We start from the raw sequence: 57,671 nt of genomic DNA, 5'->3' as shown, positions 1-57,671 counted from the left end.
CTGTTCTTTGACTGCACTAACACCATGAATATCGAAGAGACCATCAAATAAATCATCAACTGGTGATTTTAAAAGTGAATCATTAAATTTGTCCGGTTTGTCAGTTGCAGAAGAAGCATTTCTAAACGCATCAAATTCCAAAGCAAAGCTATTTTGAATGGCTTTACTTGCAAGAGTTTTCTCATTTGTAACGCTACTAGCATTTTTATCAGTACCAGTACCACCATAAACACCCAAAGATTCACCCTCAGCAGGAACATCTACTTTTTTTACAAGACCAATGAAATCGCCCTCTCTATAATATCGTCCAATAGCATTGATACCATTAGGATCATTTTGTAAGACTAAGGCAATTCCGTCACCACTAACACCAGTTTTAGGGCCGATATACATCCAACCAGAAATGGTTTGTTCTTTAGATAAATCAAAGTAGTTGTAATCTGAACCATCAGAGGCAATCATCCGTCCCCAAATGGCAGAAGCTTGATCATCTCCATCGGTCATTTGAATAACATCAGTAGGATTCTTGTCCCCAGCAGGCAAAATTTTTACCGGATTAGAAACGGTTTTAGTGCCGCTATAGGAAGCAGGGTACTCAAAAAGGTCTCCTAACTTCATACCATTAGGAGCTGCTTTCAAAACATCATCATAAGTGGGTGTCGCTTGAACTAAAGTAGGTGGAGCAAACCAACTCCACGTCAAAAAAATCATGGCAAAAAGCAATCCACGACAAATTTTTTTCCAATACATAAAAAAATCCCCTTTAAACAGCATTTATATATTTATGTAATCGCTAACATAATCATACATTAAATGCAAGAAATTTGCCAAAAAAATGAGGTTTAATGAAAGTTACATTGCTTTTATTTGTGTCACAATAAAAAAAGTGAACCAGAATCAAAGAAGATTCCAGTCCACCAAAGAATTTTAATATTTATATGATTTGAAGACGGCAATCAACCACCATCTAACATAAGGAAAGAACTATTCAAAATCTATTTTCCAGGCAAAATATTAATAATATAAAGCAAGATAACAAAGACTACGAACAACACATACATCACAGGTTTAACTTCCTTACCACGTCCAGCAGCCCACATAGTTAATGGGTAGAACAAGATACCGAAAGCAAAACCGTAAGAAATATTGTAAGTCAGTGGCATACCAACAATCGTTAAGAAAGCTGGCATGGCGATTTCAAACTTGCTCCAATCAATTTGTTTCATAGATTGAGCCATCAAAATACCAACGATGATCAAAACCGGAGCCGTGATATTAGTTGTAACAATAGTTAAAAGTGGAGAGAAGAACATTGCTAAAGCGAACAAAACACTAACAGTCAATGAAGTTAAACCAGTTCTACCACCAACGGCGATACCAGCGGAAGATTCAACGAAAGCAGCTGTTGGCGTTGTACCCATCACAGCACCACCAACCATGGAGATAGAATCAGCCATCAAAGCTTTACCGATTCTAGGCATCTTATTGTCCTTCATGAAACCAGCTTGTTCAGCCAAGCCAATCAAAGTACCAGCTGTATCAAAGAAAGCAACTAACAAGAAGACTAAAACAACTGCCCATAATTGTGGGTTAGCGAGGTCAGGCATGTGAGCAATTCCGACCCCAAAAGTAGGCTTCATACTTGGAATAGTTGAGATGATCTGTTTTGGTAAAGGAATCAATTTTGTGACCAAACCGACGATAGTTGAAAGAATCATTCCGATGAAGATTGATCCAGGAACTTTTTTAGCCATCAATAAACCAGTGACGACTAAACCAAAAATAGTTAACCAAGTTGTTGGAACAGTTAATGAACCCATCGCTACTAATGTTGATTTACTGCTGACAACTAAGCCACCACCTTGTAAACCGACAAAGGCGATGAATAAACCGATACCTGAAGCCATAGCCAATTTCAAATCGTGCGGAATTGAGTCGATAACGATCTCACGTAACTTAACGATTGAAATGATCAAGAACAAGATACTGGACATGAAAACACCAGCCATAGCCGTTTGCCAAGGAATACCCATCGCTAGAACAACTGAATAAGTGAAGAATGCATTGTCACCTAAACCTGGTGCAATAGCGATTGGATAATTGGCTAGAAGTGCCATTAAAACCGAACCTAAAATAGCCGAAAGTGCAGTGGCCGTGAAGACCGCACCCTTGTCCATACCAGCGACCCCGAGAACTTGCGGATTGACAAAGAGAATGTAGGCCATTGAAACAAACGTCGTTAGACCAGCCATAATTTCACGTCTAACCGTTGTTTGAGCTTCTTTGAGATGAAATAATTTCTCCATAAAGCTTAAATTTGATGATTCCACGATATAACCCCCTAGGATTTTTTCTACAAATAAGAGTATAACAGATATTCCGTAAAAAGACGATTATTTATCTTGTGAAATTAAATATTGTTCGTATTTTACAAAGTGTCACGCAAATTTAGACTCATGATGGATAATAATTTACCCTAAAAAAGAACAAAAAAGAATATCCCCACAATGTGAAATATTCTTTCAAAGGTCAGATAAATATGTCCTCAGCCGGAGTTTCGCCACTTGCAAAAGTGTACTCCTTGCCGATGGTACTTGGATTCTGAATTATCAACGCTAAAGACTTAGCCACGTCGACTCGAGGAATGGAACCGGCTTCGTTTGGACCTAGAAGTTTAACTTTGCCAGTACCATCCTCATCAGTTAAAGCACCGGGATGGATAATTGTGTAATCGAGGCTCGTGCCACGTAAATGATCGTCGGCATAATGTTTAGCGGTCATGTATGGACGAATCCCAGTGGCATCCCACTTATCACGGTTGTCACTAAAGAGAGAACTGACCATGATGTAACGTTTGACACCAATTGTTTCAGCGACCATCATCGTTTTGATTGCCCCGTCGAGATCGATTTCCATTGTCAACGCATCACTAGCACCACCAGCACCGGCAGAAAATACCAACACGTCAGCACCGGATTCTTCAATTGAATCCTTGATCTCATCTAAAGATGCGGTCAAATCAATGTATTGTGTCTCGATATTGTTTTCGTTGTAAGCCTTGATTTGTTCTTGACTGCGCAATCCAGCAACAAAATCAATGTTCCTGGATTGTAATTCTCCAATTAGTAGGTGACCCACTTTCCCGTGAGCACCGATTATAAGAACTTTCATCACGAAACCTCCTTATTTAACCATACTGTAGCAACTATTTTTTTATAAAGCTAGTGTTTTGTATCTAATATCTTAATATAATAAACTAAGAATAAAGGGGAGTGCGCGTATGAAGATATTAGGAATATTAGCCTCGCACAAGGAACACGGTATCCAAGCACAACTTTTGTCAGAAGTCTTGGACAACGTAAAACCAGGGGTGGAAACTGAGACCATCTATTTAGAAAATTACGAAATTACGCCAAATAAATACCATGAAAAGAATCCAGTTTTAGAAGAATTAGTTCAAAAACTCAATGAAGCTGACGTCTGGGTCTTTAGTGCACCAACTTATTGGCGCGAACTATCAGGGGTGTTAAAGAATTTCTTCGACTGTATGCGACCAAAGTTTGTCTATTTTAAGGAAAATGGCGATACGATTCCCGGTCAATTCAAAAACAAACATTATTTAAGCATTACTTCTTGTTACGTCTCACCACTAGAAAACTTTTTAACCGGTGTGACAGACGAATCATTTAAGACTATCGACCGAGTCATGTCAGCAGCTGGAGTCATCAAAACCGGAGAAATTGTATTGCCCGGAACTTTTGGGATGAAAGGGATTCCTGATTATAAGAAGAAACAGTGTCACAAATTTGCCAAGAAGATTTCTGTTAAGAAGAGAAAGGATGATTCAACTTTGAAAAGATATATTCAGCTATTTTTCATGATTGCCATAATGGCTCTAATTACGATGGGAATTCAAATTCCGTTAAAACCATTTATTAATAGTAGTTTCTGGTTGAACTATCTCAGTTTCACCATAATCTTCTTTGTCTTGTTAGCTTGTATATTGCACTTTGTTACCTTTGTTAAACATCGTAGACGTTAAAAAAGAGCAGCCGCTTGGGCTGCCCTTTATTATTTGTATTTATTATCAGGGATGGTTCAAACATTTGTATAGGAATTTTTACAAATGCCAATTGATCATGAAATTTTAATTCATTTGGTCAATTTGATCCAGCACTTTATCGTAACTAGGTTCGTCAGTTTGTACTGGAACAACTTCAGAATAAGTTATTTCGCCATTGGGGTCAACTACCCAAACTGAACGTGCCAAAATGTCCAAGTCCTTGATCCAAAGTTTCGATTTCTCACCAAAATCATGGTTGACGTCGGATAACATCATCATATTCTTAACACCCTCAGCGGCGCACCAATGTGATTGTTCCTCAACCGTGTTAGTCGAAATAGTAACGAAGTTGATAGCAGAATGTCCGTCAACCTCTTGATTGAAATGCTTAGTTTGAACACTGCAGACCGAAGTGTTGATATTAGGAACAACACTGATAAGAAGTGGTTTGTCGAGTAAATCTTGAAGCTTAACTTCCTTATTATCTTTATTTAAGACAGTAAAGTTTGGGAACTTTTCACCAACTGACAAAGGTTCACCAATTGTTGAAACAGTTTGACCTTTAAATTCCAAATCCATACAAAACTCACACCTTTCTTTTTAGACACTAGAGTAATTATAGATTAGCGCCGGACAAAAACCTAGAAATTAGATTGTAAAACGAGGATAGCAAAATGTTACTAATAGGAAGAAACATAATTATCAGAGATTTTAAAGAAGAAGACTTTGAACCGTTCTTTACCTTATTAAAGGATAAAACTAATCATGATCTGGCTGGTTTGGAATACACAGAAGATCCTGATTTTGCCAAGAAGTTGTTTACTTTATATCAAAAACGAGATGACGCCCACGTGATAGCTCAAAAAGATACGGACTTGATGGTCGGAATCTTCGAAATCAATAAAAGAGGAGAGTCAATCGGCCTTGCTCAAACTAGAGAAATTGGTTTTGTGATTGGAAAGGCTTACCGAAAGAAAAGTTATGCGACAGAATCCGTCAATCTGGTAATTAATTACGGATTTAATCGAATAAATCTTACGGAAATCTGGGCTTCGACGGAGGAATCTAACAAAGTTCCTCAGAAGATCCTAGAAAAATTAAAATTTAAATATATCTATAGTGCTCAACAAACGCTTCCATTCACCACACAGAGCCAAAGCTTAAAATATTACCTTTTGAAGAAATGATTCACTTTTTGTAAGAATTTCTTAATTATTTCGGAGTAGAAACCGTGTAGACGGATGGTACTATACTAAGCGTAAGGAGAAAATAGACTGACTTTTGATGAGAGGTTTTTATATGAAAAAAAGAACGAGAACTAGAAAAAGTCTCACAGTCAAAAAGCGGATAGTCGGTTTCTTCGCAATTGCCGTTATTTTGTTAGGAGTGGTTGGAGGATTCGGGTTAACAAGCGTTATCGCCGAATCTAACAGCACGACAGGAGGTGGCACTGACAGATCAGCACCAGTCGCGGTAGTCGCCAATACGTCTGAAGACAGCACTTCAAGCGTAGGCGGTGGTGGAGCAACTAATGCTAACGTCTTAGTTGGCGACAATACCGGTAAAAGTACTGGTACCCAAGTTAAAGATACTGACTATACGCCAGCAGTCAGTGTTAACAACATGTCATCATATCCACAAACGGGCGATGCGCATGACACTGGATTAGTCATTTTAGGCTTAACTATTTTGATTGGTCTATTCGCTTTTTATGGGTTGAAGTTCGAAAAAAGCTTCAAGTTTTCACGGTTTTAAAAGGTTCTAAGTTGATTCAATTCTGACAAATAACTTTTACAAATAATGAGATGTACGGTTCGTAAAATTTGTTATTATCTAATTGTAATCAAGAAAGACAAAAACAAAAAAATAATTTTCTATATCAGGGAGGATATATCATGAAATTATCTAAAAGTGTTTTAGCAGGATCATTAGCAACAGCAGGAATCGTTTTAGGAGCAATCGCACCAGCAGTTACAGCACAAGCCGCAACTGCATCAGGTAATCAAAAATCAGATGGATCAGTTGAATATCAAGACCCATCAACAAGTGTTGGTGAATTAGGTGGCAAAGATAGTAAATTGGCTATTGCCTTTGATGAATTAGCAGAAGACGGAACAGTTAAAACTGTAGGTCAAGCAGCTGCACAATCAAATGCTAATGTTACAGTTCAATCAGGACTTCTAACATTGGATGCTGTTCCTGACTTCGGATTTGCTAACGCTGCCGAAGGTACAACAGTAGCTTTGGATAACAATGATGTTAATGGAAATGCAGCAACAGATAGTCAAGGACTTGGTAATTTAACAGTTACTGATTCACGTTCAACAGTTCCTGGATTTGAAGTTAATGCAGCAATTACAAAATTCTCACCAGTTGGTGGACCTACAGATGGATCAAAGGATAAAGTTTATACATTGAACTTAAAACCAACAGAATTGAAGAATGATAAGGGTGAAAGTGTTGCCGCTGCAGGTACACTTAAGACTGAAGAAGCTAATATTGCTGGTGGAGACGCAGCAAGTACTGTTATGAACTTAGCTGCGGAATCATATGCACAAGGTCCTATCAATGCTTCATTTACAAAAGCTGATGATGATGCATTCTTAACATTAGGTGATACAGCAGGTTCTGATACAAAGACAACAACATCATACAATGCAACAATTACATGGACATTGAAGGCTGCTCCAAAAGTAAACGCTTAGTATTAATATAATAAAAGAATAAAAGATTATAAAATAACGGCCACTACTACAATAGTAGTGGTTTTTATTTTATAATGTTAGTGGTTACATTTTGATGTTTAATGATTATGGAGGGTTAATACATTGAAGTTTAAATTTAAAATGTTAAAGCTTTTATCAGTTGTATTTGCACTTTTTCTAGGTTTCTTGGGCTCCACTAAAGTTAGTGCTGCCACATCAGGAGATTATACAATTAAACCAGGTGGAACAAGTAATGATGTAGTTAATATTGATAATGGGAATTACATTATTACCGGTGATCCAGGTCAAACGACTGAAATAAAATTGATTGTTATTAATAAGGCGGAGGATGCTCGTAATTTTATTTATTACGCTTCAACCGCATATACTAATGACAATGGGAGTTTGTCTTACAACAAAACTAAAGTGACTGATTCATCATTGAAGATTCAAACTAAAGATGCATTGTCACCAAAAAAATCAACATTTAAGGTACCCGGAAATACAACTGCCACGATCACTTTGAAAGTTACCGTTCCTGAAAAAAAATTTACTGGAACACTAATGGGTGGTGTGACAGTAGCGCCATATAAAGAAAAGGCAAAAGGTACAGTAGGCTCTAATGGTAATTTGATTAAAAATAAGTTTAGTTATTCTATTCCTATTCAAATTCATCAAAAAGGGGCAGAAAATGATGAAGCTAAGTATTCTATAAGAACGGTTAAACCTTCATTGACGACTTCTGCTAAAGGTAAAAATCAAGGTGTTGAAGCAAACATCCATAATTCCACTAACTCCTATACAGGTCCTTTGTCCGCTAAAGCAATAGTTACTAAGAATGGTGATAAGAGTTTTAAAATAACTCAAGTGTATAGTTCTCAAAGTATTGCACCAACGACGAATTATAATTTACCAATTTCATGGGGTAAGAAGACCTTACAATCTGGCGATTATCACTTGAAATTAACATATGAGACGGCTGGTGGTATCAAGAGTTGGGTTCTAAACAAAGACTTTACTATCACAAACAACGATGCTGCTAAGTACAATAAATTAGCTGGTGTCAAACCAAATTACTTATGGCTATACATTTTACTTGGAATTCTTGCTCTAGCAATTATTCTAGGATTAGGTATTTACCTTGGTAAGAGAAATAATAAGAAGAACAACAATGGTGGAAATGGTGGTCAACCTACAAGACGCCGTCGTCGTTAATAATTATTGATAAATAATTAAATATGAAGCTGTTCCCACACTTGGGGCAGCTTTTTTAGTATCATTAGAGGTGAAGAAATTATCAGGGGCAAATCAATGAGAAAAAAAATAATCTATTTTCTATCAATGATATTCTTTGCTTTTTTATGTTTGATAAACAGCACAACTTTGGTTAAAGCAGAAATTAACGGCGTAACTGTTACTCCGTTAATTGAAGATGATACAACCGATGTAACTGATCGCTTTGAAATTGTCGGAAAACCTGGTGATGAACGAACAGTTACTATTTCGATTGGTAATTTTAGTATCAATAGATTGCAGCTTCGAATCGAGCCAACTAATGCGACTACTTCAATGGACGGAAAAATTGTCTATACTGACAAGGTCCGTGAAGGCGAATTTGGTTTGAAACATGCTTTTTCAAAGATGACGAAGGCAAAGACGATTACCTTACTTCCTAATAAAACTAAAGATGTGACTTTTAAAATTAAATTGCCAGATGAAAAAATCGACGGCTTGATCATGGGTGGCTTTAATGTCTATGACACGGCTAAAAATGGTGCTAAAGGCAATGCCAATGTACCGGTTTGGATCACTGGTGATAACAAAGCTGTCGGTGGTGTGGTAACTTTGCACAACTTGGCACTTGACGTGATTGACAAAAAGCCACATATTATTATCAATTTACAAAACAAAGAACCTGGTCAGATGAAGAACGTCATCGTCCATATGACAGTTAAGCGCAAGAGTTGGTTAGATCGATTTAACCTTGGACCAGACAAAATGACCGCTGATTTAACTTACGGTAAGGTGGCGCCAAACTCTAAGATCCCAGTCGATTTTGACCAAAACCAAACGCCAATTAAAGCTGGTAAGTATGTTGTCAAAGGTGCGGCTCGTAGTGGTAAGGCGACGTGGACGTTTAAGAAGACCTACACGATCACCCAGGAGCAAGCTAACGACATAAATTCGCGTTGTAAGGGCTTGATCTACAATAAGACCACTACTTACATCTTGATTGTCTGCGTCCTCGTATCGTTGATTTTTCTGATTTTCTGGGCCATTTGGTACTCAGGTAGGAGTTAAAACTATGAAAAAAAGATTAAGTATATTTTTTGCAGCAATGTTGCTTGTCTTGACGGTTCTTTTGCCAGCAACCACGGTGAAGGCCGCCCCCGACAAATCGTACGCGATCCAAGCAATTTTGCCAGATAATCAAATTAACAAAGATGAGTCGTTCTTTGACTTGAAAATCACCCCCAATAAGGAACAAATTTTAAAAGTGTTGATTGCTAATACTGGTAGTAAACCAATCAAGGTAACTGCTGAAATCAACAATGCCTATACGGCGGATTCTGGGGTGATCGGCTATGATAAATACAATGCCAAATTGTACAAATCCAAGCTCCCTTCGTTGACTTCTTTAGTTGATGGCAAGAGAAAACAAGTCGTTGAACTAGATACTGGTGAGAATAAGACCGTCGAATTCAAAGTTAAATCACCGAGTTCAGAGTATTCAGGAATTATTTTAGGTGGTATCACAACGACTGCTTCAGTTAGCCCAACGAAGTCAAAGAATATCAATATCAAGAATCAGGTTCGCTATGTCAAAGGGGTAGTTTTGCGCTCCAAAGATGATGGTGTGATGCCCGAGATGCATCTAACTTCAGCTGCTCCAAGAGCTGTTGCTGGATCAACTGGGATTTCCTATTTATTGGATAATACGGCACCGATAAACATCAATAAAGTGACCTTGACGGCCAAAATCAAGCATGGCGATAAAACTATTAACTATAATCAAGAAAACCTGCAAATCGCTCCTAATTCGCAATTCAACTACTTTATTCCGATTAAGGACCTAAGTGCAGGAACTTATAAAGCCCATTTGACTTTGAAGAATGATTCTGGCTTTGAAAAGTCCTTTGACCGTTCGATTACGATCCAACAAAAGCAAGTCGACGCTGTCAAAAGTGCTACACAACCAAAGCAACAATCCAACAATAAACAGTGGATCGGTATTATTGTCGGAATCTTGATTCTAATCGCTGTAGCTGTGTGGATGTACTTATACTATTCACAAAAGAATGACAATGGTGATGGACCAAGAGAACGTGGTCGTGTTGTAACAAAGAAGAACGATAAAACATCCCGTTCAGGTAAGACTCGTTCGGAACGTCATAAGAAATAAATTTTATGTTAAATATTCTATTCAAATTGAAAGTGGATTTGGATAGAATATTTTTGTTTATTTAAATAAATTTTATTGTAATTTGATAAGAATATTTCATTTAATCGTCCTATAATAAATTTGTATTAGGGGTGATTGAATGAAAAGTAGTGCAAAATTTACGATAATACTTGCCTGCTTTGTTTTGCTAAGCGGAATATTTTTCAATCCACAAATAGTCGCCGCGGATGACATTTCTGATGTCGTCAAAAGCGCACCAAATGGACTATCAATTTCCAAGTATTTTACGGTTGGACAATTTGAACTTAACGATAATGAAGACTCAATAGCTTATCCTTTTAAGATTAATTCATCGGAAATTGTTGATGCCAAGGGTGACACAACGTCTGATGGTAAAGTTTTACGGCTTGCTACTGGTGGTGAAACTAATCCGGTTACATATGGTAGCGGCAGTAATGAAACAGTAGTCAAAACGGCGCAAGTCGGGGCTGCATGGTCTAAACGTGACAGTCAAAATTACATTGATATTTCCAAAAAACAGACGGTTTCAGTTTGGCTATACTTTGGTTCAGCTGATGGAGATGATCCTACCAAAAATGGTGAGGGAATCTCTTTAGTTTTACAAAATGATAATCGTGGTGAAAGTGCCATGGGTGCTTCTTATCAAGGACTCGGTGTCATGGGCTACGATCAATCACAGACTAATCAAACGAAAAATTTAATAACTAATAAATATTCTGATGATACTTCTACAAATTCAACAATTAATTCGCCTGAAAATGCGGCTTCAATGGCAATTCAAAATAGTATGTCCTTGAATTTTGAAGCTCAATCAAATAGTTTGATTTCAACAGTTAGAGTTCCACAAATTGTGGGGTATGGGTCAAATTACTACCCAGGATTGGGACTTATCGCTAACAGACATAAGGAATTCACCTTGGGAAGTTTTGATACGGCTCATGATACGTATGCAGCACCAAGTGATTATCCTGAACGTGATTTACTTTTGAGTAGTAGTAATTTAGGTGAGCATCCCTTGAGAATGGGAAATTCAGCCAATCCATACGGAACAATTTATTTCAGTTATCCAGCTAATGCTTCAACTTATAAGACTTTAAATCTGGATGATTTGAGAAATGATGATGCCTTCAAACCAAGTACTGATACTTCTAATCCTTGGTCATTAATCAATTTAAATAAAAAAGGTAAAGCACTTTCAACCTTCCAAGTTGGTGCCCAAAATGCCAACTTGGTTGATGGTGAAGATGCAGAAGGAAATCCCCTCTATTGGCACCATTTGACCTTCACTTGGAATCCAAAGACAGATACAAGTCCTGCTACAATTCAATATAAATTTAACGATAAATTCCCCGATGGCACGATCAATAACGGTCAAGGTAGTGACTACAACGAAATTACGGAAACCATTCCAGTTGATGTAAGTCAATTTGGAACTTTAACGGATAATAAAGTTTACTGGGGTTTGACTGGTAGTAACGGCACTAATGACGATAGTTACAGTAAATTAGCTATCTTTGAGTCGATGCCAGCTCTTGCTACCGCTGATATTGATACGACCCTCTATGATAAATCGGATAATAACAAGGCCATCACAGATTCGTCGAGTGATAACAAAGTCTATAATAATGACAATTTAGCTTTCGACTATCACTTGACTTGGGATGCTGATGAATCGTGTGAAGACTGGCAAGATATTGTCGCTAAACTCAATTTACCTAGTGATGTCGATTACAATTCTGCTACGATCACGTACCACAATAGTAATGGCGATAGCACACCTGCAACGATTGCCAAAGTTGCCGATTTAAGCAGCGGTAGTTGGAAATACACTTTGGCAAATAATCTTGGTAATAAGAGCGATACCAATGGCTATACAAGTGCTGATATTATCGTCAATGGCACCGCTGATAATCAAACCGATTCACCAATCACCGTTGATCCAGAACCGGCCAGTTTCAGTGGTTCGAATGCGATTGAAACAACAAGTACACCAAAATTTGTGATTGACGGCAAAAATGTTGTTAATAAATATTTGGACCTCGAAGTGACACCAACATTGCAATTTCAAGACGTTAACTACAAGACTGCCAACACAATTTTGTACCGCAAGAGCGATTTCAATTTGACAGTAACCAGTTTAAAAGAGCCGTGGAAATTAAGCGCCTCGACCACTGGTTTATACAAGGGCACGCAACCATTTTACGGAAACTTGATTTATAAACAGACAGATACCAGCAAGCCAATCATATTGACCGACGATGCCAAAGTAGTTGCCCAAGACAATAAGTCGTACACGACAAAAACAACCGACGACATCGCTTCAAACTGGGACAACAACAGCGGGTTATTGTTATCCAATGATGTAGATAAAATAGATTCCGCCGGAACCTATTCAGGCACCATCAATTGGACAGCGATTAATTCAATTTAGAAAAATAGCACCTATTCAAGATCAAAATCTCGAATAGATGCTATTTTTTAATTTATATTTTAAATCCTATTCAGAATAGAATTGTAATTCCTATGGAAGACGGCATACCACACCAAAATAGAACTAAAGTGCCTTTTTCTTCTTGTTACTATCTTTTTTTTCTTTAAGTTTCTTAACGTAAATCTGATTCAATTGAATCAATAACCAAATATAATCTGGTCGAGTTGAAGAAATATCCCAGGAAATAACTTTCAAATTCTCAGGGTACTTCTTCTTTTCGATGTCCAAAGGCAAAACATCAAGCGATGTGATCAGAACATCCACATCATCGAAAACATTACTTGGTACTACTTCGACGAAGCCCAAGGTACGAATATTTCTCAAAACGACCTCAGCCGCTTGATTACCTGGATCGATTAAGACTTTAACTTTGATAATATCTTCTTGTCTAATAGTTGAAATGTAACTTGGCAAAACTTGATATAAATCTTTTGAAATTAGTTCAGCCGCATTGTAAATTCCCGGAAACTCATTTTGGTCAACATTGGAAAAGAAAGTATAAACGTCTTTGTATAAGTCAGTAAAGTTTTGTTCATTACCCTCGGCGTACATTGTATCCAAATGCATTATCGAGTATGGTGCCATGATGTAATAGAATACAATATCACGCGTCACGTAGGTCATGATATGTTTCAAAGTTTTTTGGTTGTGATAGACCGACATATCATCGTGATAATGTTCTTTCAAGAAATCTATAAAGTGATAAACGAGTGCATAGAATTTAGGGTTGATACGAGTATTCTGATTGATAGGCTGGACGAAAGCCGTGTCACTAGGTTGGAAAGCTGTCTTTCTAAATAGATTGATCAATTTATTTTCATTGATCAAAGCGTCCAAGGGAACAATCGGATACTCCTCATGAGTTAAAATGTCTTCACCCAAATTTTGATTTTCGAAAACTACGTTGTAGTAAGGTAGTTCTTCGATGTAATTACGTTTTATCAAACGGATTCGAGAAATAGCTAGAAAATATTTAAGCTGGAAGTGGACGATCGGATTGTCGAACTTGATTCCAGCTTTGTCGATGATTTGGTCGATAGAATTCTCTTGAATCAAAGAGAATGGCCATTCTTGAGCATGGTAAGTATACCAGTAGACGTAATATGCCATCCACCGGATATTTTTTTCGTTACCTTTGATTTCTAGGGTAGAATTAGAAATTTTTAGACCAAAATTTTTGAGAAATGCTCTGAACTTCGACATACGACGATTGAGGGTAGACTTACTGGTGAAATGATCATTACTGAAACTCTCAAACGATGGGTTCGTACTGGTCAAGCCATAATTGAAAGCTTGAAAAACTACCGGGTTCTTAACTAAGTATAGACGGTACGTGTCGATGGAAATTTTACTAAAGTCAATCGATTCGATTTTTGTGTCTGATGAGTCGATATCAGGGGCAACTTCAATAAAGTCTTCGAGCAATGCTTGGAAAATGTTATATGTTTTTTGGTATGTAAATTGTAATCTACTACTAATATTACTCAAATTTACTTCACGAGGAGGTAACGATTTAATGACTGTAAGCATTCGATATTTCTCTACGTCTTGCTTAACTAAGAAAATTTGCTCCAACATGTTTGTTTTCCCCCGGCAATGTTAAATTATTAAGATTAATAAATATAGGAAACACTACTTGCTACTATCTTAACATTTATTTATAATATTTTGTAATCAGATAGAGGCGCAATTTTTATTAGTCATGTTTTGGAGTACATGAGGGTACATTGAAAAGACATAAAAGGGAAAGTTGCCGAAATCATTTTATCCCTTCTTGGTAAGTTGATTGGGCTATTACTTAAGAGGTAATGGACTGTCGTTTTGAGTGTAGTGCTGGTTTTCTTCTTGAAAACGAGCTACGAATGGCAGATTCCTGTGCTTTGCTACACTTTGTAAATCACACGCAAAACCGGCGTGTAATTCACAAAGTTAGGCAAATGCTCGGAATCTAAGCGCCATTCTCCGCTCTCTACGTTGAGCTATTGATTATTGGGATAATTACAAATCCTTATTGTCAGTAGTTCCTCTGATAATAAGGATTTTTTTATATCCTAAAATAAAGGGGAATGAAAGATGGAAAATAATGATGTGAGTCGTTCGCTTAAGACTCGTCATCTATCAATGATTGCGTTAGGTGGTTCGATTGGAACTGGTTTGTTTGTTGCCAGTGGTTCTTCAATCTCAACTGCTGGACCTGGAGGAGCTCTGATAGCTTATGTGGCTATTGGTATCATGGTCTATTTCTTAATGACTAGTTTGGGTGAGATGGCTACTTACATGCCAGTCTCTGGTTCATTCGCTACCTACGCAACTAAATTTATCGATCCAGCCTTTGGTTTTGCTCTAGGTTGGAATTACTGGTTCAATTGGGCTATCACGTTAGCGGTCGATTTGTCGACAATATCGTTAGTTGTGAAATACTGGTTCCCAAGTTGGACTTCATGGAAAATCAGTTTAACTTTTATGATTTTGTTGTTAATAATTAATTTTATTTCGGTTAGTTCTTTTGGTGAAACGGAATACTGGCTTTCATCAATTAAAGTTATTACTGTAATCGTGTTCTTGATCGTCGGAGTATTAAGTATTTTAGGTATTTTGGGTAATCAACATTTTGTTGGTCTAACTAATTATACTTACAAAAAGGCTCCATTTGTCGGTGGAATACCGGCTATACTAAGTGTCTTCGTTGTTGCCGGGTTCTCGTTTCAAGGAACTGAATTGATTGGGATTACCGCTGGTGAATCCGCTACACCGGAAAAGAGTATTCCCAAGGCTATCAAGCAAGTGTTTTGGCGGATTCTTTTATTCTACATCTTGTCAATTGCCGTGATTGGTGCCTTAATTCCTTACACTAGCCCTAATTTGCTCGGGTCAGGGGCTGGCGACATTGCAATCAGTCCGTTTACGATCGTCTTTAAGAAAGTCGGAATCCCGTTAGCTGCAGGGGTAATGAACGCCGTTATCTTAACTTCAGTTATCTCCGCAGCTAACTCAGGACTTTATGCAGCGAGTCGTATGCTGTGGTCGATGAGTAAACAGGGGATGGCTCCGAAGGCTTTTGCTAGAACTAACGGTCGTGGTGTGCCTGTTTTCTCACTACTTTTGACAGCCCTGATCGGTGCGATTGCACTTTTCACGAGTTTTTACGGTGACTCATTCTACGAACTACTAGTTGCGGCCAGTGGTTTGACGGGATTCATTGCTTGGTTAGGAATTGCCTTTTCTCATTATCGTTTCAGAAAAGCTTATCTAGCTAAGGGTTACAAGTTGGAGGATCTTCGTTACAGGGCTAAGTGGTTCCCATTCGGTCCAATTCTTGCGATTATTTTGGGTATCATTATCATCTTGGGTCAAGACGTTCGCTCAATGGTCAACTTCAATGTTGGTCGTCTCTTGATCAGTTACAGTGGGTTGATTATTTTATTCGTCTGCTGGGCTTACTACAAGATTCGTTACAAGACAAAGTTCTTGAAGTTAGAAGATATTGATGTGGCTCACGAGAAAAAACATAACCATTACTAGTTGTAATTTAGATTCGTTTAACTTATTATTAATGTAAATATAACGCTAAGAGAGTGCCTACTCATAAACCTTTCAGAGAGATGATGGTCGGTGAAAATCATTAAGGTCTTTATTCCAGCATTCTGGCAACGGGTAATGCCGTTCGGGTTGATCCGATAAAGTCTGAAAGTGCAGTGTATTAGGTTTACACTGAAACTGGGTGGTACCGCGAATAAGTCGATTCGTCCCTCTTTGGAGAGATGAGTCGACTTTTTTTGTATTCTTGCGTAAAAAAAGGAGAAAATGTATGTTAGATATCAAGCTAATCAGAAAAGATCCTGACTGGATCAAAAATAAATTAGCTTCACGTGGTGTTACAAGTGAAGAAATCGACGAACTATTAGGTTACGATACTAAACGTCGTGAACTACTAGTTAAGAGTGAAACTTTGAAGGAAAAGAGAAATACTGTTTCTCAAGGAATCGCTACTAAGAAACGTAACAAAGAAGATGCTAGTGAAGAAATCGCTGCTATGAAACAAGTTGGTAGTGACATTAAGAAATTAGACGCTGACCTTGAAGATACTGAAGGTAAGATGAACTATATTCTGGTTCGTTTGCCAAATATTCCTGACGACTCTGTTCCAGTTGGCCCTGATGAAAGTACTAACGTGGAAATTAGAAAAGTCGGTGCAGTTCCTAAGGAAAACTTTAAGCCAAGACATCACTGGGATATTGGTGAAGAACTAGGCATCTTAGACTTTGAACAAGCTACTAAAGTTGCTGGTAGTCGTTTTGTTTATTACATCGGAATGGGTGCAAGACTAGAACGTGCGGTTTATAACTTCATGCTCGATCAACACCAAAAAGAGGGTTATACCGAAGTAATCCCTCCATACTTAGTAAATAACGGTGCCATGTTTGGTACTAGTCAATTCCCTAAGTTTACTGAAGATGTTTATACGGTTATGGTTGATGAAAACCCATTGACTTTGATCCCTACAGCTGAAGTTCCTTTGACAAACTACTTTGCTGACAAGATTTTGGACGAAAAAGACTTGCCTAAATACGTTACAGCACTAACACCATGTTTCCGTTCAGAAGCTGGTTCTGCTGGTCGTGATACTCGTGGTTTGATCCGGATGCACCAATTTAACAAGGTTGAAATGGTTAAGGTCACAAAGCCTGAAGAATCATACAACGAATTGGAAAAATTGACTGCTAATGCTGAAAACATTTTGAAGCAACTAGGCCTTCCATATCACGTAATCGTATTATCAAGTGGGGATGCAAGTTTCAGTTCAGCTAAGACTTATGACCTTGAAGTTTGGATGCCTGCTCAAGACAAGTATCGTGAAGTTTCAAGTTGTTCAAACTGTCTAGACTTCCAAGCTCGTCGTGCTCATATCAGATATCGTGACGAAAATGGAAAGACAAGACTTGCTCACACATTGAACGGTTCAGGACTTGCTGCTGGTCGTACCGTAGCTGCAATCCTTGAAAATTATCAAAATGAAGACGGTTCAGTAACAATTCCTGACGTTTTGGTACCATACATGGGTGGCGTAACAAAAATTACTAAAGAAAATGCCAAATAAGTATTGACTCAATCTTGATAGATTGATAGAATTTAATAGTTCTGTTAAAGAGCTATTGAATTATTCCGGATTAGCTCAGTTGGTAGAGCATCTGACTGTTAATCAGGGTGTCGTCAGTTCGAGTCTGACATCCGGAGTTATAATACTTAGGAAATCCTAGGTGTCTTCAATATTTACATCTAGTTCATTAGAATTAGATGTATTTTTTTTAGGATTTCCATTTTTTGCCGTGTTAGCTCAGTTGGTAGAGCATCGGTATCGTAAACCGGCGGTCACAGGTTCGACTCCTGCACACGGCATATGTAACAATTTCAAAACATTTCAAAAATAGCTAGATTCGTTGATATAAGCGGATTTAGCTATTTTTATTTTTGCCAAAATTTCATAAATATGCAAAGTACTTTGCGCAGATTTTGCGCGATAAAAAAAACTGTTCATTAATCGCGAACAGTTTGAAGAAAACATTGTTAATTTTTATTTATTTGTTAATAATTTTTTGAACTTATCATTATCAGACATCAAAATTGGAGTTATATTAATTTCTTTCTCACTTTCAAAGATATATTTTATTTCATCGTAATTATTTATTTTTTTAGAATCATTTAAAACAGCAAAAAAACTAGCATTTTCGACTATTGATGAGCTGAGTTTTGCATCAATTACGAAAAGCTTAGAAAAATCAATTCTATTTGGTTGTGTAATAATGTTGACTAACTTTTTTTTACCGCCAAGTTGTGGGATTGAAAAATCAAAAAGTTGTATTTTTGCTTATTAAATAAGTAAGAGAATTATGTCTATTTAAATTTTGAAGTATTTGGGATAAAAAATAAAACTGGAATCTAGTTCGGAGTACGGCATCTATTCACCAATAAAACAATAGAAGTAATACTATTTTGTAACATAAATTGTAACAAGTTTGTTAAGCCAATTTAACACACTTTCGTTACATTTATTATATAATAATCATATTAGATAATGAATTGATAAAAACTCCCAAAGGAGAGGCACATTTTTGTGTTTCTCCTTTTTTTATTTGCTCAAATTTTTTTGGGTGTTATGGTTATAATTGTGAAGATTGTAGTAAAGCGAATTGAGGGATAATTATGGGTTTGATCAACAAGACTTACCATGGATTAGGTACAACAATCAATTTAACAGTGGCAAAACCCGCTGGTGCCAAGGAATTAGACGCTGGATATAAATTGATTCAAAATTTTGAAAATAAATTAACTGTAAATCGAGATATTTCTGAAGTTATGTCAATCAATCACAATGCTGGAGTTGCACCAGTAGTCGTGCCTGAGGATACTTATCAATTGGTTAAACGGGCTGTTTTGGTCAGTCGTAAGCACTTGGGTTTCAATGTAGCAATTGGTCCACTGGTCAAATTGTGGAAAATTGGTTTTAAAGGTGCCAATAAACCTAGTGATGATGATATCAAACAACGTTTAGAAATTATTGATCCCGAGCGAATTGTTTTGGATGATGAGAAACATTCAGTTTATTTAGACGACCCAGGGATGGAAATTGATCTTGGTGGAATTGCTAAAGGATATATCGCCGATAAAATCAAAGAATTGTGGCTTAAAATGGGCGTAACTTCTGGCATTATTGATCTCGGTGGCAACGTCTTGTTAGTTGGTAACAGCCAACATCCGGATGGGATGTGGAACATTGGGATTCAAAATCCGATCAGAGAACGAAATGTGTCGCTGGGAGTATTGCATACTTCTGCTAAATCAATTGGTACTTCAGGGATTTATGAGCGCAAATTGGTGATTGATGGACATGAGTATCATCACATGTTTGATTCAAAGACTGGTTATCCGATAAAAAATAATTTGGCTAGTGTAACGATTGTTAGTGATTTATCAATCGACGGTGAAATCTGGTCGACAATTGGATTTTACCAAGGTATAGAAAACGGTTCCAAATTGATTGAAAAACAGCCGGGAGTGGAAGCAATTTTTATTACGAAAGACTTACAATGCTTTGTTACTAGCGGGTTAAGAGATAAATTTAAATTGATATAGTATGATATATCAAAGATATTCCAAAAATAGATTGATTTATTATGTGAATAAAATTACAATGGATTCGTAAGATAAAATTATGAATAAGGTGATTGGTGATTATGAATAAATTTGTTGCTATTGTTGGCTCGAATTCCAAGAAGTCAACTAACCGTGATTTGTTGAAATACATGAAGAGACATTTTCAGTCAGCTGCTGAGATAGAACTTGTGGAAATTTCAGGATTACCGTTATACAAAAAGAGTCCTGATAAATTTGTTCCTCAAGCGGCTTTAGATATTGCCAAAAAGATTGAAGCTAGTGATGGAGTGATTATTGCGACACCTGAATATGACCATTCAATTCCAGCTGTCTTGTCGAGTGCATTGGCCTGGTTATCCTACGGAATCCATCCTTTAGTCGACAAACCTGTGATGATTACTGGAGCATCTTATGGTTCACTCGGATCATCCCGTGCTCAAGCACAATTGCGTCAAATTCTTGATTCACCTGAAATAAAGGCTCGTATCATGCCAAGTTCAGAATTCTTGTTAGGACATTCACTACAAGCATTCGATGCGGATGGTAATTTGAAAGATAAAAAAGTTGTCGAACAATTAGATGGCCTTTTCCAAGACTTCTTGCAATTCGTCAATATTGCTAAACAGCTAAATAACGCCAATGACGTTAACAAACAAAAAGCTGAAGAATTTTCTTGGGACAAAGACTAGGAGGGTAAATTATGAAATTAGTAGGTATCGCTGGTTCAATCGCTGACCAATCATACAATCGAACACTTTTGAATTTTATTGCTAAGCACTGTAAAGGAATTGTTGACATTGAAGTTTTAAATATCAATGACGTACCAATGTTTAGTCAAGACAATGATCAAACCAATACACCAGTTATTCAAAATATAAGTAATAAAATTAAGGCTGCTGATGGGGTAATTATCGCTACTCCTGAACACAATCATACTGTTCCCGCAGCTTTGAAAAATGTTATCGAATGGCTATCGTACAAGATTCATCCGTTCGATGGCAAACCAGTTATGATCGTCGGAGCTTCTTATCACGTTCAAGGTTCATCCCGCGCACAATTGCATCTTCGTCAAATTTTGGAAGCACCCGGTGTTAATGCTATTGTCCTACCTGGGAACGAATTCTTATTGGGTGATGTCAAAACTGCCTTTGACGACAATGGAAATTTAAAAGATGAAGGCACTGTGAAATTCCTCGATTCAACGGTCAAGAAATTTATTAAATTTGCGAAGGTGATCAACATGATTGACGAAACTGACGATTACGAAACAGAAGACCTGACAGCTTCAGGCAAAGCTGACACAACAGTTGAAGGTGTCGATATGAAAGCTGACGACTGGTTGGATCAAGCGGCCAAGAAGGTAAATGCAGTTGAAGGTGACACGTATGTTAAATTGGATAGTGGTTTACTAACCGTCAATCAATTAAACTACATGTTGAAGACGACACCAATCGAATTGTCATATGTCGATGAGAATAACCAATTTATCTATTACAATCACTTCTTGCCAACTGAAAAAATGTTAGCTAAGAGAACACCTGCTCAAGTCGGAGACCCACTATCTGATGTTCATCCCGATGTAGCAAGAGTTATCAAACATGTTAAACAAGTGATCAGCATTTTAAGATCAGGCAAACAAGATTTAGTTTCAATGCCAGTGCCTGGAAATAACGAAACAAAACATATCATGCACTACTATAAAGCTATGCATGACGAAGAAGGTAATTACAAAGGTGTCAACGAATGGGTATTAGACTTGATGCCAATCGTTAACGAGTACTTAAAAGAAACCGGCCAAATGTTAGTCCCAGATCCAAACAAGAAAGTCGACGCAACAGCTGGAGCTTCTAAAAAAGACGATGCACCAGCAGCTCCAAAACCTGCAGCAAAGCCAGAAGTAGATGCCACTAGTGGAGCTTCTGAACACTAATTTGTTACTCCAGACTGAATCTAGTTGAGGGGTATTTACTTTTTTAAAATAAATTTAATAAGAAAAAAGGATGTTATTGGATCCAGCATTTTACTGTGATCTAAGTAATATCCTTTTATTTTTGAACAAATTTAGAAAAGAAGTTCGATAACGAATCCCAACTATAAATCAGTTCCGTACAAAATTTGAATAAAAATCATATCCAAAAAAAGAGCACAAAAAAAGCTCACCTGAGGGGGGATGAGCTTGTTTTTCGCTACAATGGAGTAGCAGCATTACCAGTAGTGAAAGGATAAAGATATGAACGCTTATGAGGGTTTCCAAATTTATAAATATAGAGGGATTTGTTAATTAATTAATGAAAGCATTCAAAGTAAATTATTGTAATGGGATACCATTCATTGAATGAGGGGGTCAATGAATGGTTTTTTGTGAGTTTACGATATGAGGATGTATCGCAATTTTTTAAGAGTTAAAAAGGAAGGAATTGCGATTCATATCTTTACCCCTTTCACAGTTATAAATATAGCACATATGTTTAAACATGTTAATCCAAAATAGAAAAAAATTTTTATTGAAAATTAAAATAAAAATTAATTCGGATAAATTGACATTTTTTTCGAAATAGGCATAAAAAAGGCAAAAAAAGAAGCTCATCTGAGGGGGGATGAGCTTGTCTTTTGCTACACTGTAGCAGCATTACCAGTAGTGTCGGGGATAATAGATACAAATTTATTTGTAATGAGTTTCCAATAGTCAAATAGAAGGATTTTTTATTAAGTGGAAAGCATTCAAAGTAAATTATGTAATGGAATTAATTATCAAAAGTAGGTTGCTTGAGGGGGGACAACTTATTTTTAGTAATTTGATTAGATATTGGTTGTAATATGAGGATGTATCACAACTGTTATTAAGAGTAATAAAGGAGGAATCACATTGGATTCATATCTTTATCCCTTTCACAGTTATAAATATACATCATGTGTTTAAACATATGTATTCAGTTTTTGTAAAAAAATTTGTTTGTTTTTAATATCACAATGTTTATATTTAATTAATAAAAAGTATAGTTATTTTTATAAAATGTCATTAAATTGGATCGAAAATAGGTGGTCAATTAATTAGTAAGAAAATTTGCAATTGATAAATAATATCGTGATTAAATGGAATTAATTAATTGCTTTTATTCGTATAAATAATGAAATTTAAGCAAAAAAAAACAGCTCATCTTGGGGGGACGAGCTTGTTTTTTGCGCTAAATTGATAGCGGCATCACCAGTAGTGTCGGGGGTACGATATGAATGCTTGTGAGGTTTCCATGTTTGTCAAATAGAGAGGGATTTGTTAATTAATGAAAGCATTCAAAGTAAATTATTGTAATGGGAACGCATTTTGATTTAACAAGAATTGATTGAGGGGGGCAATTCTTGTTGATCATGCGTAGTAAGCTTAGTAAGGTTACGATATGAGGATGTGTATCGCAAACCTTTCATTAAGAGTTAAAAAGGAAGGAATTGCACTTGCATATCGTTACCCCTTTCACAGTTACTAATATACCACATGTGTTTAAACAATTAAATTCATTTTTGGAAAAAATATTTATTTATTTTTAATAGTACAAATTTTATAAAAAGGTGGATAATAACGGTATCATAAAATTTTTGATTTTATTGATAATTAATACACAAAGTTCAAAATTGTGAGGTTTAAAAACGAAATTATTGGCGATTATAAGTTAAATATATAAATTAAATATATTTTTTTAAATATTTCGTAATCGCTTTCAATGAGTTCGTGAATAAATTATAATAATAAGAAAAAAGGATGGTGTCTATTTATGAAAGTAAGTATTGTGGGTTGTACTCATGCGGGAACTTTTTCAGCAATGAACATTTTAAAGGAACATCCCGACTGGGAAGTTTCAGTTTTTGAGCGTAATGATAATTTATCTTTCCTATCATGTGGGATTGCACTTTGGGTAAGTGATCGTGTATCCGATCCTAATAAGATGTTTTATGCTTCACCAGAAGCATTGAGTGATTTGGGTGCACACATGTACATGAAACATGATGTAACAGATATCGACTTTGATAACAAAAAACTATCAGTGAAGAACTTAACTAGTGGGGAAACTTTTGAACAAGATTATGATAAGTTAGTGATCACGACTGGTTCTGCACCAATCATTCCTCCAATTCCTGGTATCGACTCAAAACGAGTAATGCTTTGCAAGAACTGGACTAACGCTAATGAATTGAAAGAAAATGCTCAAAATATCAAGAGTGCTATCGTTATTGGTGCCGGTTATATCGGAGCTGAATTAGCTGAAGGGTATGCAACTCTAGGCAAAGAAACTACTTTGATCGATGCTTTGCCAGACGTTTTAGCTAAGAACCTTGATCCAAATATGTCTGCCATCGCTGAAAAAGATTACCGTGACAACGGTGTAACTTTAGGCTTGAGCGAAAAAGTACAATCATTTGAAGAAACAGATCATAGTGTAATTGTAAAAACAGATAAAAATACTTATGAGGCTGATATTGCAGTAATGTGTGTTGGATTCCGTCCTAATACGAAGATGTTTGCTGACAAATTCAAGACTCTACCAAATGGGGCATTGATTGTCGACAAGTACATGCACACAAGTATTCCAGACGTCTATTCTGCTGGGGATGCTGCAAGTGTCCACTACAATCCAACGGGTGATGACCAATACATTCCTTTAGCAACAAACTCAGTTCGCCAAGGAATCTTAGTTGGGAAAAATATCGAGAAGGATACTGTAGCATATATGGGGACCCAAGCTAGTTCAGCGGTTGAATTATTTGGTAGAACATACGCAGCTAGTGGGTTGACTAAGAGTCATGCTGATGTATTAGGTAAAAAAGTTGAAGAAGTCAGCTTAGAAGATAATTACCGTCCTGAATTCATGTTGAGTACAACTCCTGTTTTGATGAATCTCGTTTGGGATCCAGAAACAAGACAAGTTCTAGGTGGAGCTCTAACAAGTATGTACGACGTATCACAATCAGCTAACTTGTTGTCATTAGCAATTCAAAAGAAAGTTACGATTGACGAACTATCAATGGTAGACTTCCTCTTCCAACCAAACTATGACAAGCCAGTTAACTATGTCAGTGCTTTGGCCGGAGCTGCTGTGGAAAAAGCTGATAAATAGTTCATGAATACTGTAATAGAGGAGTGATTGATTCTCTGTTGCAGTATTTTTTTGCGCCTGTAAAAAATGAAATTATTGGAGGATGTGTTAATCCCTTGCAATTTTTTACTTATGATTTTAGAAAAAGAAAAGCCAAAAAAATTACGACGTTGCAAACCAATCAGTTTGCTTTGGCACGTCAAATGGTGATGGATATTTTAAGTTAAACACTAAACTTCATAAATTATTCTTATTTTGATAAAAGTATTTTCATACAACCAAGCTATTATGTATACATAGTCAAATATGGCTATACAAAAAACGAGGTGAAGCATATGAAAAAACATCCCTTTCTCGTTCTTACGGGTGTCTCAGTTTTAGCAACTGTTTGCACAAAGGTAATCAGAAGCCGTAATGCAAAAAGATTTTTAAACTAATAAAGATATAACAACGAACACATTCAAAATACATTCAGATAACTAATAACCATTTAAACTAATCAAATCAGAGGTAAATTTTATGAAAAACGATCAAAACAAGGGCTTGCGTAAGCAAGCCTTTTTTGTATTTGACAGCTTATAATTTTACTTATACCGTAAATTTTCTTATTATTTTGATGATAAGGAGAAAAAATATGAATAAACGTCGTTTATTTTATTATTCTGGTGCGTTTTTGATTAATTTAGCGATCGTGTCGTTGATTTTTGCTTATTCGAATTTAGTTCCCTTTGGGACTAATAATTTTTTGAGTAGCGATTTAGGAACACAATACTTAACTTTTCTGACGGAGCTTAGACGGCAATTAGTATCGGGAAATTTACATTTTTACCTATTTAGTCAGTCGTTAGGTGATAACTTTTTCCCAGTCATGAGTTATTACTTACTTTCACCGTTTAATCTCTTGTTAGTATTTTTTAGTCCTCGAAATATTCCTGTGGCGGCTGATATTTTGATTATGCTCAAGATATCCACTATGGGTGTCACGATGGGATATTTCCTCAAATCATATTTTAAAAAATACGATGCAGTTAATTTGTTATTCACAATTGCTTATAGTTTCTGTGGATTCGTTGCTTCATACTTTTATGATTTGATGTGGTTAGATGCTTTGATCATGTTGCCATTAGTTGCAGTCGGTGTGATGAAAGTTATCAAGGAACAAAAGTACTTACTATATTATTTCTCAATTCTTTTCGCTATTATTTTTAATTATTATTTAGGCTATATGCTGTGTATTTTCTCAGTTTGGTTCTTTATCTTTATTGCTTTTGAAGAACGGCTATTTCAAAAGCGTGACAAGTGGTTAGTAATTCGCCACTATCTAATTGTCTCCATTTTGGCGGGTTTAAATTCTGCAGTAGTTTTAATTCCGACTCTCGTAGGGATGTTGAAGACGGCCAAAACTTCTTTTAATGTGCTCAATTATTTGCCATCGGCTCAATTTGGCTTGGAAGCATTGACCGAATTAGGAATTGGTGGCAATAGTTACAGTCAACGGCTTGAACATGGGCCATCGGTTTTCATGACGTCGATGGTGTTGATTTTGTTATTGAGTTATTTCTTAAGTAAAAAAGTTGGCAACCGTGATAAGCAGAATTCAGTTTTCCTACTAGGAATCCTGTTGGTAAGCATGTTCGTGACGACTTTCAATACGATGTGGCACATGTTTCAAAATCCAGCTGGCTTTCCCTTTAGAAATAGTTTTATCTTTTCCTTTGCTTGTATTTTTATTGCGGCTAAAGCATATCACAGTGGCGTTATAACGGAGACGGGAACTATCATCAAAAGTAGCTGTCTAGCAGGAATTCTCATCAGTATCGGTTACCTAACGTTATGGCTGTTGCCTAAAACGATTAGTTATTTAGGATTTGATCAATTAAGTAGTATCAATACTAACTATTACTGGTTGAGTTTGGTATGCATTGTGTTTTCAGGCATTTTCTTGGTGATGATGAAATACAATCGCAAATATAGCTTTTTGCTATTCTTCGTAGTCGCTTTTGAAGTGACGGCTAATTTTACTTCGGTTATGGCAACGGCTAATTTTGGTGATCAAGCGATTTATCAAAAAGAATTCGATAAAGAGAATGAAATTTTACAAGAGGTCAAAGATCGCAGTGATTTAGGACATCGGATCATCGTGTCGAAGTCAGGCTTGAATCGAGCCTTTCCGGAGAAATATAACAACTACAATGATCCTATTTTATTCAACATCAATGGTCTAAGTCTTTATAGTTCGACTTTAAATCAAGATACATTACAGATGATGCAAGATTTAGGGTATTATAGTTTAAATGTTCGCCGAATCAATTCCTTTGGTGGAACAAAGATCACCAATGCACTTTTAGGTGTCTATTTCCGAGTTCGCCAGTGGGACAAGCAGTATTATGTTGAGGAGAACTATAATGCCCCAACTTTAGGATTCTTGGTGAATAAAGATATTTATAGTTTTAAGATGCATCAAGGTAAAGCATTATCCAACCAAGATCGACTTTGGCAAGCTCTAAATGGTAGTAGTGCCGAATACTTAAAAAACGTTTTGCTGACGAGTATGCAGCAGTCTACAGTCGGTCATAAGAAGCTCTATACCTATCAGTTGACGACTCGAGCAAGTGGACCGTTATACTTTAATGTAACGCCGTTTAATTTTGCGACAGAAAAAATTTATGTCAATAATAAACGGGTAAGGCCAGAAGATATCAATGTTTATAAGAGTGCCACTTTAAAGCTTGGTACTTTTAAATTGAACCAAAAAGTCAAGGTACAGATTCTGACCAAGCGTTCTTTGAGCTTGAATCCTAATTATTTTCAGTCACTTGACCAGGGAAAATTTGATTTAACGACTGATAAATTTAAAAAGGATTCACTCAATATTAAATCGGACTTGAATCACGATACCGTCAGAGGCACGATTAATGTTAAACAAGAAGCTCCCTTGCTATTTAGTATTCCATATGATGATGGTTGGAGAGCCCGTGTTGATGGAAAAACGGTCAAAATTCATAAAGTCGCTTCTGACTTAATGGCAATTAATTTAAAGAAGGGTAATCATCAAGTTACTTTGGACTATCAAGTTCCTGGCTTAAAACTCGGTTGGGTGATTTCTATCGCGGCCTTTATTTTGTTTATTGGCTTTTTGCTAGTGGAAAGGTCAAATACTAGTTCAAAAAAATCTAATAAAAAGTTCAATAGAACTAAATTATAAAAAATCTTACTGAAACATTTGCAAAATTCTGTAGATGTTATAAGATTCTGATATGAAACGTTTACATAAAAAATGGGGTGAAACGATGTCTAATGAATATATTATGGCGATCGATGAAGGAACGACGAGTACTCGGGCCATTATCTTCGACCAAAAGGGAACTAAAATTGCCGATGCTCAACGTGAATTTACGCAATACTTTCCGGAACCGGGTTGGGTAGAACACGATGCTAATGAAATTTGGAATGCGGTCCAATCTACTATTGCCAATGTCTTTATTGAATCTGGTATCAAGCCGGACCAAATCAAAGGAATCGGGATCACTAATCAACGTGAAACGACTGTCGTTTGGGATAAAGAAACTGGTCTGCCAATTTATAACGCTATCGTTTGGCAAAGCCGACAAACTTCTGATATTGCGGAGAAATTAGCTGGTCGTGGATACGGTGAGATGATTCATGAAAAGACTGGTCTGCTGATTGATCCTTACTTCTCAGCCACAAAGATCCGTTGGATTCTCGATCACGTCAAAGGTGCACAAAAGCGGGCTGAAGATGGTGAATTGCTTTTTGGAACTATCGACAGTTGGCTACTCTGGAAATTATCTGGTGGAGCTGCTCATGTGACGGACTATTCGAATGCTAGTCGGACGATGTTATTCAATATTCATTCATTGGAATGGGATAAAGATATTTTGAGAATCTTGAATATTCCGCAAGCAATGTTGCCGGAAGTTCGTCCTAATTCAGAAGTTTATGCTAAAACTAAGGATTATCACTTCTATGGTTCTGAGGTTCCAATTTCTGGAATGGTCGGTGATCAGCAAGCTGCCTTATTCGGACAGATGGCTTTTGAACCCGGAATGGTTAAAAACACGTACGGAACTGGTGCTTTCATTGTGATGAACACTGGCGAAAAGCCACAACTATCTGACAATAATTTGTTAACGACAATTGCTTATGGTATCAATAATCGCGTTTATTACGCCTTGGAAGGTAGTATCTTCGTGGCGGGTTCAGCAATTCAGTGGTTACGTGATGCAATGAACTTGGTTGACTCAGCGCCTGAATCAGAGGCAGCAGCTTTAGCCTCAAATGATCAAGATGAAGTTTATGTAGTACCTGCTTTTACTGGTTTAGGTGCCCCTTATTGGGATGCGGATGCTCGTGGGGCAGTCTTTGGTCTAACTCGTGGGACGACTAAAAATGACTTTATCAAAGCTACTTTGCAATCACTTGCTTACCAATCACGTGATGTTATCGAAACGATGAAAAAGGATACTGGAATTGATATTCCAACTTTGAAAGTTGACGGTGGAGCCGCAAATAACCGTTACTTGATGCAATTCCAAGCTGATATCCTGCAAACTCCAGTCCAACGTGCTAAGGATTTGGAAACAACTGCTTTAGGTGCCGCATTTTTAGCTGGACTAGCTGTTGGTTATTGGGATAATCTAGAAGATATCAAGCAACAATACGCTACTGGAGCTACTTTTGAGCCAGATATGGAAAAAGATCACGCAGATTTTCTTTATGAAGGTTGGAAAGAAGCTGTCAGTGCAACGAGAAAATTTAAACATAAAGCAACTAAGTAAAAGGCGAACGTCGCCTTTTTTGTTGTGTGGGAGTAAATAATGGATAAAGAATACATTTTAGCGATTGATGAGGGAACAACTACTGCTAGAGCGATTATTTTTGATCATGAAGGCAATCAAGTTGCTATCGCCAGACATCCCATCAGACAAATATTGCCTAACCCTGGTTGGGTCGAACACGAACCAAATGAGATTTGGAATGCCGTTCAAACAACGATTGCGACTGCTCTGATCGATTCAGGAATCAAACCCAAGCAGATCAAAGCAATCGGGATCGCCAGTCAACGTGAAACGACCGTCATTTGGGATAAGAAGACTGGCTTGCCAATCTATAACGCTATCGTCTGGCAAAGTCGTCAAACAGCTAAATTAGCTAATGATTTGATCAAACAAGGCTATAAGGAAGAAATCCATCAAAAAACTGGTTTGATCATCAGTCCTTATTTCTCAGCTACGAAGATTCGTTGGATCTTGGATCACGTCAAAGGCGCTCAAGAAAAAGCTGAGAACGGTGAACTTTTGTTTGGAACAATCAACACATGGTTATTGTGTAAATTGACAGATGGTGAAAGCTTCCTAACCGATGCCGCTAATGCTAGTCGAACGATGTTATTCAATATCAATACTTTACAGTGGGATGAAGATTTATTAAAACTCTTTAATATTCCTAAGAAAATGCTTCCAGAGGTTAAATCTAACTCAGAAATTTTTGGCGTGACACAAAATTATCAATTTTATGGATCAGAGGTTCCCATTTCCGGGATGACGGGTTCACAACAAGCTTCATTATTCGGACAAATGGCATTTGAACCGGGGATGGTCAAGAACACTTATGGAACTGGTGCCTTTGCGGTCATGAACACTGGTAATAAGCCAGCAATGTCGGATAACAACCTTTTGACGACAATTGCTTATAGTCTTAACGGTGAGGTCAAATATGCCCTAGAAGGCTCTGTATTTGTCGCTGGAGAGGCTTTACAGTGGTTAAGGGATGAGATGGATTTGATCGACAGTACTCCTGAGACTTCTGACGCTGCTAAAAAATCGACTGATATGGATGAAGTTTATGTCGTACCAGCTTTTGCAGGTTTAGGTGCTCCTTATTGGGATAATCAAGCTCACGGAACAATTTTCGGTTTGACGCGTGGTACGACTGACAAGGACATTATCAAAGCAACTCTGCAAGCAATCGCTTATCAGACTAAAGATATTATTGAAACGATGAGATCTGACGCTAAGATACCAATTGAGGTCTTAAAGGTTGATGGAGCAGCAACGGCTAATGACTACTTGATGCAATTTCAGGCTGATATTTTAGGAATTGACTTGCAAAAAGCTTCAGAATTGGAAACTACTTCATTAGGAGTTGCCTTTATGGCGGGTCTTGGAATTGGTTTCTGGAAAGATTTAGATGATATCAAAAAGAATTATCAAGTCGGGAAAGTTTATCACGCTAAGATGTCAGAAAAGAAACGCTTAGATCTCTATAATGGTTGGCAAAAAGCGGTTTCAGCAACTATGGCATTCAAACACAATGGTTAATCTTTATAAGAGCCTATCTTAAAAGGCTCTTATTTTTATTTGTTGATATAAAAGCAATCCCACACTTTTTATTAAAAACGCTTTGACATGAGTTTTTGAAAAGTTTAATATTAATACATCATTGTGTAATGTGAGGAGAAATTTTTAATGGATAAGAAAGCAGACCGAGGATTTTTCGGTCAACCTAAAGGGTTGCGTACGCTGTTCTTAACTGAATTTTGGGAGAGATTCAGTTATTACGGTATGCGTGCCATTCTGTTGTATTACATGTATTATGCTGTCACTAAAGGCGGCTTGGGCATGGATCGTACAACAGCAGCCTCTGTTATGTCCATTTACGGTTCATTAGTCTATATGTCTAGTGTGCTAGGTGGATTTATCAGTGACAGATTCATGGGAGCCAGAAGAACTGTCTTCTGGGGTGGTGTTGCCATTATGTTTGGTCACATCGTCTTGTCACTTCCAATTGGAGAAACTGGTTTATTCGTTTCTATTGGACTTATCGTTCTAGGTACTGGACTATTGAAGCCAAACGTATCCGAAATGGTTGGTGGATTGTATACTGAAGGGGATCCAAGACGTGATTCAGGATTCAGTATTTATGTCATGGGTATCAACTTAGGTTCATTGTTTGCGCCACCAGCAGTTACATTTATGTGGAAGGGTATTAGTTTCCACGCGGGATTCTCATTAGCTGCTATTGGTATGTTTATTGGATTGATTGTTTACTGGTGGGACGGACGTAAGTATCTTCCTAAAGAAAGCTTACAAGCCCCCGATCCAATTACTGATGAAGAGCGTAGTAAGTTCTTCAGACGTCTAATTATTGCATTAGTCGCAGTCGTTGTAATCGTGGTTGTTATGATTTTTGCACACGCCTTTACAATTGATAACATCATTTTGATCATCAGTATTTTAGGTATTGCATTACCAGTTGGATACTTCATCATGATGCTAACTAGTAAGAAAGTTACTAAGATTGAAAGATCACGTGTACTTGCTTACATCCCATTGTTCATCGCTGCGATGATCTTCTGGGCAATTGAAGAACAAGGTTCAGTTGTTTTAGCATTGTTTGCCGCAGAACAAACACAATTGAACTTTGCTGGATTCCACTTGGCACCATCACAGTTCCAAATGTTAAATCCATTCTTCATCATCATCTATACACCAATCTTTGCTTGGTTATGGATCAAACTTGGCAAACGCCAACCTTCATCACCATCTAAATTTTGGATGGGACTAATTGCAACGGCTATTTCATACTTCGTGTTGATCATTCCATTGATGGGATTAGCACCAGGCGGAAAAGTTAGTCCACTTTGGCTAGTATTAAGTTGGGGAATCATCGAAATTGGTGAAATGTTGATCTCACCAGTTGGATTGTCAGCCACAACAAAATTGGCACCAAAAGCCTTCGCTGGCCAAATGATGAGTATGTGGTTCTTAGCCGACTCAGCCGGACAAGCAGCCAATGCACAATTAGTTAAATTGTTCGTACCAGGAAACCCACAAAACGAAATGATGTTCTTCGGCGTTACAGGAATCGTAACGCTAGTAGCAGCATTAGTATTGATTTTATTCGTGCCTAGAATCAAGAAATTGATGGGTGGAGTAAATTAGAGCGTGGAGCAGGCCCGCTTAGGACTTGGCAGATAGCCTAGCTTCACGAATTGCACGCTGAACTTTGCGGGCAATTTGGGAAGCGTAGCTATATGTCCAAGTCCTGGCCTGCGGAACGCGTTTTAGCTATTCCGCATAGAACAATGGTTCTTAACAAAAAGAACTATCATAATCAGTCAAAATAAGAAAAAACACCTCGTTAACTGTTTCTTTTCAGGAATAGTAGACGAGGTATTTTTTGTTTGGTTCTTTTTGAGTGGGGGTGATTGGATGCCGTCTTCCGCAACAGCTCTGAGAAACGCTGGAACGCTGTCGGCACGACTTGAAGCCTTTTTCAAAACCAGAAAAAGTCTCCAAGCTCGGTCTTCTAGTAAGCGATAAATCGCTAACTAGAATTTGACGGCTGAGCATTTCTCAGAGCTGTTGCTCCAGACTAGATAACAACTTTTTAGTTTTATTTCAGTAGATTTGAAGTGGGAAAGCAGCCTCTATTTGCAATTTTTTAACAGTATACGTTATAACGCATAAAAATATTTAATCCTAAATTGGAAAAACAATTTGATTTCAAATAAATCTAAATCATGAAGAACTAAAACCAAAAATAGTTCTAATGAACTTTTGAAAATTCTCTCAGTGATATATCTTTTTGTTTTAATTAAATTTACATTAGATAAGAAACCATGATGACTATTAAGAATAGAAAAACTATTTCTAAATAAATGGAAAACCTATAAAAATAAACCTGAAATTCAGTCCGGAGTACAAGCCCTGTGATGACTCAGCCGCCAAATTATAGCGTCGCCATTCTCCAGCTCATAACAAGGCTTGTGCGGAGGACGGCATACTATCACAACTAAAAAAAGAACTTCCACCACCAAAAATATAATTTTTTTCAATTTCCCCTTGAAATGACCATTAATTTTCGGTAGTATTATTAAGTCGAATGAATGACGTAGCAACTCATGGAGGGGTAGCGAAGTCTGGCTAAACGCGGCGGACTGTAAATCCGCTCCTTCGGGTTCGGTGGTTCGAATCCACTCCCCTCCATTCATTGGGTTATAGCCAAGCGGTAAGGCAATGGACTTTGACTCCATCATGCGCTGGTTCGAATCCAGCTAACCCAATAAATGAAAAAGGCAAAATTCTGAATATGAATTTTGCCTTTTTATTTTTCTAATTTTTAGAGCAGTTCTTAATTTTTATATGAAATACTGTATAATTAATGGAAGTAATGCGCATAAAGGAGTGCCAATTAAAATGAAGGTACCAGTATATATACAAATTCACAATGAAATACGAAAAGAAATCGAATCTGGCAAATGGAGCGTCGGGGAAAGAATCCCTTCAGAAAGACAGCTCTCGCAAGATTTTAACGTTAGTAGAATGACATTACGTCAGGCAATTCAAACTTTAGTTGATGAAGGAATCCTTCAAAGACAAGTCGGTTCAGGAACTTATGTAGCAAGTAGTAAAGTCCAGGAAAAAATGTCAGGGACAACTAGTTTTACTGAGATCACTGAAAGTCAGGGAAAGCATCCTTCAAGTAAGACGGTGTCTTATCATGTGGCTGATCCTTCAATTAGTGAAATGGAAAAGTTGAAGTTGGCGGATGGCGACCAAATTTTACGAATGGAAAGAATCCGTTATGCGGATAATCAACCAATTTGTTTCGAAGTCGCTACGATTCCAATTTCTATCGTAAAGTCTTTGAATAAGGAAGACATTACGTCTTCTCTATATAAAGCACTTGAAAATAAAGCAGGATTGAAGTTGGGTAACGCTACACAAACTGTTTCCGCAATTTTAGCTTCAGAAAAAATTGCTAACTTTTTGAATGTTAAGCGTGGTTCTGCTATCTTACGAGTTAGACAAGTGACGACACTCGACGATGAGCGTCCATTCGAATATGTACGTTCACAATACGCAGGGGATCGTTTTGAATTCTATCTCGAAAGATAATCTTTTTTTAATGTAACAATGATTATCTTTAAATTTTGATTTAGGGTACTATATTATTTAACATGTTTTTAAATCTTTAACTGGGAGTCACCACTATGCAAAGTTTTATTAAAAAGTACAGCATTTTCTTAATGTTGTACATCGTCTTTCAACCGGTACTAGATGCAGTTACTGGATTGATGACTCAAGCACATATGAATGTTTCGTTTGGGGTATTGATTCGTATGGCTGTTATGGCGGTTACGGTGTTCTATCTATTACTTTTCTTAGTCCTGAATCGCGATAATCGACATGGTTTTATGATCATGGGTTATTTTGTCGTTTTAGGATTAGTTTCAGCTATCAGTATGATAATTAATTACAAGACGAAGACATTATTTGTAACATCACTCGAAATTTCGACTTTAGCAAAAAGTTTGTATTACCCAATAATGTTGTTAGCTTACTTCTATGCTTTTGAAGAATTGGCTGAAGATCGTATTATCAATCGATTCTTTCCAAAAGTGATTTTTATTGCGATCAATATTATCAGTATCATCATGATGATCGCACACTTTACTAATACAAGTTTCAGCTCATACTCATATTACAAATTGGGTGAGAGTGGTTGGTTCTTTGCGGCTAACGAACTAAGTGCCATCGTTTCAATCACTTTCCCAATCATGATTTGGTATGCACTGAAAAAAATCAGTGCCTGGCAACGACTTTATTACTGGATCTCAATCGTTTTAGCAGTCTACTCAGCTTTACTAATAGGAACTAAAGGTTCACTACTAGCATTGTTATTCAGTTTGTGCATGGGTATTCTAGCTAGCGTGATTCAATTTTTCAAGAACCGTTCCGGGAGAAAATATTTTGCCGGGGTAATTGCTTTGTTAGTAATCACGCTTGGAGGAATCATCGCAGCCTACCCAGCAATGGCGGTTTCAAGAACTGCCGAGTTGCACACGGAAATGATTCAAGATAAAAAGCAAAAAGCTAAGACCAAAAAGGGTATCACTAAAGATCAAGAGAAGTATGTCAAAACGAACAAAACCGTTTCATACTTATTCAGTGGTCGAACAGTCTACTTTGAAAATGCTGCTCAAAACTTCAAGAAGGCAACCTTGCCACAAAAAGTCTTTGGTATGGGTTACGCAACTAGTTTCAAAAAGGTTCGTGACGCTAAGTTAGTTGAAATGGATTACGTCGATATTTTCTTCCAATTCGGATTCATCGGCACAATCGTTTTCTTAGCACCATTAATCTATTGTTTGATTTATTTGATTGGCACTTTCTTAAGAAAATTCAAGGATATGTGGTCGATCAAGTGGGCTATGTTAGTAGCTAGTGTGGCCTTAGGATTTGGAATGGCTTTGATGACTGGACACGTTATCGAAGCACCATCAGTAAGTATCTACTTCGTTTCAATTCTAGCTTACGCACTATTCAATGCTCGAATCTTTTTACGAATGAACGAGGATCCTTATACTATTGATGTTGAAAGATAGTTTTGAATTACGTTAGTTCTGTAGTTTGGGTGGTGGTTTGATGCCATCTTCCGCAACAGCTCTGGGAAACGCTGGAACGCTGTCGGCACGACTTGAAACTACCGCAAAGTGCGCGGCATTTCCAAGCTCGGCCTTCTAGTAAGCGATAAATCGCTAACTAGAATTTGACGGCTGAGCATTTCTCAGAGCTGTTGCTCCAGACTAGATAACCTTTCCTATGTTGTTTTATCAGAATAAATTTTGAAATTTAATATGACATCTATTCTAAGAATGTGTTGGACTGTTTTATAGTCAAATTGGCGTTCTATGAATAGGTGTTTTTCTTTTGATTTAAGTCAATAAAATAAGCTCTATTATCCTATATACTGTTTGTGTAAGGATAATAGAGCTTATATTTTTTACTTTAAAATTTATATTTTCCAACTGTTAGTGTATAGAATTACTATTTCTAAAAGTGTAGAAAGTAAATAACATAAGAAACTGAGATTCAGTCCGGAGCACAATCCCTGTGATGACTCAGCGTCGGCAGCGTTCCAGCTCATCACAGGGATTGTGCGGAGGACGGCATACTTAGCAGAACCCTCAATAGAACGAAATCTATCTATTTTTCTTTTCTTGATTAATAAGTTTCATATACTTTGGAATTGCCAACATTCTGCCAAATCTAGTTGGTTCAGTTATCAAACGATAGAACCACTCAAGGCTGAGTTTTTGGAAAATTTTTGGAGCGCGTTTCTTAGTACCTGAGAAAACATCGAAAGAACCACCAACTCCGATCCAAATTGCATCAGCATTTTGGCGATACTTGTTGATGAAGTACTCTTGTTTGGGAAAACCAAGGGCAACTAGGACGATGTTTGGTTTCTTTTCAGCAATTTCGTCAATGATTGGTTGGTCTTCTTTGAAATAACCATCGTGGTAACCGACGAGATCGACGTTTGGATAATCGGTCTCAATTTTTTTAGCAGTGGCGCTGATGACTTCTGGTTTAGCACCTAGTAAATAAACTTTTAAATGTTTTTTATTAGCGGAATCAATCAAATATTTTAAGGTATCAAAACCGGTGATACGTTCCGGTAGAGGAGTGCCTAAGCTATTAGCTCCTTTGATAATACCAATTCCATCAGGAACGACGTAATCAGCGCTGTTGATGATCTTTAAGAACTTTTTATCTTCTCTAGCAGCGAGAACAATTTCAGGATTAGCAGTGACGATGAAACGGTTCTTGTTAACGTCTAAATCGTAATCCAAATGTTGGTGAAATTGATCTTCAGTAAAATTATCAAATTGTGTACCTAAAATATCTACTCTATTTTTGTGCATAGCTATCTCCTTTAATGTATTATTATACACGAGAAAGATTAATTTGAGAGGTGTCAAAATGCGCGTTTTACATATCAATGCCGGCAACGAAGACGGCGGTGCTAGAACTTATATTGTAAACCTGATGAAAGGTCAGAAATTGATTGGCGAAGAGAGTGCCTTGCTGACTTTCCAAGAGGGACCAGTTTCGAAGATGGCACGAGAAAATGGCTTGAAAGTAGCCGTTTTGCCACAAAGACAACGATTTGACTTATCGATTTTGAAACCACTAGTACAATACATCAATAACAATGATTTTGATATTGTTCACACTCACGGACCACGGGCAAATTATCTTGTGTCGTTGATTCGCAAGAAGATTCACGCAAAATGGGTGATTACTGTCCATTCTGACCCCCGGATCGACTTTTCCGGACTCAAGGGGTCAGTTATGCTCAAATTAAATCTACACGCGCTAAAACGGGCTAATTTGCTGTTTTACATCAATCCTGACATGGAAGAATATTTTGATGAGTTGAAGATCGACCACAAGAAGCGTTTTGAAGTCTTTAATGCGATTGATTTTGCGGGGACGAATCCGGTCTTCAATCATCAACCAACTTTCACGATTCTTGAGGTTGCTCGTTTGGTCGAAGTTAAGAATCATCGTCTTTTGCTGGAAGCTTTGAGTAAAGTCAATTTCAATTTCCGCTTAGTTTTGGTTGGGGACGGTCCTTTGATGGATCAATTGCATAAATTAACAGTCGACCTCGGTATCAGTGACAAAGTTGATTTTGTTGGTTTCAAGGAAAATACTGGCGAGTACTATCAAGAATGTGATGTTTCAATTTTGACTTCGAAGACTGAAAGTATGCCAGCAGTTTATCTAGAATCAGCTGCCTATGGAAAACCTGTTATTGCAACAAACGTTGGTGCAACTGATAAAGTTATCGACAACGAAAATGGTTGGTTAGTTGAATCAAATAATGAACAAGAATTGATCCAAGCTTTAAATGATGCCCACGAATATTGGAAAGATGACAACTTGAGCCAAAAAGGAATGGCTTTATATCAAGAAGTTCGTGACAATTATTCGATTGAAGCGCTTGCACACAAGGTTAATGATGGGTATCAGGCGACTTTAAAGGCAAATTAGAGTAAAATATAGGGCGAAAAAATAAATAAGGGAGAAACGAATCATTTGCATAAAAGTAGATAATTATAGAATCAAATAGGAGAATAAGTTATTCTATTCACAGAAAGTTAATGTGGAGGTGAATAGGATAACCATGAGTGAATCTGATTGTTTGGGTAAAATAGTTCGCACACAAAAAGTAAGACTGTATCCGAATCAACACATGACGAAAATTCTGGATAAGCTTTGTGACTATCGCAGATATTGTTGGAATAGAGGATTAGCTACTTGGAATGATATGTATGCTTTGCACACAATTGACAGTACTAATCCAAATCCGACCGCCTATTCCGTTAGGAATGAGTTAGTGGCTAATAAAGCTGATTGGCAATACCAATTATCAGCCAGGACCCTCCAATTAGCTATTTCTGATTTGGGAATAGCTTGGCAGAGTTTTTTTGATAAAGCGCAAGTGGATTGGGGTAAGCCAAAGTTTAAGTCCAAGAAGGCGCCTCGACAGGGCTTCAAAACTGATCGTTCAAAGATTATTAATGGTAAATTACGTTTGGATAAACCTCTTGGTATGAAAAATTGGTACGACATTCGTATCAGTAAAAATACTGATTTATCTGGTAAATTAAAAGTTGTAAGTATTTATCGTGAAAATGGTAAATATTGGGCCAGTCTTCCATTTGAAGTTGAACGCAATCAAAAACAAATGACTAATCAATATACAGCAGTTGATGTAAATGTTGGTCATCTGAATTATACTGAAGGCTTCGTCAATACTTTACCAGATCGTTTAAAGCAATTGTATCAACGTATTAAACTTTATCAGAAACAGCTTGCTCGTAAGCGTATCGTTAATGGAAAAGGAGCCAGTAAAAGCAATAATTATGTTGCAGTGAGAGCCAAATTGCAACGTGATTATCGTAAAGTTGCTAATATCCAACACGACTTGATTCAGAAATTTACAACCAAGTTGGTTACAGATTTTGATAAAGTTGTAATCGAAGATTTAAATGTCAAGAAAATGCAAATGAGTCACGTTGCTTCAAAGGGGCTTCAACGGTCACTTTTTAGCTATTTTCGTCAAGTATTGAGCTATAAATGTGAATGGTACGGCAAAAAAATCGTGCTTGCAGATGAACATTATCCTTCGACACAACGCTGTTCTAAATGTGGTCATATCAAAAGGGGCATTGAAAAAATCACATTACGTGGAAATGCTAAACATCACACGAAACATAATGAGTATATATGCTATAGCTGCGGAGCAGTCCTTGATCGTGATATGAATGCAGTATCTAATTTGTTAGCTTTAATCTAATAATGAATGGGTTGGCTAAACCCGTGAGCTGTCATAGTTGGTCAATGTGATTACTCCCATCTTGGGGGATATCAGAATACTGATGTTATAACGGCAGTAAATAAAATTAAGAAGGGAAATATACAACCTTTCTAAATGTAGAGGTCAAATATGAACTACTACATTTCTCCATATTTTGTATAGCAGTTATCATGACTCAATTTCAAGATGAAGATTTAACGTTGCATACTGATTATTATGAATTAAATATGATGTATACATACTGGAAGAAAGGTTTGCACAATCGTCGTGCAGTTTTTGAAGTTTACTTTAGAAAGTTGCCATTTGACAACGGATTTGCGGTCTTTGCAGGTTTGGAACATGTGGTCAATTATTTGAAGAATCTCAGCTTTTCAGATTCAGATATTGAATACTTACGTGAATATGGGGAATATGACGAAGAATTTTTACGTTGGCTCAAGGATATGCAATTCAGTTGTACGGTCCGTTCAGCTTATGAAGGGGATTTAGTTTTCAATGAAGAACCAATTCTTCAAGTTGAAGGACCATTGGCACAATGCCAATTGATCGAAACAGCTATTTTGAATATGGTCAATTTCCAAACTTTGATTGCCACTAAGGCTGCTCGTATCAAGACTGTCTGTGGTGATGACCCGGTAATGGAATTTGGTTCTCGTCGTGCCCAAGAAGTTGATGCTGCTATTTGGGGTACTCGTGCCGCTTATATTGCTGGTTTTGACGCTACAAGTAACGTTTTAGCTGGTAAATTATTCGGTATTCCAATTTCTGGAACTCACGCTCATGCCTTAGTTCAAACATATCGTAATGAGTATGATGCTTTCAAAGCTTATGCCACAACACATAAGAACTGTGTCTTCTTAGTTGATACTTATGATACTTTGAAGAGTGGTGTACCTAGTGCTATCAAAGTTGCAAAAGAAATGGGTGACAAGATCAATTTCTTAGGTGTCAGAATTGATTCTGGTGATATGGCTTATATTTCTAAACGTGTCAGAAAACAACTTGATGAGGCTGGATTCCCTAACGCTAAGATTTATGCTTCAAATGATTTGGACGAAAAGACTGTTCTGAACTTGAAGATGCAAGATGCCAAAATCGACGTCTGGGGTATCGGTACCAAAGTTATCACGGCCTTTGACCAACCGGCTTTAGGCGCTGTTTATAAGTTGGTAAGTATCGAAGACAATCGTGGCAACATGATGGACACTTTGAAACTTTCCAGTAACGCCGCCAAAATTTCAACTCCAGGTAAAAAACAAGTCTGGCGTATCACTAACAATCGTAAGAATGATAAATCAGAAGGGGACTATGTCACATTCTGGAATGAAGATCCAAGAGAGCACAGTTCACTTTATATGTTCCATCCACAATACACTTACATCAATAAGACCGTTGAAGACTTCCAAGCAAAACCAATGTTGCATGATATCTTTGTTGACGGAAAATTAGTCTATGATTTGCCAAATGTCAAAGAAATCAAAAAATACTGTGCAGCTAACTTAGATTCACTTTGGGATGAATACAAACGTATCTTGAATCCACAAGTTTATCCAGTTGACTTATCTTCAAAACTTTACAGTCATAAGATGAAGTACATTGAAAAGATCAGAAATGATGTAAACAATATTAGATTAGGTGACTAAAATGAGACCTTTGCAAAAAGAAATTATTGAATTTGAACATACCAAACCAGAAATCGATCCCGAACAAGAAATTAGACGTTCGATTGATTTCTTGAAAAATTACGTTAAGAATCGCAGCTTTCTAAAAACATTAGTTTTAGGCATTTCTGGTGGACAAGATTCGACTTTGGCTGGTAAGTTGTCTGAAATGGCCATGACTGAATTGCGTCAAGAAACAGGCGATACAGATTACAAATTCATCGCTGTACGTTTACCATATGGCGAACAAGCCGATGAATCAGATGCCATGCAAGCCATCGAATGGATGCAAGCGGACAAAGTAGTTCGAGTTAATATCAAAGATAGTGTTGACGCAATGGTAAAAGCAGTCGAGGCCAACGGGTTAAATATTTCTGACTTTAACAAAGGAAATATCAAAGCTAGAACTCGTATGATAGCCCAGTACGCCATCGCTGGCGATAATAAAGGCGTTGTAGTCGGAACCGATCACGCAGCCGAAAACATCACCGGATTCTATACAAAGTACGGAGACGGAGCAGCCGACGTAACACCACTATTTCGCTTAGATAAGCGCCAAGGAAAAGCCTTGTTAGAAAAACTAGCTGCACCAAAGAACTTGTATGAAAAAGTTCCAACCGCAGATCTAGAAGAAGACCGACCAAGTTTACCAGATGAAAAGGCGCTTGGCGTTTCTTACAAAAATATCGACGATTATCTTGAGGGAAAAGATATCGACGAAAAAGCTGCTGAAGTTATTGAGGGATGGTATAAGAAGACCGCTCATAAGAGACGCTTGCCTTATACTGTGTTTGATTAAATCAGAGCGTGTAGCAGGGGCGGTCAGCTCCCGGAGGATAACGTAATTTCACGAATTGCCCGTTGTACTTTACGGGCGATTTGGGAAATTTTGTTATCTCGGAGGGAGTTGCCCCTGCGGAACGCGTTTTAGCTATAAAGCATAGAACCATGGTTATCCAAAACAAACCAAATCATTAAAAAACAGAACAAAATGGGGGGCATTTCCAAGCAGAAATACCCCCTTTTTGTCCCCGTAAGTAAGACAGGTCCAAACTAACAGCGTTTTTTATCCCAATTTCCCTGTGTTAGAATAAAATTGTACTATTCGTAAGATTCTATGAAGAGGTGTTAAACAGTGAACAAAGATTTAGTTTCCTTAATGAAACCATCTGTTGTTGCAATCAAACAACAAGAGATTTTTAAATTCAATGCGCGCGCCAAAAGTATTCCAGGAGTCGTTAATATGACGGTTGGTGAACCCAACTTTGCTACCCCGGAACATATCAAAGAAGCTGCCATTCAGGCAATTAATGAAAATAAAACTCATTATACTGTGCCGGAAGGCAATCATGAGCTTTTGAGTGCTGTTTCAAAATATTTGAAAGATAAGTATGGATTAAATTATGATCCAGAAACTCAAATTGTAGCTACAACTGGTGTTACAGAGGGTGTTTTCTCTGCTTTCAACGCTATTTTACAACCAGGGGATGAAGTTTTAATCCCGTCGCCTGCTTTTACGATTTATGGACCAGATGCTGACTTTAACGGTGCGGCTCCGGTTTATATCGATACATCAAAGACTGATTTCAAGGTAACGCCAGAAGCTTTACAAGAAATACTAAGAACTCATCCACGTATTCGAATTTTTCTATTGAATTATCCAAGCAATCCAACGGGTGTTAGTTACACCGAGGATGAATTAGTTGCTTTAGCAGAAATTTTAAAGAAACACGATATTTTTGTAATTAGTGACGAAATTTATAGTGAATTGACTTATAATTTTAAACATATTTCATTTGGCAATATTTTGCCAGATCAAACTATTTTATTAAATGGTCTATCTAAGTCACATGCGATGACTGGTTGGCGTTTTGGAATTGTTTGTGGACCTAAGGAAATAATTACTCAGATCAACAAAATTCATGAATTGGCTACGACTTCAATTACTTCTATTACCCAATTTGCGGCCTTAGAAGCATACAAGAATGGCTATGACGACCCAATTTCAATGCGTGAACAGTATCAAGCTCGACGCGATAAACTACTTGCTGGCTTAGAAGAACTTGGCTTTGAATGTCCAACTCCTAATGGAGCGTTCTATTTATTTGCTAAGATTCCGGATGGCCTAGAACAAGATGATTTTAAATTTGCCAACGACTTATTAGATAAAGAACATCTGGCTATTTTACCAGGTAGATTCTTTGGTGTTGGTGGCGAGCATCATTTGAGATTCAGTTATGCTGCTAGTATGGAAGATATTTCTGCTTGTTTGGCAAAATTAGCTGACTTTGTAAAATAAGCAAACTAGCATTTTTAGAAGGGGAAATATGTTAAGCAAATTTCAAAGTGTTATTAGTAAATTAGTGCTTATTTGCGTAGGGATTTTCACAACTGTCGTTTTCGTACAGATGGGTCAATTCTTTACGATTAATTATTTAAAACCCGAACCAGTACTAGCCATACTGGTTTTTCTTTGTGCAATCATTTTTGTTTTGTTAGCGGGTTGGCTCTTAGTTAAAATTCGAGACGATGATAAAAATCTGAATCGGTTGATTTTGATCAGTCTCTTAGCAATCTTTATGATCGTGGCCTTGATTTGGTTGAAGGTCGTACCACAAACTCAAATCAGTGATTTCGGGGAATTTTGGAATGTGGCACCGAGAGCTTTGTTAGGTGAGAAGATTTTTAGTTATGACAATGATTACTTCGCTAAATGGGCCTATCAAACTGGTTTTCTAGTTTATGTGATGGGCGTTGTGAAGATTTTCGGGCAAAATGTTTTCGCCTTACAATTCTTGAATGTGATCTATCAAGTTTTGATTTTGTATTTAGGATATTTAATTTCGTTGCAAATCTTCAACAAAGTTAAAGTTGCCCGTTTAACAGTCCTAGTTTTGATGATCGACTTAGATTGGTTTGCTTTGAATTCACAAGCTGATAATCAATACATCGGGATGCTCTTGTTCATGTTGACGTTCTACTTGTTGATGCAAAACAAGTTGTGGACCTATATCGTTGCTGGAATCACTTTGGCAATCGGAAGTATTGTTCGTCCAATCGGGCCAGTTATTATTGCTGGAATCGTCGTTTACGGATTATTGTATGTCTTTATCAGTAACAATAAATTCTCTTGGCGTGGCATTGGTAAAATTGTTTTGACATTAGTCATCTATCAAGTGATTTTTTCTGGAACTAGTTTAGCCATCAAGAATTCTGGTTTGAACTCCTATGGATTAACTAATCGTGATTCTGAATGGAAATTTGTAGTCGGATTAGATGCTAACTCAGGTGGTTCGTACGATCAGAATATGGTCAATCGCTTTGATTTGAATGCTAGTCGCATTAAGATGAGCGCTAAAGAGCACAAAGTCATTAAAGAAAATATCAAGAATCTAAATGCTAGTCACGGATGGCTTAAATTGTTCTGGCAAAAGAATCGCACGCTTTGGGCAGGACGTTCACAAGCAATTGATTTCACTGAATTTGAAAAGATCCACTCTCTAAGAATTTCCAATCTAGTCAAACTCCTTGGGTATATGGGAAGCGTGATTTTGATTATCTTCTCATGGTTAGGATCGTTGAAATTGTTTAGAGCAAAATATGATAATAAATTATTCTTGATTTTGTTACCACTAATGGCATATGCCGTTGTACAATTGTTAATTGAAGTGCAAGGAAGATATCGACTTGAGTTCTTGCCAGTGATTGCTATTTTAGCTGGCTTTGGACTTTATAGTTGTTATGATTGGATCAAGTCGAGACGGGAGAAAATTTAGATGTCTGATAGATTTAAATTGAGTATCGTAGTTCCATGCTATAACGAAGAAGAAGTATTACATGAGACGACTAAAGAATTAACAGCTATTTTGCATGGTTTGATAGCTGATCAAAAAATTACACCAACTAGTAAAATTGTCTTTGTTGATGATGGTAGTAAGGACAAGACCTGGGAGCTGATCGATACGTTTTCGAAGGAAAATGAAGTCGTGTCAGGAGTCAAGCTTAGTCGAAACTTTGGTCACCAGGGAGCATTGTTAGCTGGTGTCACGACTGCCTCTAAGGATTCGGATGCCGTTATAACGATAGACGCTGATTTGCAAGATGATGTTAACGCCATTCCCAAGATGGTTAATGAATACCTGAATGGTTCGGAAGTAGTTTACGGTGTCCGTAACAACCGTGACACGGATACGGCTTTTAAGCGTAGCACAGCTGAAATGTTTTATAAATTCATGGGCTTCTTAGGTGTTAAATTGGTGCCTGATTCAGCTGATTATCGCCTGATGAGTAAACGTGCTTGTGAAGTCCTTTTGAGCTATAAAGAACGTAATTTATTTTTACGTGGGATCGTGCCATTGGTCGGTTTCAAATCTAGCAAGGTTTACTATGCGAGAAAAGAACGTTTTGCAGGGGTATCGAAGTATCCTTTGAAGAAAATGTTGAAATTTGCAATTGACGGAATTACATCATTTTCAATCGTTCCTATTAAGATGATCATGGGCTTAGGATTTTTTATTGTTTTAATTAGTATTGTACTTTTGATCTATAGTTTGATTCAAAAGGTCAGTGGAAATGTTGTTGACGGTTGGTCGTCACTAATGATATCTATTTGGGCCCTCGGTGGTGTACAATTAATTAGTATTAGTGTGATTGGCGAATACGTTGGGAAAATCTTTAGTGAAGTTAAGCAACGTCCAAGATTTACCATTGAAGAAGATATTTATACTGAAAAAACACAACAAGAAAATAAGAGGTAATTACTATGAATGCCGCACAAAAGAAAGCTATGCAATACGGTAATTTGATTAATAATACAGTGAATACGATTCAAGAGGAACAAGACAAGCTGAATCCTGAATTCGAAAAACTACGTGATGCTTTGGATCGCAGTAAAGTTGAACAATTAGACAGTATTGAATATGAAAAAATTCAAAAAGATTTCGCAGCTGGAACTAAAAAGTATCAAGAAACACTTGCTAAATTAGACAAGGGTAGAGCTCCTGCTAGATTAATGGGAACACATATCACATTAGTGTCTGCTTTTAGAAAATACGTTGAAGCTTGTGGAGAAATGACTGACAGTATCGGTGATGACAAGAAGATCGATCGTCATAAGTTTGACGCTTCAGAAAAAGAACAAGATGCAGCTATGGATAAATTCTCAAAATTGATCCAAAAGCTAACTAATCTGGCTTAAAATGACTGATCAAGAGCTAACAGAACTAGTAAAAAAGGTTTCCCAAGACTATTTTGGGAAACCTTTTATTCATCAAGCGTATTTTAACGGTCGTTTAAAAACTACCGGCGGAAGATTTCATTTGTGTGATCGAAATATTGATATTAATCCTAAAATTTTGCAACAATTTGGTAAAGATACTTTAATCGGTGTGATCAAACACGAATTATGTCACTATCATTTGTACAACGATGGGTTACCAGCCCAGCACAGAGATCATGAATTCAAAGTTTTATTGCAACAGGTTGGAGGTCTGCGTTTTTCACCACTTCCTAGTACTAGAAAACACAAGATTTATCATCTGTATCGCTGTAGCCAATGTCAAACTGAGTACTTACGTATCAAAAGAATTGATACGAAACGTTATGTTTGCGGTAAATGCCATGGAAAATTGAAATACATTAAAGATATCAAATAATCATCTTGATATTTTTTTTAATTATATGTATAATTATTTCTGTTGCATGCGGGTATGGCGGAATTGGCAGACGCGCAAGACTAAGGATCTTGTGGAGAATTATCTCCGTGGAAGTTCGAATCTTCTTACCCGCACTAATGAGAAAAAAAAGGAATGTTGATTAATTTCAGCATTCCTTTTTTTGTTGCTCCAGACTGAATAATGGACCTATGAATTATTTGCTTTTTATTTTTGAAAATCATCTAAAATTTGTCTAACTTCGTTGGAACTGTTGGCGCGGACTAGTTTATTTCTTAGGTCGGTAGCGCCTAATTCATCTCGGGCGTAAATTTTGAAGAAACGTTTTAGAGGAACGAACCTTGGGGTGTCAAAGTGAGTCGAGTAGTCATCGAATAGATCCAATTGTAGGCGGAGTAAGTTTAATAATTCATCTAATGAATGTGTTTTGTTGCCTGGTTCGAAGGCAAATGGGGTTGTGAAGACTCCGCGTCCAATCATGATTCCGTCTAATCCGGGATGCTGTTTAGCTAGCGTGACACCTGCTTGGTAGTTAAGGATATCTCCATTTACTTGAAGTAGGGTTTCTGGAGAAATTTGGTCTCTTAAACGAATCAAGTCATCAATTACTTCGAAGTGGGCGGCGACTTTACTCATCTCCATCTTTGTTCGTAAGTGGACTGTCAAGAGGTCGACGTGTTGGCTTAAAAGTTTAGGAATCCAGTCGTGATATTCGTCAACTTTGCTGTAACCGAGACGAGTCTTGATGCTGACGGCCAATCCAGATTCTTTGCTAGCAGTAACTATATCGTCAACTTTTTCAGGATTGCGGATCAAGTATGTGCCACCATGATTTTTGATGACTGTTTTGTCTGGGCAGCCGGTGTTGATATCAATTGCTTTGAAACCGTGAGTTTTGAGAAAATTTGTACCGGTTTGGTAGTCAATTGGTGAGTCACCCCACAGCTGTACGACGGGTTTCTTAGTTTCTCTAGGGTCAACGTAAAGTCGTCCATCAACTGGAAATTTTGTATTGGGATCGGTAATGCTTTTTGCGTATACAAATTCACTAAAAAAAGTATCCGGTGCATAGGCTTTGGCGATAACTTGACGAAAGACAGTATTACTGACTGCTTCCATAGGTGCCATGGTAAAAAATGGTCGATTCTCGGCTCTTGCCTTTTGCGCAATAGCTGACCAAAAGTTTGATTCTGTCACAATTTATTACCTCTTTGTTAAATAATCACATGTTAATTATCATACTAGTTTTTGGTTGTTGTAGCTAGTATTGTCATCTATTTGAAAATAAATTTGAATAAAAAGCCAATTTTTGTAAAAAAAACTTTTTATTGACAAAATAATGACAAAATCAACATAAAAAAGATAGTTTTTATGCAAAATACTCGAAATATCCATAATTTTGTATTTAAATCTTAATATCGCCATTTATGAAAAATACAGTTTTTTTTATAGAGGGTGGTATAGTAATATATGAAAAATATTATATTAGATAGATAGGAGTGTTGTTCTTGTTTCTTGGGTCGATTATTTATAATAAAAGACGAGAAATGAATTTGACGCAAATCGAACTTGCCAACGATATTTGCACTCAAAACACCATTAGTAAAATAGAAAAACATAATATAGCTCCAACCGTGAATATATTGATTAAAATTTGTTTGAAATTGGATCTGACTTTGAATGACGTTTTCAGCGATTTCGCTGATAAAAAAACTGAGGCAAAAGAAAGTCTCTTAGATACAATTGAGAAAAATATTTTGTTAAATCAATTAACTGGTATAGATGAAAAATTATCCAATTTACAAGGAAATCTTGGCGATGATGATAAGAAACAGTACGAATTGATTATTGGGGCTTTGAATTATTACAATGGGAATAGTGATGAGTCATTATTCACTTTGGATAAAGTCTTGCAATTAACAAAATCAGCCAATGATGATATATACACTTTATTGGCCTACTTGTTCAAAGGACTAAACTATTTGAGTCAAAATCATCTTGATCGTGCACAATATTATTTCCAAATGATTGGAGATACAGTCGAAGAAAATATCGATGTTATCAACGCCAACGATTTGGAAGGATTATTTATTTGTAAAACTTTGTCTGATTCATTCAATGATATGAAATTATTCCAAAACGCATATCAATTTGCTCATTTCGGATTGAATTATGCTAAAGAAAATCATTCGACATATTATCTAGCCGAATTGTATTTCAATGCTGCTTTGGCGGTGAAGAATAACCCAGATAGGGAAGAGCAATATCATGATTATTCACGCTTAGCTTACTATTTGGCTAAGTCAGATCAAAATGAAATTTTGCTAGAAAAAATAAGCCATATGGAATAATTTCATATAGGCTTATGCATAAATTTTGTTAAAGATGTTTAAACAATTTATACTTTAATTAGTCTAAGGAGACTAAGGAAGTATAAATTATGAAAAGAAGTACTTTGGTAACGTTCCTAGTTGTTTTATTAGGATGCTTTTCAACTTTATCTGTCCATAGTGTCAAGGCTGAATCCATCAATACTGGTAAATTTGTGGAGGTTAGCGTAAATTCAGCGAAACTTTATAATTCCACAGGTCGCACCCTAGGGAAAACAGAGCCTAGAGATAGCGATTGGTTTTTGGGAAAAACAATAAATATTAATGGGAAAAAATTTTATCAAATAGCTACTGATGAGTATTTGAGTTCTAGTGATAGTTTTATCTATCAAAATAGACCGGAGGTTATCAAAGTTTCGAATAATGGAGATGTCCCCGTTTATAACCATAATTTTGTTGAAAGTACTAATGTGGCACTCGCACCAGGAACATCCTGGTATAGTGATCGCGTGATTACTACCCCAGAAGGCATGCCGTTTGTCCGTGTTGCGACAAATGAGTATGTTGGAATGTGGTACGTTGTACAACAGAAATTTACACAAAAATACTAATTGTTGGATGGGAACATTCGAAGAATTATTGTAGAATGTTCTTTTTTTTATATTAAAATTTTACTTTTTTATGAACGTTTACATGCCTTTGGAATAGCGGATATATAAAATAATTAATAATATTATATATCATTATAGAGATAAAAATGTTGAAAAATGTGCGGAATGCTTGTACTATTAAGTTGCCTATAAATATGCCGAATAAAAATTATAGGCAACGTGTGAGTTTATATAATTTTATTTGATATGTATAGAATCAATCTTGATGTACGCTATTTTTCTGCCAAAAAATAGCTGGGGAAAAAATTTATTAGATATAGTGAGGAAATAACTATGAAAAAAACAATTGCATTTTTAGTATGCGCTCTATTAGGTGGCAGTATTGCCGCAACTACATCAACAACAAATGTTGATGCACAATCAGTTACAACGGGGAACTATGCTCAAGTTACTGATAATACAACTGTTTATGACCAAAACGGGAATAAAACAGATATCGCTCTTGAAAAAGATAGTACTTGGAAAGTTAACCAATTGGTTAAGATCAACGGAAATGAATACTTCCAAGTTGCACCTAACCAATTCCTAAGTACAAATGATAGTTTTGCATACAAAAAACGCCAGATGACCATTAAAGTTCAATCATCTGACGATAGTCCTATTCGTGTTTACGATCATAATTTGAAACAGAGAACAGACGTATCACTTGCTTCCGGAACTAAATGGTATTCCGATTCTGCAATTTATACGTCTCAAGGTATGCCTTTCTTGCGTGTTGCTACTGATCAATACGTTGCCATGTTTGATGTAACTCAACAACAATTTAAGGCTTCTATTTAATTAATTTACTACTTTAATATGTGTGTGAATTCTTAACTTAAAGATATTCGTGGTATGCCGACCATGGATATCTTTTTTTATTTTCTATATATATCAATCTTAATGTACACTGCCAAATGTACTTAAATATTTATTAGATATATGAGGTGTATCTTTATTACAATTCGTAGTTTACTATCATTTGATTTAAATTTTGATTCAAGTTTTGTAAAGAGCTTTTTCCAAAAGTGAATCAAATTTATTGAATATAAAAAGAAACATTTAAAATTCAAAAAAAGGATAATAAATTACGATTGTGTGACACTTGGCACAAAAACAAATGCCTCCACAAAGCCAATTCTAATTAAACTACTTATTTCTGTCAACTAATTTTAACAATTGATTGTGAGCAATTTATTTAGAAAACAGTACTATAAATTAAATGATAATTATCCTGTTTATATTGTCTAGTTTTCTAAAAAGGATGATTTTATAAAAAATATGATAGTGATTACTTACTCATACAAATGGTATATATATTCCACTTTTGGCTACAAACCCTATACACGTTGAAATTGGGGCATTTAATAACATTTTTTAATCAATCTCTTTGATTGGTATATATAAAAATTGAGACTAAAATCTATTCTAGAAAGTAGAAAAGAGTGATTATTGAAATGTTATTAAATAAGAAATGCGTTTATTTAGGAGTTTCATTATTTTCAGCAATGATATTAGGTTCACTGAATAATCAAAATGTTAAAGCTGCGACAACTAGTCAATCGCCGTCAACACAGGTTAATGATTCAAGCGTTAAGTCTACTAGGGGTCAAACAATAACGAGTACAGCGACTATAACCACTGAACCTACTACTACAACACAAAGTTCTACAAGCTCAACAGCTTCTACCACAGGGACAACAACTGATACAGGAACTATAACACCAAGCACTAGCACTACAAGTTCAACGGGAACTGTTTTAAGTCCAAGTACGGGAACAACGACAAGTGGAACAACCGCTCCAAGTACGAGCACTACAACTGGGACAGCTACTCCAAATACAGGAGCAACTACAACGACCGGGACAACTACTCCAAGTACAGGAGCAACTACAACAACTGGGACAACCGCTTCAAGTACGAGCACTACAACGACTGGAACGACCGCTCCAAGTACGGGAGCAACTACAACAACTGGGACAACTGCTCCAAGTACGAGCACTACAACGACTGGAACGACTACTTCAGGCACAGGAACAGTGACAACGACCGGAACAACTACTTCAAGCACTGGGACAACAACCAGTTCGACAACGACGGCACCTACGACCACATCGACAAACACTAGTACGACAAGCCCTACTACTGTCACAAATCCATATGCCATTCCAAGTGATGTTACTGACAATACGGTTGTAAATATTGAAGATCCATTATTGAATTACATGATTAAACAAGAATTAAAATTGTCTGCGACTCAAAATATTACTGTTGGTGATATCAAGAATTACAGTGGTGTCATGAATTTGGATGATGCTTATTACCTTACATATAAGCCAAGTACAATTGGTTATCAAGTTGAGACTTTCAGTGGGATGCAATATTTGAAATTCTTACCATCAACCAGTCCAATCTCACTTTACGTTAATGTTGCATATGACAAGGATTCTAATCCAGATTTGACACCTTTGGAAGGATTGTCGTTTGCTAATCAAAAAATTGGTTTGATCGGTAACTTTAGTGACCCTAATTATAAGGAAATTGATGTTAGTCAATTACCAAAACTTAATTATTACGGGGCTGGTGCTCTCACACTTGAAGGATCAGGTTCGATTTCGAATAATAATGTTAATAATGCTGGTATTAATCAAACACAATTAGAGGAGTTAGCACCAATGTTGATCAAATTTGGTTCTTATACTTCATCAAGTTTGCCATATGGTCCATCTATTTATTTGAATAATACTAATATTACAGATTTTTCATCATTGAAGGGTATTGCTGACAATTCAGGTGGTTATTTAAGCATTGAGAATAATTTATATGATCCAACGACATTGTATGCCGTCACGAAACAGCCAATGACCTTCGCTACTGAACATGTAACTGGTCTTAATGGTGAAGATTTGGCATCAACTTACACCGTCACACCTGCTGTATCTTTTTCAGATTATCAAAATAACAATATTACTTATTTAGGAAATGATGATTATTCTTTGAGTCAACCGGATAGTGTGGATAATCAATTCACATATGAAAATGTAATGTCTGGTTTTGGTATTGGTAATCCTTATACAGAAAAAATTGGTAATACAACTGTTTCTTATCAAGGTTCAGTAACGCAGCCAATTGATTGGCAATCAGCACCTAGCGTTAAAATCCTTTATACTGACCAAAATAATCAACCAATTCTTTCAAATGGTTCACAATTGACGGAGACGGTTGATGGTACGACGATTGGGTCAACGTATGATTTGACGCCATACACTAAATTAACTGGTTACACATTTGTCAATTCATCTGGTTCACTGACAGGGAAGTATACTCAAAATCCACAAGTAGAGACATTTGAATTCAAAGCTATTCCAGTCACACCACCAGCAACGACTCCAAGTACTGGCACAACTACAACAGGTACAACGACTCCAAATACTGGCACAACCACAACTGGCACGACAACCCCAGGTACAGGAACAACTACTGGCACTGTACCATCAGATACTTATAATGACGAAGGTACTACCACAACTTCATCAACACCAACAACTCCAACCATTACAACGAAACCTGTTGATATTACTGTTTCTGCAGTTTCAAAGAATCCAGTTCAAGTTTATGGTTCAGATGGTTCAGCCATTTCTGGTAAGACGGTTATTCTAGCTGATACTACTATTAAGCAGAGTGCAACGATCAATGGCACTTTGTACTATCAGATTGGCAATGACGAATGGGTACCTGCTAGTGACTTTAATTCTTATCAAGCAAGCACAGGTATTGCTAAGACCGGCACGACCGATGCAGTTTTAGTAAATTCCGAGGGTGTGACACTTGATTACAAGTTAGCTCCAAACACTGCTTGGAAATACGACAGAATTGTTACTATTCAAGGTAAACAATATTATGAAGTCGGTAATAACGAGTACTTGTCAGCCGATGATTCATTAGCTTACACTCCTGTTAAAGCCGATTTGACCATCAAGACACCTGTTGAAGTCTACAATTCCGAAGGTAAGGAAATTACTAGAATTTTGCCAACTCACAGTGATTGGGCAACTGATGGTATTTCAACGATCAATGGCATTAGAATGTATCATGTTGGTACCAACGAGTGGATTTCAGCCGAAAATGTCAATCCATATACTTCTGTCAAAACAATCTTTAATAGTACAACTGATACACCAGTCTTTGATATTACAGGTCAATTGACTAAGAAGACTCTTGATCCAGGCACTGCTTGGAAAGTTGATAGAATTACTGAAATCAATGGCACAAAGTATTATCGTGTAGCTCAAAACGAATTTGTCAAAGTACCAGATACATCAATTACGGTTGCTAATGACGTGATCGATGTGTCAAATATCGTTCCAATTTACGATGAAAAAGGTGATGTGACTGATATGAATTTGGCTGCCGATACAGCTTGGAGATTTGATAAGACTGTAACCATCGGTGGACAAAAGTATTATCGTGTTGCAACTGATGAGTACGTTAAAGCTTAATTAGGACTCGTCAAACAATTTAGAAAATAAAAATAGCATCCGCTCTCAATGTGCCTATGAGAACAGATGCTATTTTATTTTTCTTTAGCTTCAATCAATTTAACTTTTTTCAAAATTTGTTTGTCGAAAGCCTTCATATAATCAGTTTGATTCTTGAATTTCTTATTTTTAAGTTTTCTTTGAGCGTCAGTCCAGTCGTAATAATTAATTGGAACCATATTACGATCCTTGTGGGTGACGTACAATTCAGAAAAATTATTGTCTGTTTGAATAGGACCGGTCATCCAAATGTACTTGTCATTACGATATTGCAAGAAGTACTGTGTGTCACGCGTGATGGTATTTTGATATTGCGAATATCTAATTTGCATATCAAAGGTTTGACCATAGTCATGGGAAAGGTAATCCATTCTAACTCCTAGAACTAGTGTCACCAATCCAAACAACGGTAAGAGGATTTTTCCGTAATTATTGAAGAAAATATCGAAATTGACTGCAAAAATTGTAACTAGGAAAACGTAACTAGCGAACATACATCTGGAACCGAATGGTGAAACGATGATAAATGGTGCGATAACGACATAAGTTGATAGTAATAAAGCAAAGTTAGCAATTTTTTGTTTAATGTTCTTGAGTTTTAAACTGTAAAAAATAGTGAAGATTGAGAAAATCAAGACTGCTGTTCCAACGATGATCAGATGTTTTGGTGTATAAGTGATTCGTAGATAATGGAATAGTGTATCTTTAGAGCCTGACCCAGAAACAGAGCGATAAGCATCGGAACCAAAGAGGATTTTGATATAGGCACCGTTGATGAACATCAAGATTGCCCCAAGGAAATTTCCACCTAAAATGAGGTTGAGAATCTTTTTGAATTCATCACCAAAGTGTTTTCTAAGGAAAATCCAAACTAAAACGACATTGAAACAGTTCAATAAAGTAACGTGTTCGGCAAAGAACTGGGCTGCAACGGCAGCTAAGAAAATCAATACCATTTGTGTACGATAATAATGTACATGTTTGTTTTCGTAGTTCTTTAAGACCAGGTAGAGCATGAATAATGGAAAAATAGCGGAAGGTAAGTAATTAGCAAAACCGGCGTGCCAACCTAAAATTTGTTTAAAAATCATCACTGGACTTAAAAGAATTGCAGTAGCAGCAATGGCACTGGAAACTAATCCAATATTTTTTGTAGGAGAAATCTCTTCACGAATCTTTTGAATTAAATAAACAATTGTTGTGGGAAAGATTCCGTAAGCTAAAAAGGCAACGGTTTTGATTTTGGTCATCAAAATGACTAAAAGATCACCAAGATAGCGCCCATCGTAATAGGTAAAGATACCATTAGGGAAATAATTACTCCCAAAGTAAGTTCCCCAGTGTAAGTCATCACCAAGAAGCGGCATCCACATCCCAATCAGACCGAAAATAACGAATAAAACGAAATAAAAGCTGAGTTTGGCTGTTCTTTTCATAAACTTATCCTTTGAATTTTTATTAACTAAAAATATATTTTATCATTATTTGAAAAAATATGAGCGTGAACTTGTGGTAAATAACCTACTATTGATAATATAATTAATTGATATTAGAGAAAATTCTTAAATGTTAATAAAAAGGTGGACTATTTAATATGAAGAAGATTGTTGTATTAGGATCAACCAACGTTGATACGATATTGAACATCAAGCGTTTGCCATTGCCTGGAGAAACGATGGCGATGGATGGTCAATCAAGCGCTGGTGGCGGTAAAGGTGCCAATCAAGCTTTAGCTGCTACTAGAGCAGGAGCAAATACTTCCTTTGTTAGTAAAATTGGTGATGACCATGCGGCAGATTTTATGCTCGACACTTTTAAAAAGGATGGTTTAAATATTGATCATGTCACGAAGACGTCTGAAGCTGGTACTGGAAAGGCCTATATTCTTTTAGATGAGAAGGGTCAAAACAGTATTTTGATTTACGGTGGGGCCAATCAGACAATCGGTATAGACGATATTAACGCCGCAAAAGAAACAATTAAAAAAAGTGACTGTTTAATTTCAGAATTTGAAACTCCAATCTCTGTAACGATTGAAGCTTTTAAAATTGCCAAGGAAAACGGTGTCATCACGATACTAAACCCCGCCCCAGCAAAGGATGATATTCCACTAGAATTATTAAAATTGACGGACATTATCGTTCCAAATGAAACTGAAGCGAGCGCTATAACGGGTGTAAAAGTTGAAGACAAAAAATCTATTATAAATTCTGCCGAGAAATTGAATAAAATGGGCATAAACCGTGTTATAATAACTATTGGTAGCAGGGGATCACTTTATTACTCTGAAGGTAAAGAAGAATTTGTTGACGCTTACAAAGTGTCGGCGATTGACACAACCGCAGCTGGTGATACTTTTATTGGTTATCTGGCAGCTAAGTTAGATTCTGACTTAGGCAATGTCGTTGAAGCAATGAAGTTTGCTAGTAAGGCTTCATCAATTGCTGTTCAAACTAAGGGAGCACAGAATTCAATTCCTTACGTTGAAGATGTTAAAATTTAGGCATTTATCGGGGAAAACTTTATTTAACTTAGATTGTAATAAGTTGTTAATCATGTTACTATAAGAGTTGTATTTTTGAATGGTGAATGGTTCGGATGGTTTGAATGTTTCGTACTTTAGACTTTCTTCCATAATGTACCACGAAATAAATGCACAACTAATATATTATTTATCAGGAGGAATAGTCTGATGGA

Annotated in this window: 45 protein-coding genes, 5 tRNA genes and 1 riboswitch (2 of these 51 cut by a window edge); of the genes, 41 read left to right on the top strand and 9 right to left on the bottom strand. The window is 36.8% G+C overall.

Features of this window, described 5'->3' with window-relative positions; translation table 11 throughout:
* The 3 genes from U8521_RS05860 to U8521_RS05850 all read right to left on the bottom strand — a co-directional run.
* Nucleotides 1–750, bottom strand: partial view of an L-type lectin family protein gene (locus U8521_RS05860; RefSeq protein ID WP_334352151.1) — the 5' portion only. Its footprint begins 2,394 nt before the window's first position; the window shows 750 of its 3,144 coding nt (coding positions 1–750); its start codon is at nucleotides 748–750; the stop codon falls past the left edge of the window.
* A 245-nt stretch (nucleotides 751–995) separates the two neighbouring features.
* Nucleotides 996–2,306: an NCS2 family permease gene (locus tag U8521_RS05855; RefSeq protein ID WP_334332393.1), complete on the bottom strand. Its 1,311-nt coding sequence runs from the start codon at nucleotides 2,304–2,306 to the stop codon at nucleotides 996–998.
* 223 nt (nucleotides 2,307–2,529) lie between these two features.
* Nucleotides 2,530–3,171 carry an SDR family oxidoreductase gene (locus U8521_RS05850; RefSeq protein WP_334332143.1) on the bottom strand — a complete coding sequence of 214 codons (642 nt, stop codon included), beginning with the start codon at nucleotides 3,169–3,171 and terminating at the stop codon, nucleotides 2,530–2,532.
* A 109-nt stretch (nucleotides 3,172–3,280) separates the two neighbouring features.
* On the opposite strand from U8521_RS05850, the gene U8521_RS05845 reads away from it, so the two are divergent.
* Nucleotides 3,281–4,042 (top strand): flavodoxin family protein, encoded by a 762-nt coding sequence (locus tag U8521_RS05845; RefSeq protein WP_334352150.1) that lies wholly within the window; start codon nucleotides 3,281–3,283, stop codon nucleotides 4,040–4,042.
* A 105-nt stretch (nucleotides 4,043–4,147) separates the two neighbouring features.
* On the opposite strand, the gene tpx is transcribed toward U8521_RS05845, so the two are convergent.
* Entirely contained in the window at nucleotides 4,148–4,642 is a 495-nt protein-coding gene (gene tpx / locus U8521_RS05840; protein ID WP_135373133.1) for a thiol peroxidase, read from the bottom strand.
* A 95-nt stretch (nucleotides 4,643–4,737) separates the two neighbouring features.
* Between tpx and U8521_RS05835 the strand changes: the two genes are divergently transcribed.
* From U8521_RS05835 to U8521_RS05805, 7 genes are all read left to right on the top strand, one after another.
* On the top strand, nucleotides 4,738–5,250 hold the full coding sequence (locus U8521_RS05835; protein WP_334352149.1) for a GNAT family N-acetyltransferase: 513 nt from the start codon (nucleotides 4,738–4,740) through the stop codon (nucleotides 5,248–5,250).
* Between the two features lie 112 nt (nucleotides 5,251–5,362).
* A complete protein-coding gene (locus U8521_RS05830) occupies nucleotides 5,363–5,818 on the top strand; it encodes an LPXTG cell wall anchor domain-containing protein (RefSeq protein ID WP_334352148.1) in 456 nt (151 codons plus the stop codon).
* Between the two features lie 140 nt (nucleotides 5,819–5,958).
* Nucleotides 5,959–6,768 (top strand): WxL domain-containing protein, encoded by an 810-nt coding sequence (locus U8521_RS05825; RefSeq protein WP_334352147.1) that lies wholly within the window; start codon nucleotides 5,959–5,961, stop codon nucleotides 6,766–6,768.
* Between the two features lie 123 nt (nucleotides 6,769–6,891).
* Nucleotides 6,892–7,983 carry a DUF3324 domain-containing protein gene (locus U8521_RS05820; RefSeq protein ID WP_334352146.1) on the top strand — a complete coding sequence of 364 codons (1,092 nt, stop codon included), beginning with the start codon at nucleotides 6,892–6,894 and terminating at the stop codon, nucleotides 7,981–7,983.
* A 96-nt stretch (nucleotides 7,984–8,079) separates the two neighbouring features.
* Entirely contained in the window at nucleotides 8,080–9,069 is a 990-nt protein-coding gene (locus tag U8521_RS05815) for a WxL protein peptidoglycan domain-containing protein (protein ID WP_334352145.1), read from the top strand.
* Nucleotides 9,070–9,073: 4 nt separating this feature from the next.
* Nucleotides 9,074–10,171, top strand: coding sequence for a DUF916 domain-containing protein (locus U8521_RS05810; RefSeq protein WP_334352144.1), 1,098 nt, complete (start codon nucleotides 9,074–9,076; stop codon nucleotides 10,169–10,171).
* Between the two features lie 139 nt (nucleotides 10,172–10,310).
* Nucleotides 10,311–12,623 (top strand): hypothetical protein, encoded by a 2,313-nt coding sequence (locus U8521_RS05805; protein WP_334352143.1) that lies wholly within the window; start codon nucleotides 10,311–10,313, stop codon nucleotides 12,621–12,623.
* A 123-nt stretch (nucleotides 12,624–12,746) separates the two neighbouring features.
* On the opposite strand, the gene U8521_RS05800 is transcribed toward U8521_RS05805, so the two are convergent.
* Nucleotides 12,747–14,261, bottom strand: coding sequence for a helix-turn-helix domain-containing protein (locus U8521_RS05800; RefSeq protein WP_334352142.1), 1,515 nt, complete (start codon nucleotides 14,259–14,261; stop codon nucleotides 12,747–12,749).
* 93 nt (nucleotides 14,262–14,354) lie between these two features.
* Nucleotides 14,355–14,527, top strand: a riboswitch (Lysine riboswitch).
* Between the two features lie 229 nt (nucleotides 14,528–14,756).
* Between U8521_RS05800 and U8521_RS05795 the strand changes: the two genes are divergently transcribed.
* From U8521_RS05795 to U8521_RS05780, 4 genes are all read left to right on the top strand, one after another.
* Entirely contained in the window at nucleotides 14,757–16,205 is a 1,449-nt protein-coding gene (locus tag U8521_RS05795; protein ID WP_334352141.1) for an amino acid permease, read from the top strand.
* A gap of 286 nt (nucleotides 16,206–16,491) precedes the next feature.
* Nucleotides 16,492–17,781, top strand: a complete 1,290-nt coding sequence (gene serS / locus U8521_RS05790; RefSeq protein ID WP_334332155.1) for a serine--tRNA ligase — start codon at nucleotides 16,492–16,494, stop codon at nucleotides 17,779–17,781.
* Between the two features lie 64 nt (nucleotides 17,782–17,845).
* Nucleotides 17,846–17,918, top strand: a tRNA-Asn gene (locus U8521_RS05785).
* Nucleotides 17,919–18,007: 89 nt separating this feature from the next.
* A tRNA-Thr gene (locus U8521_RS05780) sits at nucleotides 18,008–18,080 on the top strand.
* Nucleotides 18,081–18,255: 175 nt separating this feature from the next.
* Here the strand turns inward: U8521_RS05780 and U8521_RS12755 are convergent.
* Nucleotides 18,256–18,543 carry a DUF1829 domain-containing protein gene (locus U8521_RS12755; protein ID WP_442886128.1) on the bottom strand — a complete coding sequence of 96 codons (288 nt, stop codon included), beginning with the start codon at nucleotides 18,541–18,543 and terminating at the stop codon, nucleotides 18,256–18,258.
* A 341-nt stretch (nucleotides 18,544–18,884) separates the two neighbouring features.
* Here U8521_RS12755 and U8521_RS05775 point away from each other — a divergent pair, with 341 nt between their 5' ends.
* The 13 genes from U8521_RS05775 to U8521_RS05715 all read left to right on the top strand — a co-directional run bounded on the left by U8521_RS05775 (nucleotide 18,885) and on the right by U8521_RS05715 (nucleotide 36,335).
* Nucleotides 18,885–19,814 carry an FAD:protein FMN transferase gene (locus U8521_RS05775; protein ID WP_334352140.1) on the top strand — a complete coding sequence of 310 codons (930 nt, stop codon included), beginning with the start codon at nucleotides 18,885–18,887 and terminating at the stop codon, nucleotides 19,812–19,814.
* A gap of 101 nt (nucleotides 19,815–19,915) precedes the next feature.
* Nucleotides 19,916–20,524: an NADPH-dependent FMN reductase gene (locus U8521_RS05770; protein ID WP_334352139.1), complete on the top strand. Its 609-nt coding sequence runs from the start codon at nucleotides 19,916–19,918 to the stop codon at nucleotides 20,522–20,524.
* 11 nt (nucleotides 20,525–20,535) lie between these two features.
* Nucleotides 20,536–21,765 (top strand): NAD(P)H-dependent oxidoreductase, encoded by a 1,230-nt coding sequence (locus tag U8521_RS05765; RefSeq protein WP_334352138.1) that lies wholly within the window; start codon nucleotides 20,536–20,538, stop codon nucleotides 21,763–21,765.
* Between the two features lie 1,837 nt (nucleotides 21,766–23,602).
* The gene (locus tag U8521_RS05760; protein WP_334332159.1) at nucleotides 23,603–24,943 is read left to right on the top strand and encodes an FAD-dependent oxidoreductase; all 1,341 of its coding nucleotides are present in this window, start codon (nucleotides 23,603–23,605) and stop codon (nucleotides 24,941–24,943) included.
* Between the two features lie 23 nt (nucleotides 24,944–24,966).
* Nucleotides 24,967–25,149, top strand: coding sequence for a pemK family growth inhibitor (locus U8521_RS05755; RefSeq protein ID WP_334352137.1), 183 nt, complete (start codon nucleotides 24,967–24,969; stop codon nucleotides 25,147–25,149).
* 407 nt (nucleotides 25,150–25,556) lie between these two features.
* Entirely contained in the window at nucleotides 25,557–28,127 is a 2,571-nt protein-coding gene (locus U8521_RS05750) for a YfhO family protein (RefSeq protein WP_334352136.1), read from the top strand.
* An 85-nt stretch (nucleotides 28,128–28,212) separates the two neighbouring features.
* On the top strand, nucleotides 28,213–29,721 hold the full coding sequence (glpK, locus tag U8521_RS05745) for a glycerol kinase GlpK (protein WP_334332162.1): 1,509 nt from the start codon (nucleotides 28,213–28,215) through the stop codon (nucleotides 29,719–29,721).
* Nucleotides 29,722–29,760: 39 nt separating this feature from the next.
* Nucleotides 29,761–31,263 (top strand): glycerol kinase GlpK, encoded by a 1,503-nt coding sequence (glpK, locus tag U8521_RS05740; protein WP_334352134.1) that lies wholly within the window; start codon nucleotides 29,761–29,763, stop codon nucleotides 31,261–31,263.
* Between the two features lie 147 nt (nucleotides 31,264–31,410).
* Complete coding sequence (locus U8521_RS05735; RefSeq protein WP_334352133.1) at nucleotides 31,411–32,886, top strand: peptide MFS transporter; 1,476 nt, start codon at nucleotides 31,411–31,413, stop codon at nucleotides 32,884–32,886.
* Between the two features lie 964 nt (nucleotides 32,887–33,850).
* Nucleotides 33,851–33,933, top strand: a tRNA-Tyr gene (locus tag U8521_RS05730).
* 5 nt (nucleotides 33,934–33,938) lie between these two features.
* Nucleotides 33,939–34,010, top strand: a tRNA-Gln gene (locus U8521_RS05725).
* A 133-nt stretch (nucleotides 34,011–34,143) separates the two neighbouring features.
* Nucleotides 34,144–34,845: a GntR family transcriptional regulator gene (locus U8521_RS05720; RefSeq protein ID WP_334332165.1), complete on the top strand. Its 702-nt coding sequence runs from the start codon at nucleotides 34,144–34,146 to the stop codon at nucleotides 34,843–34,845.
* Between the two features lie 95 nt (nucleotides 34,846–34,940).
* Nucleotides 34,941–36,335: an O-antigen ligase family protein gene (locus U8521_RS05715; protein WP_334352132.1), complete on the top strand. Its 1,395-nt coding sequence runs from the start codon at nucleotides 34,941–34,943 to the stop codon at nucleotides 36,333–36,335.
* A 597-nt stretch (nucleotides 36,336–36,932) separates the two neighbouring features.
* Here the strand turns inward: U8521_RS05715 and U8521_RS05710 are convergent.
* Nucleotides 36,933–37,658: a WecB/TagA/CpsF family glycosyltransferase gene (locus U8521_RS05710; protein WP_334352131.1), complete on the bottom strand. Its 726-nt coding sequence runs from the start codon at nucleotides 37,656–37,658 to the stop codon at nucleotides 36,933–36,935.
* Between the two features lie 58 nt (nucleotides 37,659–37,716).
* Between U8521_RS05710 and U8521_RS05705 the strand changes: the two genes are divergently transcribed.
* The 10 genes from U8521_RS05705 (at nucleotide 37,717) to U8521_RS05660 (ending at nucleotide 47,572) form a co-directional block, all read left to right on the top strand.
* Complete coding sequence (locus tag U8521_RS05705) at nucleotides 37,717–38,793, top strand: glycosyltransferase (protein WP_334332168.1); 1,077 nt, start codon at nucleotides 37,717–37,719, stop codon at nucleotides 38,791–38,793.
* Between the two features lie 133 nt (nucleotides 38,794–38,926).
* On the top strand, nucleotides 38,927–40,102 hold the full coding sequence (locus U8521_RS05700; protein WP_334332169.1) for an RNA-guided endonuclease InsQ/TnpB family protein: 1,176 nt from the start codon (nucleotides 38,927–38,929) through the stop codon (nucleotides 40,100–40,102).
* A gap of 191 nt (nucleotides 40,103–40,293) precedes the next feature.
* Nucleotides 40,294–41,766: a nicotinate phosphoribosyltransferase gene (locus U8521_RS05695; protein WP_135371443.1), complete on the top strand. Its 1,473-nt coding sequence runs from the start codon at nucleotides 40,294–40,296 to the stop codon at nucleotides 41,764–41,766.
* A 1-nt stretch (nucleotide 41,767) separates the two neighbouring features.
* Nucleotides 41,768–42,583, top strand: coding sequence for an NAD(+) synthase (gene nadE, locus U8521_RS05690; protein ID WP_334352130.1), 816 nt, complete (start codon nucleotides 41,768–41,770; stop codon nucleotides 42,581–42,583).
* 336 nt (nucleotides 42,584–42,919) lie between these two features.
* Nucleotides 42,920–44,083, top strand: a complete 1,164-nt coding sequence (locus U8521_RS05685; RefSeq protein WP_334352128.1) for an aminotransferase class I/II-fold pyridoxal phosphate-dependent enzyme — start codon at nucleotides 42,920–42,922, stop codon at nucleotides 44,081–44,083.
* 28 nt (nucleotides 44,084–44,111) lie between these two features.
* Nucleotides 44,112–45,560 carry a glycosyltransferase family protein gene (locus U8521_RS05680; protein ID WP_334352127.1) on the top strand — a complete coding sequence of 483 codons (1,449 nt, stop codon included), beginning with the start codon at nucleotides 44,112–44,114 and terminating at the stop codon, nucleotides 45,558–45,560.
* A complete protein-coding gene (locus U8521_RS05675) occupies nucleotides 45,561–46,541 on the top strand; it encodes a glycosyltransferase family 2 protein (protein WP_334352126.1) in 981 nt (326 codons plus the stop codon).
* 5 nt (nucleotides 46,542–46,546) lie between these two features.
* Nucleotides 46,547–46,981 (top strand): hypothetical protein, encoded by a 435-nt coding sequence (locus tag U8521_RS05670; protein WP_334332174.1) that lies wholly within the window; start codon nucleotides 46,547–46,549, stop codon nucleotides 46,979–46,981.
* Between the two features lies 1 nt (nucleotide 46,982).
* Nucleotides 46,983–47,438 (top strand): SprT family protein, encoded by a 456-nt coding sequence (locus U8521_RS05665; protein ID WP_334352125.1) that lies wholly within the window; start codon nucleotides 46,983–46,985, stop codon nucleotides 47,436–47,438.
* Nucleotides 47,439–47,486: 48 nt separating this feature from the next.
* Nucleotides 47,487–47,572, top strand: a tRNA-Leu gene (locus U8521_RS05660).
* 91 nt (nucleotides 47,573–47,663) lie between these two features.
* On the opposite strand, the gene U8521_RS05655 is transcribed toward U8521_RS05660, so the two are convergent.
* Nucleotides 47,664–48,653 carry a tRNA-dihydrouridine synthase family protein gene (locus tag U8521_RS05655; protein ID WP_334352124.1) on the bottom strand — a complete coding sequence of 330 codons (990 nt, stop codon included), beginning with the start codon at nucleotides 48,651–48,653 and terminating at the stop codon, nucleotides 47,664–47,666.
* A 302-nt stretch (nucleotides 48,654–48,955) separates the two neighbouring features.
* Here U8521_RS05655 and U8521_RS05650 point away from each other — a divergent pair, with 302 nt between their 5' ends.
* From U8521_RS05650 to U8521_RS05635, 4 genes are all read left to right on the top strand, one after another.
* Complete coding sequence (locus U8521_RS05650) at nucleotides 48,956–49,807, top strand: helix-turn-helix domain-containing protein (protein ID WP_334332177.1); 852 nt, start codon at nucleotides 48,956–48,958, stop codon at nucleotides 49,805–49,807.
* 89 nt (nucleotides 49,808–49,896) lie between these two features.
* The gene (locus U8521_RS05645) at nucleotides 49,897–50,397 is read left to right on the top strand and encodes an SLAP domain-containing protein (RefSeq protein ID WP_334352123.1); all 501 of its coding nucleotides are present in this window, start codon (nucleotides 49,897–49,899) and stop codon (nucleotides 50,395–50,397) included.
* A 333-nt stretch (nucleotides 50,398–50,730) separates the two neighbouring features.
* Nucleotides 50,731–51,237 carry an SLAP domain-containing protein gene (locus U8521_RS05640; RefSeq protein ID WP_334332179.1) on the top strand — a complete coding sequence of 169 codons (507 nt, stop codon included), beginning with the start codon at nucleotides 50,731–50,733 and terminating at the stop codon, nucleotides 51,235–51,237.
* 656 nt (nucleotides 51,238–51,893) lie between these two features.
* Complete coding sequence (locus tag U8521_RS05635) at nucleotides 51,894–54,935, top strand: SLAP domain-containing protein (protein WP_334352122.1); 3,042 nt, start codon at nucleotides 51,894–51,896, stop codon at nucleotides 54,933–54,935.
* Between the two features lie 74 nt (nucleotides 54,936–55,009).
* Here U8521_RS05635 and U8521_RS05630 read toward each other — a convergent pair whose 3' ends face one another.
* On the bottom strand, nucleotides 55,010–56,410 hold the full coding sequence (locus U8521_RS05630) for a hypothetical protein (protein WP_334332181.1): 1,401 nt from the start codon (nucleotides 56,408–56,410) through the stop codon (nucleotides 55,010–55,012).
* Between the two features lie 158 nt (nucleotides 56,411–56,568).
* Here U8521_RS05630 and rbsK point away from each other — a divergent pair, with 158 nt between their 5' ends.
* Both rbsK and U8521_RS05620 read left to right on the top strand, forming a co-directional pair.
* The gene (gene rbsK / locus U8521_RS05625; protein ID WP_334352121.1) at nucleotides 56,569–57,477 is read left to right on the top strand and encodes a ribokinase; all 909 of its coding nucleotides are present in this window, start codon (nucleotides 56,569–56,571) and stop codon (nucleotides 57,475–57,477) included.
* A 189-nt stretch (nucleotides 57,478–57,666) separates the two neighbouring features.
* Nucleotides 57,667–57,671: the beginning of a cold-shock protein gene (locus tag U8521_RS05620; protein ID WP_057812991.1), read on the top strand. The gene runs 196 nt beyond the window's last position; the window shows 5 of its 201 coding nt (coding positions 1–5); its start codon is at nucleotides 57,667–57,669; the stop codon falls past the right edge of the window.

Origin of the sequence: Companilactobacillus miaonis (assembly GCF_036913615.1) — a bacterium.
Classification (GTDB): Bacteria; Bacillota; Bacilli; order Lactobacillales; family Lactobacillaceae; genus Companilactobacillus.
The sequence above is the reverse complement of the archived record's forward strand: the minus strand, read 5'-3'. Positions and strand labels throughout refer to the sequence as shown.

Coding starts and splice junctions, on each gene's coding strand:
- U8521_RS05665 (WP_334352125.1), top strand. CDS start 46,983: ATGACTGATCAAGAGCTAACAGAACTAGTAAAAAAGGTTTCCCAAGAC.
- U8521_RS05835 (WP_334352149.1), top strand. CDS start 4,738: ATGTTACTAATAGGAAGAAACATAATTATCAGAGATTTTAAAGAAGAA.
- U8521_RS05830 (WP_334352148.1), top strand. CDS start 5,363: ATGAAAAAAAGAACGAGAACTAGAAAAAGTCTCACAGTCAAAAAGCGG.
- U8521_RS05680 (WP_334352127.1), top strand. CDS start 44,112: ATGTTAAGCAAATTTCAAAGTGTTATTAGTAAATTAGTGCTTATTTGC.
- U8521_RS05845 (WP_334352150.1), top strand. CDS start 3,281: ATGAAGATATTAGGAATATTAGCCTCGCACAAGGAACACGGTATCCAA.
- U8521_RS05630 (WP_334332181.1), bottom strand. CDS start 56,410: ATGAAAAGAACAGCCAAACTCAGCTTTTATTTCGTTTTATTCGTTATT.
- U8521_RS05815 (WP_334352145.1), top strand. CDS start 8,080: ATGAGAAAAAAAATAATCTATTTTCTATCAATGATATTCTTTGCTTTT.
- U8521_RS05720 (WP_334332165.1), top strand. CDS start 34,144: ATGAAGGTACCAGTATATATACAAATTCACAATGAAATACGAAAAGAA.
- U8521_RS05760 (WP_334332159.1), top strand. CDS start 23,603: ATGAAAGTAAGTATTGTGGGTTGTACTCATGCGGGAACTTTTTCAGCA.
- U8521_RS05855 (WP_334332393.1), bottom strand. CDS start 2,306: ATGGAGAAATTATTTCATCTCAAAGAAGCTCAAACAACGGTTAGACGT.
- U8521_RS05770 (WP_334352139.1), top strand. CDS start 19,916: ATGAATAAATTTGTTGCTATTGTTGGCTCGAATTCCAAGAAGTCAACT.
- tpx (WP_135373133.1), bottom strand. CDS start 4,642: ATGGATTTGGAATTTAAAGGTCAAACTGTTTCAACAATTGGTGAACCT.
- U8521_RS05825 (WP_334352147.1), top strand. CDS start 5,959: ATGAAATTATCTAAAAGTGTTTTAGCAGGATCATTAGCAACAGCAGGA.
- U8521_RS05795 (WP_334352141.1), top strand. CDS start 14,757: ATGGAAAATAATGATGTGAGTCGTTCGCTTAAGACTCGTCATCTATCA.
- U8521_RS05710 (WP_334352131.1), bottom strand. CDS start 37,658: ATGCACAAAAATAGAGTAGATATTTTAGGTACACAATTTGATAATTTT.
- glpK (WP_334352134.1), top strand. CDS start 29,761: ATGGATAAAGAATACATTTTAGCGATTGATGAGGGAACAACTACTGCT.
- U8521_RS05640 (WP_334332179.1), top strand. CDS start 50,731: ATGAAAAAAACAATTGCATTTTTAGTATGCGCTCTATTAGGTGGCAGT.
- rbsK (WP_334352121.1), top strand. CDS start 56,569: ATGAAGAAGATTGTTGTATTAGGATCAACCAACGTTGATACGATATTG.
- nadE (WP_334352130.1), top strand. CDS start 41,768: ATGAGACCTTTGCAAAAAGAAATTATTGAATTTGAACATACCAAACCA.
- U8521_RS05735 (WP_334352133.1), top strand. CDS start 31,411: ATGGATAAGAAAGCAGACCGAGGATTTTTCGGTCAACCTAAAGGGTTG.
- U8521_RS05635 (WP_334352122.1), top strand. CDS start 51,894: ATGTTATTAAATAAGAAATGCGTTTATTTAGGAGTTTCATTATTTTCA.
- U8521_RS05705 (WP_334332168.1), top strand. CDS start 37,717: ATGCGCGTTTTACATATCAATGCCGGCAACGAAGACGGCGGTGCTAGA.
- U8521_RS05700 (WP_334332169.1), top strand. CDS start 38,927: ATGAGTGAATCTGATTGTTTGGGTAAAATAGTTCGCACACAAAAAGTA.
- U8521_RS05715 (WP_334352132.1), top strand. CDS start 34,941: ATGCAAAGTTTTATTAAAAAGTACAGCATTTTCTTAATGTTGTACATC.
- serS (WP_334332155.1), top strand. CDS start 16,492: ATGTTAGATATCAAGCTAATCAGAAAAGATCCTGACTGGATCAAAAAT.
- U8521_RS05675 (WP_334352126.1), top strand. CDS start 45,561: ATGTCTGATAGATTTAAATTGAGTATCGTAGTTCCATGCTATAACGAA.
- U8521_RS05775 (WP_334352140.1), top strand. CDS start 18,885: ATGGGTTTGATCAACAAGACTTACCATGGATTAGGTACAACAATCAAT.
- U8521_RS05750 (WP_334352136.1), top strand. CDS start 25,557: ATGAATAAACGTCGTTTATTTTATTATTCTGGTGCGTTTTTGATTAAT.
- U8521_RS05765 (WP_334352138.1), top strand. CDS start 20,536: ATGAAATTAGTAGGTATCGCTGGTTCAATCGCTGACCAATCATACAAT.
- U8521_RS05850 (WP_334332143.1), bottom strand. CDS start 3,171: ATGAAAGTTCTTATAATCGGTGCTCACGGGAAAGTGGGTCACCTACTA.
- U8521_RS05800 (WP_334352142.1), bottom strand. CDS start 14,261: ATGTTGGAGCAAATTTTCTTAGTTAAGCAAGACGTAGAGAAATATCGA.
- U8521_RS05695 (WP_135371443.1), top strand. CDS start 40,294: ATGACTCAATTTCAAGATGAAGATTTAACGTTGCATACTGATTATTAT.
- U8521_RS05645 (WP_334352123.1), top strand. CDS start 49,897: ATGAAAAGAAGTACTTTGGTAACGTTCCTAGTTGTTTTATTAGGATGC.
- U8521_RS05670 (WP_334332174.1), top strand. CDS start 46,547: ATGAATGCCGCACAAAAGAAAGCTATGCAATACGGTAATTTGATTAAT.
- U8521_RS05810 (WP_334352144.1), top strand. CDS start 9,074: ATGAAAAAAAGATTAAGTATATTTTTTGCAGCAATGTTGCTTGTCTTG.
- glpK (WP_334332162.1), top strand. CDS start 28,213: ATGTCTAATGAATATATTATGGCGATCGATGAAGGAACGACGAGTACT.
- U8521_RS05805 (WP_334352143.1), top strand. CDS start 10,311: ATGAAAAGTAGTGCAAAATTTACGATAATACTTGCCTGCTTTGTTTTG.